Annotated in this window: 45 protein-coding genes (1 of these 45 cut by a window edge); 28 read left to right on the top strand and 17 right to left on the bottom strand. The window is 60.2% G+C overall.

Features of this window, described 5'->3' with window-relative positions; all coding sequences use genetic code 11:
* The 4 genes from AC1RAC_RS21760 to AC1RAC_RS21775 all read left to right on the top strand — a co-directional run.
* A protein-coding gene (locus AC1RAC_RS21760) for an aldehyde dehydrogenase family protein (protein WP_492616981.1) crosses the window boundary here: on the top strand, positions 1-1175 show its 3' portion. The gene continues 271 nt to the left of window position 1, outside the view; 1175 of the gene's 1446 nt are visible here — the last part of the coding sequence; the start codon falls outside the window, past its left edge; its stop codon occupies positions 1173-1175.
* Positions 1176-1358: 183 nt separating this feature from the next.
* Positions 1359-2723: an MFS transporter gene (locus AC1RAC_RS21765; RefSeq protein WP_003188541.1), complete on the top strand. Its 1365-nt coding sequence runs from the start codon at positions 1359-1361 to the stop codon at positions 2721-2723.
* A 10-nt stretch (positions 2724-2733) separates the two neighbouring features.
* The gene (garD, locus tag AC1RAC_RS21770) at positions 2734-4287 is read left to right on the top strand and encodes a galactarate dehydratase (protein WP_492616982.1); all 1554 of its coding nucleotides are present in this window, start codon (positions 2734-2736) and stop codon (positions 4285-4287) included.
* Positions 4288-4506: 219 nt separating this feature from the next.
* Positions 4507-5448 carry an AEC family transporter gene (locus tag AC1RAC_RS21775; RefSeq protein WP_034126295.1) on the top strand — a complete coding sequence of 314 codons (942 nt, stop codon included), beginning with the start codon at positions 4507-4509 and terminating at the stop codon, positions 5446-5448.
* A 124-nt stretch (positions 5449-5572) separates the two neighbouring features.
* Here AC1RAC_RS21775 and AC1RAC_RS21780 read toward each other — a convergent pair whose 3' ends face one another.
* From AC1RAC_RS21780 to gatC, 6 genes are read right to left on the bottom strand one after another with little or no spacing between them, the layout of a single operon-like run.
* The gene (locus AC1RAC_RS21780) at positions 5573-5956 is read right to left on the bottom strand and encodes a carboxymuconolactone decarboxylase family protein (RefSeq protein ID WP_034126296.1); all 384 of its coding nucleotides are present in this window, start codon (positions 5954-5956) and stop codon (positions 5573-5575) included.
* Complete coding sequence (locus tag AC1RAC_RS21785) at positions 5953-6999, bottom strand: calcium/sodium antiporter (RefSeq protein ID WP_186607427.1); 1047 nt, start codon at positions 6997-6999, stop codon at positions 5953-5955. The genes AC1RAC_RS21780 and AC1RAC_RS21785 overlap by 4 nt, the downstream gene beginning before the upstream one ends.
* Before the next feature lie 59 nt (positions 7000-7058).
* The gene (locus AC1RAC_RS21790; protein ID WP_034126298.1) at positions 7059-7430 is read right to left on the bottom strand and encodes a septal ring lytic transglycosylase RlpA family protein; all 372 of its coding nucleotides are present in this window, start codon (positions 7428-7430) and stop codon (positions 7059-7061) included.
* A 54-nt stretch (positions 7431-7484) separates the two neighbouring features.
* Positions 7485-8930, bottom strand: coding sequence for an Asp-tRNA(Asn)/Glu-tRNA(Gln) amidotransferase subunit GatB (gene gatB, locus AC1RAC_RS21795; protein ID WP_054897023.1), 1446 nt, complete (start codon positions 8928-8930; stop codon positions 7485-7487).
* 10 nt (positions 8931-8940) lie between these two features.
* Complete coding sequence (gene gatA / locus AC1RAC_RS21800; RefSeq protein ID WP_014716920.1) at positions 8941-10392, bottom strand: Asp-tRNA(Asn)/Glu-tRNA(Gln) amidotransferase subunit GatA; 1452 nt, start codon at positions 10390-10392, stop codon at positions 8941-8943.
* Positions 10393-10408: 16 nt separating this feature from the next.
* The gene (gatC, locus tag AC1RAC_RS21805; RefSeq protein ID WP_003188556.1) at positions 10409-10696 is read right to left on the bottom strand and encodes an Asp-tRNA(Asn)/Glu-tRNA(Gln) amidotransferase subunit GatC; all 288 of its coding nucleotides are present in this window, start codon (positions 10694-10696) and stop codon (positions 10409-10411) included.
* A gap of 210 nt (positions 10697-10906) precedes the next feature.
* Here gatC and mreB point away from each other — a divergent pair, with 210 nt between their 5' ends.
* From mreB to tldD, 8 genes are all read left to right on the top strand, one after another.
* Positions 10907-11944, top strand: coding sequence for a rod shape-determining protein MreB (gene mreB / locus AC1RAC_RS21810; protein WP_002555108.1), 1038 nt, complete (start codon positions 10907-10909; stop codon positions 11942-11944).
* 139 nt (positions 11945-12083) lie between these two features.
* Positions 12084-13157 carry a rod shape-determining protein MreC gene (gene mreC, locus AC1RAC_RS21815; protein ID WP_072447076.1) on the top strand — a complete coding sequence of 358 codons (1074 nt, stop codon included), beginning with the start codon at positions 12084-12086 and terminating at the stop codon, positions 13155-13157.
* Entirely contained in the window at positions 13157-13645 is a 489-nt protein-coding gene (gene mreD / locus AC1RAC_RS21820; protein ID WP_003188558.1) for a rod shape-determining protein MreD, read from the top strand. Before mreC ends, mreD begins: the two co-directional genes overlap by 1 nt.
* Positions 13646-13695: 50 nt before the next feature.
* Positions 13696-14292, top strand: coding sequence for a Maf family protein (locus AC1RAC_RS21825; RefSeq protein ID WP_492616983.1), 597 nt, complete (start codon positions 13696-13698; stop codon positions 14290-14292).
* Positions 14293-14362: 70 nt separating this feature from the next.
* Positions 14363-15820 carry a ribonuclease G gene (rng, locus tag AC1RAC_RS21830; RefSeq protein WP_003188562.1) on the top strand — a complete coding sequence of 486 codons (1458 nt, stop codon included), beginning with the start codon at positions 14363-14365 and terminating at the stop codon, positions 15818-15820.
* A 78-nt stretch (positions 15821-15898) separates the two neighbouring features.
* Positions 15899-19714 carry a YhdP family protein gene (locus AC1RAC_RS21835; RefSeq protein WP_492616984.1) on the top strand — a complete coding sequence of 1272 codons (3816 nt, stop codon included), beginning with the start codon at positions 15899-15901 and terminating at the stop codon, positions 19712-19714.
* A gap of 48 nt (positions 19715-19762) precedes the next feature.
* On the top strand, positions 19763-20611 hold the full coding sequence (locus AC1RAC_RS21840) for a carbon-nitrogen hydrolase family protein (RefSeq protein ID WP_492616985.1): 849 nt from the start codon (positions 19763-19765) through the stop codon (positions 20609-20611).
* Between the two features lie 16 nt (positions 20612-20627).
* On the top strand, positions 20628-22070 hold the full coding sequence (gene tldD / locus AC1RAC_RS21845) for a metalloprotease TldD (RefSeq protein WP_003188566.1): 1443 nt from the start codon (positions 20628-20630) through the stop codon (positions 22068-22070).
* Positions 22071-22115: 45 nt separating this feature from the next.
* On the opposite strand, the gene yjgA is transcribed toward tldD, so the two are convergent.
* Entirely contained in the window at positions 22116-22637 is a 522-nt protein-coding gene (yjgA, locus tag AC1RAC_RS21850) for a ribosome biogenesis factor YjgA (protein ID WP_003188568.1), read from the bottom strand.
* A gap of 108 nt (positions 22638-22745) precedes the next feature.
* Here yjgA and pmbA point away from each other — a divergent pair, with 108 nt between their 5' ends.
* From pmbA to AC1RAC_RS21880, 6 genes are all read left to right on the top strand, one after another.
* Positions 22746-24092 (top strand): metalloprotease PmbA, encoded by a 1347-nt coding sequence (pmbA, locus tag AC1RAC_RS21855; RefSeq protein ID WP_034126305.1) that lies wholly within the window; start codon positions 22746-22748, stop codon positions 24090-24092.
* Between the two features lie 146 nt (positions 24093-24238).
* Positions 24239-24634, top strand: a complete 396-nt coding sequence (locus AC1RAC_RS21860) for a hypothetical protein (protein WP_003188570.1) — start codon at positions 24239-24241, stop codon at positions 24632-24634.
* A complete protein-coding gene (locus tag AC1RAC_RS21865) occupies positions 24627-26003 on the top strand; it encodes a class II fumarate hydratase (protein ID WP_054897019.1) in 1377 nt (458 codons plus the stop codon). The genes AC1RAC_RS21860 and AC1RAC_RS21865 overlap by 8 nt, the downstream gene beginning before the upstream one ends.
* Before the next feature lie 27 nt (positions 26004-26030).
* Positions 26031-26459 (top strand): DUF2753 family protein, encoded by a 429-nt coding sequence (locus AC1RAC_RS21870; RefSeq protein ID WP_003188573.1) that lies wholly within the window; start codon positions 26031-26033, stop codon positions 26457-26459.
* A 1-nt stretch (position 26460) separates the two neighbouring features.
* Complete coding sequence (locus AC1RAC_RS21875; RefSeq protein WP_034126308.1) at positions 26461-27072, top strand: superoxide dismutase; 612 nt, start codon at positions 26461-26463, stop codon at positions 27070-27072.
* 32 nt (positions 27073-27104) lie between these two features.
* Entirely contained in the window at positions 27105-27998 is an 894-nt protein-coding gene (locus AC1RAC_RS21880; RefSeq protein WP_492616986.1) for a ZIP family metal transporter, read from the top strand.
* A gap of 114 nt (positions 27999-28112) precedes the next feature.
* On the opposite strand, the gene AC1RAC_RS21885 is transcribed toward AC1RAC_RS21880, so the two are convergent.
* The 10 genes from AC1RAC_RS21885 to AC1RAC_RS21930 form a co-directional block, all read right to left on the bottom strand.
* The gene (locus AC1RAC_RS21885) at positions 28113-28385 is read right to left on the bottom strand and encodes an HPr family phosphocarrier protein (protein WP_003188577.1); all 273 of its coding nucleotides are present in this window, start codon (positions 28383-28385) and stop codon (positions 28113-28115) included.
* 16 nt (positions 28386-28401) lie between these two features.
* On the bottom strand, positions 28402-29259 hold the full coding sequence (rapZ, locus tag AC1RAC_RS21890; RefSeq protein WP_034126310.1) for an RNase adapter RapZ: 858 nt from the start codon (positions 29257-29259) through the stop codon (positions 28402-28404).
* 2 nt (positions 29260-29261) lie between these two features.
* Positions 29262-29726 (bottom strand): PTS IIA-like nitrogen regulatory protein PtsN, encoded by a 465-nt coding sequence (ptsN, locus tag AC1RAC_RS21895; protein ID WP_034126311.1) that lies wholly within the window; start codon positions 29724-29726, stop codon positions 29262-29264.
* Positions 29727-29736: 10 nt separating this feature from the next.
* Positions 29737-30042: a ribosome hibernation-promoting factor, HPF/YfiA family gene (gene hpf / locus AC1RAC_RS21900; RefSeq protein ID WP_003171804.1), complete on the bottom strand. Its 306-nt coding sequence runs from the start codon at positions 30040-30042 to the stop codon at positions 29737-29739.
* A gap of 75 nt (positions 30043-30117) precedes the next feature.
* Complete coding sequence (locus AC1RAC_RS21905; RefSeq protein ID WP_034126312.1) at positions 30118-31611, bottom strand: RNA polymerase factor sigma-54; 1494 nt, start codon at positions 31609-31611, stop codon at positions 30118-30120.
* 184 nt (positions 31612-31795) lie between these two features.
* Positions 31796-32521, bottom strand: coding sequence for an LPS export ABC transporter ATP-binding protein (lptB, locus tag AC1RAC_RS21910; RefSeq protein ID WP_003188582.1), 726 nt, complete (start codon positions 32519-32521; stop codon positions 31796-31798).
* Positions 32521-33054, bottom strand: coding sequence for a lipopolysaccharide transport periplasmic protein LptA (gene lptA, locus AC1RAC_RS21915; protein ID WP_032893554.1), 534 nt, complete (start codon positions 33052-33054; stop codon positions 32521-32523). The genes lptB and lptA overlap by 1 nt, the downstream gene beginning before the upstream one ends.
* The gene (gene lptC, locus AC1RAC_RS21920) at positions 33041-33613 is read right to left on the bottom strand and encodes an LPS export ABC transporter periplasmic protein LptC (protein WP_014716937.1); all 573 of its coding nucleotides are present in this window, start codon (positions 33611-33613) and stop codon (positions 33041-33043) included. The genes lptA and lptC overlap by 14 nt, the downstream gene beginning before the upstream one ends.
* Before the next feature lie 8 nt (positions 33614-33621).
* The gene (locus tag AC1RAC_RS21925) at positions 33622-34146 is read right to left on the bottom strand and encodes a KdsC family phosphatase (protein WP_054897015.1); all 525 of its coding nucleotides are present in this window, start codon (positions 34144-34146) and stop codon (positions 33622-33624) included.
* Positions 34147-35121, bottom strand: coding sequence for a KpsF/GutQ family sugar-phosphate isomerase (locus tag AC1RAC_RS21930; protein WP_034126314.1), 975 nt, complete (start codon positions 35119-35121; stop codon positions 34147-34149).
* A 310-nt stretch (positions 35122-35431) separates the two neighbouring features.
* Here AC1RAC_RS21930 and AC1RAC_RS21935 point away from each other — a divergent pair, with 310 nt between their 5' ends.
* The 10 genes from AC1RAC_RS21935 (at position 35432) to hisC (ending at position 43457) form a co-directional block, all read left to right on the top strand.
* Entirely contained in the window at positions 35432-36241 is an 810-nt protein-coding gene (locus AC1RAC_RS21935; RefSeq protein ID WP_003188590.1) for an ATP-binding cassette domain-containing protein, read from the top strand.
* Entirely contained in the window at positions 36241-37038 is a 798-nt protein-coding gene (gene mlaE, locus AC1RAC_RS21940) for a lipid asymmetry maintenance ABC transporter permease subunit MlaE (protein WP_003188592.1), read from the top strand. Before AC1RAC_RS21935 ends, mlaE begins: the two co-directional genes overlap by 1 nt.
* Positions 37038-37505, top strand: coding sequence for an outer membrane lipid asymmetry maintenance protein MlaD (mlaD, locus tag AC1RAC_RS21945; RefSeq protein WP_003188593.1), 468 nt, complete (start codon positions 37038-37040; stop codon positions 37503-37505). Before mlaE ends, mlaD begins: the two co-directional genes overlap by 1 nt.
* 11 nt (positions 37506-37516) lie before the next feature.
* The gene (locus AC1RAC_RS21950; protein ID WP_014716940.1) at positions 37517-38164 is read left to right on the top strand and encodes an MlaC/ttg2D family ABC transporter substrate-binding protein; all 648 of its coding nucleotides are present in this window, start codon (positions 37517-37519) and stop codon (positions 38162-38164) included.
* On the top strand, positions 38161-38466 hold the full coding sequence (locus AC1RAC_RS21955) for an STAS domain-containing protein (RefSeq protein WP_003188596.1): 306 nt from the start codon (positions 38161-38163) through the stop codon (positions 38464-38466). Before AC1RAC_RS21950 ends, AC1RAC_RS21955 begins: the two co-directional genes overlap by 4 nt.
* A gap of 114 nt (positions 38467-38580) precedes the next feature.
* Positions 38581-38820 carry a BolA family protein gene (locus tag AC1RAC_RS21960; protein ID WP_003188597.1) on the top strand — a complete coding sequence of 80 codons (240 nt, stop codon included), beginning with the start codon at positions 38581-38583 and terminating at the stop codon, positions 38818-38820.
* A gap of 23 nt (positions 38821-38843) precedes the next feature.
* Complete coding sequence (gene murA / locus AC1RAC_RS21965; protein ID WP_034126315.1) at positions 38844-40109, top strand: UDP-N-acetylglucosamine 1-carboxyvinyltransferase; 1266 nt, start codon at positions 38844-38846, stop codon at positions 40107-40109.
* A 211-nt stretch (positions 40110-40320) separates the two neighbouring features.
* A complete protein-coding gene (gene hisG, locus AC1RAC_RS21970; protein WP_003188599.1) occupies positions 40321-40956 on the top strand; it encodes an ATP phosphoribosyltransferase in 636 nt (211 codons plus the stop codon).
* A gap of 128 nt (positions 40957-41084) precedes the next feature.
* Entirely contained in the window at positions 41085-42401 is a 1317-nt protein-coding gene (gene hisD / locus AC1RAC_RS21975) for a histidinol dehydrogenase (protein WP_054919317.1), read from the top strand.
* A gap of 3 nt (positions 42402-42404) precedes the next feature.
* Positions 42405-43457 carry a histidinol-phosphate transaminase gene (hisC, locus tag AC1RAC_RS21980; protein WP_492616987.1) on the top strand — a complete coding sequence of 351 codons (1053 nt, stop codon included), beginning with the start codon at positions 42405-42407 and terminating at the stop codon, positions 43455-43457.
* The last annotated feature ends 88 nt before the right edge of the window (positions 43458-43545 follow it).

A 43545-nucleotide genomic window follows, 5' to 3' on the forward strand; every position in this document is an offset into this window, starting at 1 on the left:
GCGAAGAGGGCAAGACCCTGCCCGAAGCCATTGGCGAGGTGACCCGCGCCGGCAATATCTTCAAATTCTTCGCCGGTGAGTGCTTGCGCCTCTCGGGCGATTACTTGCCTTCGGTGCGCCCGGGCGTCAACGTTGAAGTGACCCGCGAAGCCCTCGGTGTGGTGGGTCTGATCACCCCGTGGAACTTCCCGATCGCCATCCCCGCGTGGAAAATCGCCCCGGCCCTGGCCTACGGCAACTGCGTGGTGATCAAGCCTGCCGAGCTGGTGCCGGGCTGCGCCTGGGCCTTGGCCGAAATCATCTCCCGCGCCGGTTTCCCCGCCGGTGTGTTCAACCTGGTGATGGGCAGTGGCCGTGTGGTCGGCGACGTGTTGGTCAACAGCCCGAAAGTCGATGGCATCAGTTTCACCGGGTCGGTGGGCGTTGGGCGTCAGATCGCGGTCAGTTGTGTATCGCGCCAGGCCAAGGTGCAGTTGGAGATGGGTGGCAAGAACCCGCAAATCATTCTCGACGATGCCGACCTCAAGCAGGCTGTCGAGCTGTCGGTACAGAGTGCGTTCTACTCTACCGGCCAGCGTTGCACGGCCTCGAGCCGCTTGATTGTCACCGCGGGGATCCACGACCAGTTTGTCGCCGCCATGGCCGAGCGCATGAAGTCGATCAAGGTGGGCCACGCTTTGAATAGCGGCACCGACATTGGCCCGGTGGTATCCCAGGCCCAGTTGGATCAGGACCTGAAATACATCGACATCGGCCAGAGCGAAGGTGCCCGGCTGGTGAGTGGGGGCGGCCTGGTGACCTGCGACACCGAAGGCTATTACCTGGCGCCCACACTGTTTGCCGACAGTGAAGCGGCGATGCGCATCAGCCGTGAAGAGATCTTCGGCCCGGTGGCCAACGTGGTGCGCGTGGCGGACTACGAGGCGGCGCTGGCCATGGCCAATGACACCGAGTTCGGCTTGTCGGCCGGCATCGCCACCACCTCGCTCAAATATGCCAACCACTTCAAGCGCTACTCCCAGGCTGGGATGGTGATGGTCAACCTGCCGACGGCGGGGGTGGATTACCACGTTCCATTTGGTGGCCGTAAGGGTTCATCCTACGGTTCGCGTGAGCAGGGTCGCTATGCGCAAGAGTTCTACACCGTGGTGAAAACCAGCTACATCGGTTCGTAACACGCAGCACCCTCTCTGTAGGAGCGAGCTTGCTCGCGAAAAACTCAAATTCACCGCGTGCATCCTGAATGCCCGCGTAATCGTTGAAGTTCTTCGCGAGCAAGCTCGCTCCTACAGGAAGGCGCAACCAGGCAATACAAAATCATTACCCGCAAAAAAAATAATTAGTGGGAGTACTTCTACATGCAAGCGACCAAGCCGACCCACGTCCGCTATTTGATCCTGCTCATGCTGTTTCTGGTGACCACGATCAACTACGCCGACCGGGCCACCATCGCTATCGCCGGCTCCAGCCTGCAAAAAGACCTCGGTATCGACGCGGTCACCCTCGGTTATATCTTCTCTGCATTCGGTTGGGCCTACGTGGCCGGACAAATTCCCGGCGGCTGGCTGCTCGACCGTTTCGGCTCGAAAAAAGTCTATGCCCTGAGCATTTTCACTTGGTCGCTGTTCACCGTGCTGCAAGGCTATGTCGGTGAGTTTGGCGTCTCCACTGCGGTGGTCGCGCTGTTCATGCTGCGCTTCATGGTGGGCTTGGCCGAGGCGCCCTCGTTTCCGGGAAATGCCCGTATTGTTGCGGCGTGGTTTCCTACGGCTGAACGCGGCACTGCGTCGGCGATCTTCAACTCGGCCCAGTACTTCGCCACGGTGTTGTTCGCGCCGTTGATGGGCTGGATCGTCTATCGCTTCGGCTGGCAGCACGTGTTTATCGTGATGGGCGTGATCGGCATTGTTTTCTCGCTGATCTGGCTGAAAGTTATCCACAGCCCGCGCCAGCATCCGATGATCAACGAAGCCGAGTTCAATCACATCGCCGCCAATGGCGCGATGGTCGATATGGATCAGGACAAGGGCAAGGGTAAGAAAACCGACGGGCCGAAGTGGGATTACATCCGCCAGCTCCTGACCAACCGCATGATGCTCGGCGTCTACCTGGGCCAGTACTGCATCAACGGCATCACCTACTTCTTCCTGACCTGGTTTCCGGTGTACCTGGTGCAGGAGCGTGGCATGACCATCCTCAAGGCCGGCTTCATTGCCTCGTTACCGGCGATCTGCGGCTTTATCGGCGGAGTGCTCGGCGGGGTGATTTCCGACTACCTGCTGCGCAAAGGCCATTCGCTGACCTTCGCACGCAAGGCGCCGATCATCGGTGGCCTGCTGATTTCCAGCAGCATCGTGGCGTGCAATTACGTAGACATCGAATGGATGGTGGTGGGCTTCATGGCCTTGGCCTTCTTCGGCAAAGGCGTGGGCGCATTGGGTTGGGCGGTGGTATCCGACACCTCACCGAAACAAATCGCCGGCCTCAGTGGCGGCTTGTTCAACACCTTCGGTAACCTGGCCTCGATCACCACGCCGATTGTGATTGGCTACATCATCAGCACCACCGGCTCGTTCAAATGGGCGCTGGTCTTCGTGGGCGCCAACGCGCTGGTGGCGGTGTTCAGTTACTTGGTGATTGTCGGCCCGATCAAGCGCGTGGTGCTCAAGGAGCCGCCTACCCAGGGCCCAGAGTTGACCAACCTTTCTCAAGCGCATTCCTGAGGTTCGTGTGATGCAGTTGATTGAACATGCCGACTCGCCGCGCTCGATCCGTTTGCACGAGCGCGACAATGTGGTGATCGTGGTGAACGATCAAGGGGTACCCGCCGGTACCGAGTTTCCCGACGGCCTGGTCACCGTGGATTTCATCCCGCAGAGCCACAAGGTGACGCTGGAAGACATCCCCGAGGGCGGCCAGATTATTCGCTACGGCCAGACCATCGGTTATGCCCTGGCGCCGATTCCGCGTGGCAGTTGGGTGCAGGAGGACCAGTTGCGCATGCCCACCGCACCGCCGCTGGACAGCTTGCCGCTGTCCACCGAGGTGCCTGAAACCCAGACGCCCCTGGAGGGGTTTACCTTCGAGGGCTATCGCAATGCGGACGGCACCGTGGGCACGCGCAACATCCTCGGCATTACCACCACCGTGCAATGCGTTACCGGCGTGCTGGACCATGCGGTCAAGCGCATCAAGGACGAGTTGCTGCCCCAGTACCCGCATGTCGATGACGTGGTGGCGCTGACCCACAGCTACGGCTGCGGCGTGGCGATTACGGCGACGGATGCCTACATTCCCATCCGCACCGTGCGCAACCTGGCGCGCAACCCCAATCTGGGCGGCGAAGCCTTGGTGATCAGCCTGGGCTGTGAAAAGCTCCAGGCCGGCCAGGTGATGCACGACAACGACAGCTCCGTGGACCTGAGCGAGCCGTGGCTGTATCGCTTGCAAGATTCCAGCCATGGTTTTACCGAAATGATCGAGCAGATCATGGCCCTGGCCGACGTGCGCTTGAAAAAACTCAACCAGCGTCGCCGCGAAACCGTGCCGGCCTCCGAGTTGATCCTGGGAATGCAGTGCGGCGGCAGCGATGCGTTTTCCGGCATCACCGCCAACCCGGCGCTGGGGTATGCCTCGGATCTGTTACTGCGCGCCGGCGCGACGGTGATGTTTTCCGAAGTGACTGAAGTGCGCGATGCGATTTACCTGCTGACCTCACGCGCGAAGAACCCGGACGTTGCCCGCGAGCTGGTCCGGGAAATGGACTGGTATGACCGTTACCTGGCCAAGGGCGAGGCAGACCGCAGCGCCAATACCACGCCGGGTAACAAGAAAGGCGGGCTGTCGAATATTGTCGAAAAGTCGTTGGGCTCCATCGTCAAATCCGGCAGCAGTGCAATCAACGGTGTACTTGGCCCTGGCGAGCGCTTCAAGGAAAAGGGCCTGATCTTCTGCGCCACACCGGCCAGCGATTTCGTCTGCGGCACCTTGCAACTGGCAGCGGGGATGAACCTGCACGTGTTCACCACCGGGCGCGGCACGCCGTATGGGCTGGCGATGGCGCCGGTGGTGAAGGTCTCCACCCGCACCGAACTGGCCCAGCGTTGGCCGGACCTGATCGATATCGACGCCGGGCGCATTGCGACGGGGCGGGCGAGTATCGAGGAGCTGGGTTGGGAGCTGTTCCACTTCTATCTGGATGTGGCCAGCGGCAAGAAGCAGACCTGGGCAGAGCGGCATAAGCTGCATAACGACATCACGCTGTTCAACCCGGCGCCGATTACCTGAGACCAGGCGCTAACCCTGTAGGAGCGAGCTTGCTCGCGAAAGACGCCAACGATAACGCGTGTTAACTGAATGAACGCGGCGCCTGGGAGTTTCTCGCGAGCAAGCTCGCTCCTACGACGGCAAGCCAGCTCCCACATTTGAATGGCGTTGCCCACACGAACCCGCTCGTACTGGCTTATCATTAGCCAACTAACGACGCCCACCAAGGTTCTCCCCGGCATGCTGGCAATCTTCCTCACCACCCTCACCATCACCGCGCCGGTGTTTGCCATGCTGTTCCTGGGCGTGTTTCTAAAGCGCATCAATTGGATCAACGACAACTTTATCCACACCGCATCGTCCCTGGTGTTCAACGTCGCCATGCCGGCGCTGCTGTTCCTTGGCATTCTGCATGCCGACCTGCACTCGGCGCTCAAGCCGGGCCTGCTCATCTACTTCTGCGTCGCCACCCTGGTGAGCTTTGCCGTGGCCTGGGGTTGGGCGATCTTTCGCTGCAAGCGCGAAGACCGAGGCATCTACGCCCAAGGCGCGTTTCGTGGCAATAACGGGGTCATCGGCCTGGCACTGGCGGCCAGTATGTACGGCGATTACGGCATATCCCTGGGCGCGATCCTCGCCGCGCTGGTGATCCTCTTTTACAACACGCTGTCGACCATTGTGCTGGCGGTCTATAGCCCGGTGATCAAGTCCGACCCGTGGAGCATCTTCAAAAGCGTATTGGCCAACCCGCTGATTATCAGCGTGATCGTCGCTACGCCGTTCGCGTACTTCCAGATCGGCGTGCCCGGTTGGCTTGAGAAATCCTTGCAGTACCTGTCCGATACCACGCTGCCGCTGGCGTTGATTTGCATCGGTGGCACCTTGTCCATGGCCGCGCTGCGCAAGAGCGGCAACATGGCGTTGAGCGCGAGCCTGATGAAGATGATCTGGCTACCGGTGATCGCCACCCTGGGCGCGTGGTTGCTGGGGTTCCGAGGGCCGGAGTTGGGGATTCTGTTTCTGTATTTCGGCGCGCCGACCGCCGCCGCAAGCTTTGTGATGGCCCGGGCGGCGCAGGGTAATCATGAGCTGGCGGCCGCGATTATCGTGATCACCACGCTGATGGCGGCGGTGACCACGAATATCGGGATTTTTGTGTTGCAGGCGGGGGGTTGGATCTGAAATCGGCGGGCAGCTTGAGGCCCCATCGCAGCGATGCGGCGACCCGACAAGCCAGCTCCCACATGTGGACGTGTGAATACCCTCAAGTGTGGGGGCTGGCTTGCCTGCGATAGCTACAGGACAGTCACTGCTGATCGGCCTGATACGCCTCAATCACTTCCTGCGCCGCCCGAAACGCATCAATCGCCGCCGGCACCCCTGCATACACCGCGCAATGCAGCAGCGCTTCGCGGATCTCCTCCACCGTACAGCCATTATTCAGCGCACCGCGCACATGGCCCTTGAGTTCCTGCGGGCACTTGAGGGCGGTGAGGGCGGCGAGGGTGATCAGGCTGCGGGTCTTGAGCGGTAACCCTTCGCGGTTCCAGACGCTGCCCCACGCGTGCTCATTGACGAAGTCCTGCAGCGGTTGGGTGAACGCCGTGGCATTACCCAAGGCGCGGTCGACGAACGCATCGCCCATGACCTGGCGACGTACTTCAACCCCGGGTTTTTTCTGTTCGGTCATTGCGATTCCCTCTTGTGTTGGCGGTGCCAGGCGCGCAGTGAGGTGAACAACAGCAGAGCCCCTAACGCTGGCAGGACGTAATACAGCATCAATTGTTCAAGCTTGTTGGCCAGCGGCATGCCAGTGGTGAAGGCCATGACATGCAGCCCGTACGCCAGGTACAGCCCCAGCAGCACCAGCCCTTCGATACGTGTTACCCGATAGCCGGTATAGAACACCGGCAGGCACAGGATGATGGCGCCGAGCATCACCGGTAAATCGAAGTCCAGGGCGTTGGGCGAGACCGACAGCGGCGTCGGCGCCACCAGTGCGGTAAAGCCCAGCACGCCGAGCAGGTTGAACAGGTTGCTGCCGATCACGTTGCCCACGGCGATCTCCCGTTCGCCACGCAACGCGGCGATCAGCGATGTGGCAAGGCACGGCAGCGAGGTGCCGACGCCGATCAACGTGAGGCCGATGACGCGCTCCGACAATCCGAGATCGCCCGCTACATCCACCGCTGCGCCGAGCAACAAATGCCCGGCCAGCACCAGCACCAGCAAACCGCCGAGCATCAGCAGCACACTGCTCAGCCATGGCGCCTTCGCCACGGTGTCCAGAGTGCGCGGGCGGCGGGAATGACGCGTCTGATAATGCAATACGCCAAGGTAGGCCACCAGCGCCACCAGCAGCACGGCGCCATCGAAGGGCGTCAGCATTTCGTTAGCCGCCAGGATAAATACCAGCAGGCCGGCGACGATCATCACCGGGATATCTACGCGCACCAGTTGCCGCGAGACCCGCAACGGAATGATCAGTGCGGACAAGCCCAGGGTCACGAGGATGTTGAAGATACTGCTGCCGATGACACTGCCCACAGCGATATCCGTGTTGCCGGCCAGCGTGGCCTGAAGGCTGACGGTCATCTGCGGCGCACTGCTGCCGAAGGCGACGATGCTCAAGCCGATGATCAGTGGCCGCACCTTGAGGCTCGCCGCCAGGCGTACTGCGGCGCGTACCAGGATTTCAGCGCCGATGATCAGCAAGATCAGGCCGCCCACCAGTTCGAGCAGGCTCCAGGGTGAGAGGGCGTTCAATCCGAAAATGCTCAAGGCTGCCTCGATCAGTTGTTCAGGGCTTGCACGCGTACCCGTGCGGTACCGCTGCGCAGCATGCGCAACTGCTCGGCAGCCTTGCGTGAAACGTCGATCAGGCGGCCACGGGTATGCGGGCCGCGATCAGTGATACGCACCACGACAGAACGGTTGTTGTCGAGGTTGGTCACCTTGACCTGCGTACCGAAGGGCAGGCGCCGATGGGCGGCGGTCAAGGCGTTCTGGTTGAAAGGTTCACCGCTGGCGGTTTTCTTGCCATGGTGCTTGGCGCCGTAATAGGACGCGGTGCCGGTTTCGTCGTAGCCGTTGGGGTCGATGAGGCCGCTGGCGCAACCGGCCAGCAGGGAGGACAGGGCCAGGAGGCCGAGTAGACGCTTCATTTCAAGATGTCCCCGTTGGATCGTTCCCACGCAGAGCGTGGGAACGATCATGGATCAGCCTTCGAGCTTGCTTTTGAGCAGTTCGTTCACCTGTTGCGGGTTGGCTTTGCCCTTGGAGGCTTTCATCGCCTGGCCGACAAAGAAGCCGAACATCTTGCCGCGCTTGGCTTCGTCTGCGGCGCGGTATTGCTCGACCTGTTCGGCATTGGCCGCGAGCATTTCATCGAGCACGGCCGAGATGGCGCCGCTGTCGGTGACTTGTTTGAGGCCACGCTTCTCGATGATCTCGTCGGCATTGCCTTCACCGGCGGCCATCGCTTCGAACACGGTCTTGGCAATTTTACCGGAGATGGTGTTGTCCTTGATGCGCAGCAGCATGCCACCCAGTTGTTCGGCGGTGACCGGCGCGTCGTCGATTTCCAGGCCCTGTTTGTTCAACAGGCTGCCCAGCTCGACCATCACCCAGTTGGCCGCCAGCTTGGCGTCGCCGGCAATGCTCACGACTTTTTCGAAGTAGTTGGCTTGTTCACGGCTGGAGGCCAATACGCTGGCATCGTAGACCGACAGGCCGAATTGCTCCTGGAAGCGCTCGCGTTTTTGCTGCGGCAGTTCCGGCAGGGTGGCGCGGATGTCATTGAGGAACGAATCCTCCAGCACCACCGGCAACAGGTCCGGGTCGGGGAAGTAACGGTAGTCGTTGGCTTCCTCTTTGCTGCGCATGGCGCGGGTTTCGTCTTTGTTCGGGTCGTACAGGCGCGTTTGCTGGATCACCTTGCCGCCGTCTTCGATCAGCTCGATCTGGCGACGTACTTCGCTGTTGATCGCTTTCTCGATGAAGCGGAACGAGTTGACGTTCTTGATCTCGCAGCGGGTGCCGAACTCGACCTGGCCCTTGGGGCGGATCGACACGTTGCAATCGCAACGCAGCGAGCCTTCGGCCATGTTGCCGTCGCAGATGCCCAGGTAGCGCACCAGCGCGTGGATGGTCTTGACGTAGGCCACGGCTTCCTTGGCGCTGCGCATGTCCGGCTCGGACACGATCTCCAGCAGCGGCGTGCCGGCACGGTTCAGGTCGATACCGGTGGCGCCCGGGAATTCTTCGTGCAGGCTTTTGCCGGCGTCTTCCTCCAGGTGTGCACGGGTGACGCCGACGCGCTTGATGGTGCCGTCTTCCAGGGGAATGTCCAGGTGGCCCTTGCCGACAATCGGCAGTTCCATCTGGCTGATCTGGTAGCCCTTGGGCAGGTCCGGGTAGAAGTAGTTCTTGCGCGCAAACACGTTGTGCTGCCCGATTTCGGCGTCAATCGCCAGGCCGAACATCACCGCCATGCGCACCGCTTCCTGGTTCAGCACCGGTAGCACGCCGGGCATGCCCAGGTCTACCAGGCTGGCCTGGGTATTGGGCTCGGAGCCGAACGTGGTGGCGCTACCGGAGAAAATCTTCGATTGGGTGGCGAGCTGGGTATGAATCTCCAGCCCGATCACAACTTCCCATTGCATAGTGTTCTCCTCAGAAGCCGGTAGGGGTGCGGGTGTGCCAGTCGGTGTTCAACTGGTACTGGTGCGCCACATTGAGCAGGCGGCCTTCCTGGAAATATGGGGCGAGCAATTGCACGCCCACCGGCAGGCCATCGACGAAACCTGCGGGCATGGACAAGCCCGGCAAGCCCGCGAGGTTGGCGGTGATGGTGTAGAGGTCTTCCAGGTATTCGGCGATCGGGTCGCCGGTCTTGGCGCCGATCTTCCACGCCAGGTTCGGCGCGGTCGGGCCGAGGATCACATCGACTTCTTCAAAGGCGGCCATGAAGTCGTTCTTGATCAGGCGACGGATTTTTTGCGCCTTGAGGTAGTACGCGTCGTAGTAGCCGGCCGACAGGGCGTAGGCCCCGACCATGATCCGGCGCTGCACTTCACTGCCGAAGCCTTCGCCACGGGAGCGTTTGTACAGGTCGGTGAGGTCTTTTGGGTTCTCGCAGCGGTAGCCGAAGCGCACGCCGTCGAAACGCGACAGGTTGGAAGAGGCCTCTGCTGGCGCGATCACGTAGTAGGCGGGAATCGCGTGCTGGTTGTTCGGCAGGCTGATTTCCTTGATCACGGCGCCAAGCTTTTCCAGCTCTTTGATGCTGTTTTGCACCAGTTCGGCGATACGCGGGTCGAGGCCAGCGCTGAAGTATTCCTTCGGCACGCCGATGCGCAGGCCCTTGATCGAGGTGTTCAGGCTGGCGCTGTAGTCCGGCACTGGCTCGTCGATGCTGGTGGAGTCCTGTTTATCGAAGCCTGCCATGCCTTGTAACAATATTGCGCAGTCTTCAGCCGTGCGTGCCAGAGGGCCGCCCTGATCGAGACTTGAGGCGTAGGCGATCATGCCCCAACGGGAAACGCGACCGTAGGTCGGCTTCAGGCCGGTGAGGTTGGTGAAGGCGGCTGGCTGGCGGATCGAACCGCCGGTATCGGTGGCGGTAGCGGCCGGCAGGAAGCGTGCGGCCACGGCCGCAGCCGAACCACCGGACGAACCACCCGGGACGTGTTCCAGGTTCCACGGGTTTTTCACCGCACCGTAGTAGCTGGACTCGTTGGCCGAACCCATGGCGAATTCGTCCATGTTGGTCTTGCCAAGGGTCACGGCGCCGGCGGCGGCCAGCTTGGCGACCACAGTGGCGTCGTAGGGCGCCTTGAAGTTGTCGAGCATCTTCGAGCCGCAGCTGGTGCGAATGCCCTGGGTGCAGAACAGGTCCTTGTGGGCGATCGGTGCGCCGAGCAGCGCGCCGTTCTCACCGTTGGCGCGACGGGCGTCGGCGGCCTTGGCCTGGCTCAGGGCTAGCTCCTCGGTGAGGCTGATGAAGCTGTTGACCTTCGGATCGAGCGCGGCGATACGCGCCAGCAAGGTCTGGGTCAGCTCTTCGGAAGAAAACGATTTGTCGGCGAGACCGCGGGCGATCTCGGCCAGAGTCATGTGATGCATGAAAGGCTCTTTCCCTTTAGTCGATGACTTTCGGAACCAGGTACAGGCCGTTTTCGACCGCTGGCGCGATGGACTGGTAGGCCTCGCGATTATTGCGTTCGGTCACGACGTCTGCGCGCAGGCGCTGGCTGGCTTCCAGTGGGTGAGCCAGGGGCTCGATGCCGTCGGTATTCACGGCCTGCATTTGGTCGACCAGCCCGAGAATGCTGTTCAGGGCTGCGGTGGTCTGTGGAAGATCGGCATCATTAAGGCCAAGCGAGGCCAAATGTGCGATTTTTTCCACGTCGGAGCGTTCAAGCGCCATGGGATTCTCCAGTGGAAAACAGAACGGAGGGCGTCCGTGTGTTAGATTGTCGGAACACTACCGCATTTCTACGGTCATAAGGCCGCGATTGTGGGGGTTGGTGCACAGAAAGTCGGCCAATTTAGCACATTGGCGCCTTGCCCAAAATCCCTGTCGTTGTTAGAGTTTGCCGCACTTTTTTACCCACGCGTTGCCTAGGGTCCTTTCCCCATGTTCAAGAAACTGCGTGGCATGTTTTCCAGCGATCTCTCCATTGACCTGGGCACTGCCAACACCCTTATTTACGTGCGCGAGCGCGGTATCGTTCTGAATGAGCCATCGGTTGTGGCCATTCGGACCCATGGTAATCAGAAAAGTGTCGTTGCCGTTGGCACCGAGGCCAAGCGCATGCTCGGCCGTACACCAGGCAATATTGCTGCCATTCGTCCGATGAAGGATGGCGTGATCGCCGATTTCAGCGTCTGCGAAAAGATGCTGCAGTACTTCATCAACAAAGTTCACGAAAACAGTTTCCTGCAGCCCAGCCCTCGCGTGCTGATCTGCGTTCCGTGCAAGTCCACCCAGGTGGAGCGTCGCGCCATCCGTGAATCGGCCCTTGGCGCCGGTGCCCGTGAAGTATTCCTGATCGAAGAGCCAATGGCGGCTGCGATCGGAGCCGGCCTGCCGGTGGAAGAAGCGCGCGGTTCGATGGTGGTGGATATCGGTGGTGGTACTACCGAAATCGCCCTGATTTCCCTGAACGGTGTGGTGTATGCCGAATCCGTGCGCGTGGGCGGCGACCGCTTCGACGAAGCGATCATCACTTATGTGCGTCGTAACTACGGCAGCCTGATCGGCGAATCCACCGCCGAGCGCATCAAGCAGGAAATCGGCACCGCTTACCCAGGCGGTGAAGTGCGCGAAGTCGATGTGCGCGGTCGCAACCTGGCCGAAGGCGTTCCACGTGCCTTCACCCTGAACTCCAATGAAGTGCTGGAGGCTCTGCAAGAGTCCCTGGCCACCATCGTTCAGGCGGTGAAAAGTGCCCTGGAACAATCGCCGCCGGAGCTGGCTTCCGATATTGCCGAGCGTGGCCTGGTACTGACCGGTGGTGGCGCCTTGCTGCGCGACCTCGACAAGTTGCTGGCCCAGGAAACCGGCCTGCCAGTGATCGTCGCCGAAGACCCGCTGACCTGCGTTGCCCGTGGCGGTGGTCGTGCGCTGGAAATGATGGATAAACACACCATGGACCTGCTCTCCAGCGAATAAGATTGCCTGGATGGTTCATGCTTCGTCGGCAGGCAGCACTTTGCAGTGCTGCCTGTTGGCGTTTATCTTCTTCAATCTGCATCCAGGCCGGTTTGATGCCGTATGAATAAAGAGAACATTTGCCTGGGAGGAGCGGCTTATTAAACCGCTTTTCGCCAAAGGCCCCTCATTGGGTGTGCGCTTATTGGTGCTGACCGTGCTTTCGGTCGCGCTGATGGTGGTCGATGCCCGCTTTGCACTGCTCAAGCCGGTGCGCAGCCAGATGTCGCTGGTGTTGATGCAGACCTACTGGATCACCGACCTGCCGCAACGTCTCTTCCAGGGCGTGTCCAGCCAATTTGGCAGCCGCACCGAACTGGTCGCCGAGAACGAAAAACTCAAGACTGAAAACCTGCTGTTGCAGGGGCGCATGCAAAAGCTGGCGGCCCTCACCGAGCAGAACGTTCGGCTGCGCGAGTTGCTCAATTCTTCCGCGCTGGTCAACGAAAAGGTCGAAGTGGCCGAGCTGATCGGCATGGACCCCAACCCCTTTACCCACCGCATCATCATCAACAAGGGTGAGCGCGACGGTGTGGTGCTTGGCCAGCCGGTGCTTGATGCCCGTGGCCTGATGGGCCAGGTGGTGGAGTTGATGCCCTACACCTCGCGGGTGCTGTTGCTGACGGATACGACCCACAGCATTCCGGTGCAGGTCAACCGTAACGGCTTGCGCGCAATCGCCAGCGGCACCGGTAACCCGGAACGCCTGGAACTGCGCCATGTGGCCGACACTGCGGACATCAAGGAAGGCGACCTGTTGGTCAGCTCTGGCCTGGGCCAGCGCTTCCCGGCGGGTTATCCGGTGGCGACGGTCAAAGAGGTGATCCACGATTCCGGCCAGCCGTTCGCTATCGTTCGGGCGGTACCGACTGCCGCGCTGAACCGCAGCCGTTACCTGCTGCTGGTGTTCAGCGACAACCGCACCCCGGAAGAGCGCGCTAACGACGCTGCCCAGGCCCAGGAAGCGGAGGACCAGCAGAATGGCACCGCGCCTATCGTGCCGGCCACGGTGCCAAAACCTGCTTTTGTTGGCCCACCTGCACCCGCCCCAGCCACGTCACCTGCACCGGCAGCTGCAGCACCTGTGGCAACGCCGGCCAAACCTGCCGCGCATAACGCGCGCCCGGCTAAACCGACCGCCGCTCCGGCCACCACACCGCAGAGGGGGGACTAATGGCGGGTACTCATTCACGCAATGGCTGGATCGTCTGGCTGACCTTCGCCATCGGCTTGCTGCTCAGCGTCTCGCCGCTGCCGCAGTTCATGGAAATCCTGCGCCCGCTCTGGCTGGCCTTGTTGCTGGCGTTCTGGTCATTGAACCTGCCGCACAAGGTGGGCATGGTCACGGCCATGTGCCTGGGTTTGGCCGAAGATGTGTTGTATGGCACCTTGCTGGGCCAGAACGCGTTGATCCTGACCCTGATTACCTTTCTGGTGCTGTCGCTGCAGCAGCGCTTGCGCATGTTCCCGATGTGGCAGCAGTGCCTGGTGATCCTGGTGATCTTCGGCCTGGCGCAGTTGGTGCAACTATGGCTGAGCGCCTTGACCGGCAACCGTCAGCCTACGCTGGCGTTGGTCTTGCCGGCGCTGGTCAGTGCATTGTTGTGGCCCTGGATCAGCTTTGGCCTGCGCGGGCTGCGTCGTCGCTATAAAATCAATTGAATGGTTGCGAGGCTCTGCCTGGTTATCGAACTCAACAGGGAGAGGCTGCAATGAATTCGCTTTACCTGGCCTCGGGCTCCCCGCGGCGACGTGAACTTTTGACCCAGATCGGTGTGCCCTTCACCGTGGTCAGCGCCGCTATTGATGAAACCCCTCTTGCCAACGAGCCTGCCGTTGCCTATGTCGAGCGTCTTGCGCGCGGCAAGGCGACGGCGGGTTTTATTGCGCTTGGCCAAACCCTGGGCGCCTGTGTATTGGGCGCCGATACGGCTGTGATCGTGGATGGCCAGATCCTGGGCAAGCCCGTTGACCAGGCCGATGCGCTGGCGATGCTGATGGCGCTTTCCGGTCGAGAACATGAAGTGCTCACCGCCATTGCCCTGACTGACGGCCAGCGTTGCGAAACCCGATGTGTAAGCAGTCGTGTACGTTTTCGCGAGGTTTCTGTTCAGGAGGCTACCGCCTACTGGCACAGTGATGAACCGCAGGACAAGGCCGGCGGCTATGCTATCCAGGGGTTGGGTTCGGTGTTCGTTGCCGGGCTCAATGGCAGTTATTCCGCGGTGGTGGGCCTGCCTGTGTGCGAAACCGCGCAACTCCTGGCGCAATTCGGCATACCCTGTTGGCAAAACCTTACCGTGCGCTGAACGTCGTCCTCCAGCGCCCAGCCTTAAGCGACCGGTCACTATTGTGAAAACGCCTGAACGAGACCCAGCCATGAGTGAAGAGATTCTGATCAATATCACGCCGATGGAATCGCGCGTGGCGGTGGTAGAGAACGGTGTTCTGCAAGAAGTGCATGTCGAGCGCACCCAGAAGCGCGGGATTGTCGGCAATATCTACAAAGGCAAGGTGGTGCGCGTACTGCCAGGTATGCAGGCGGCATTCGTCGATATCGGCCTGGACCGCGCTGCGTTTATCCACGCTTCGGAAATTTCCCTGCGTGAAGGCCCTGCGGTAGAAAGCATCAGCGCCCTGGTGCACGAAGGGCAGAGCCTGGTGGTACAAGTCACCAAGGACCCAATCGGTTCCAAAGGCGCACGCTTGACCACCCAGTTGTCGATCCCCTCGCGCTACCTGGTGTACATGCCGCGCACCGCCCATGTCGGCATTTCCCTGAAGATCGAAGACGAAGCCGAGCGCGAACGCCTGAAAAAAGTAGTCAGCGACTGCGTGGCTGCCGAGGGCATCAAGGAAGCGGGCGGTTTTATCCTGCGTACGGCCGCTGAAGGCGCCGGTGCCGACGAAATTCTCATGGATATTCGCTACCTGCGGCGCCTGTGGGACCAGATCGACGCACAGATCAAAACCATCGGTGCGCCCAGCGTCATCTATGAAGACCTGGGCCTGGCGTTGCGCACGTTGCGCGATCTGGTCAGCCCGAAGATCGAGAAAATTCGCATCGATTCGCGGGAAACCTTCCAGCGCACCACGCAATTTGTTGCTGAGTTGATGCCAGAAATCGCCGATCGCCTGGAACACTACCCCGGCGAGCGGCCGATATTCGACCTGTATGGCGTCGAAGACGAAATCCAGAAAGCCCTGGAGCGCAAGGTGCCACTCAAGTCCGGCGGCTACCTGGTGGTGGACCCGGCAGAAGCCATGACCACCATCGACGTCAACACCGGTGCCTTCGTGGGCCATCGCAACCTTGAAGAGACGATCTTCAAGACCAACCTCGAAGCGGCCACGGCCATCGCTCGTCAACTGCGCCTGCGTAACCTGGGCGGCATCATCATCATCGACTTCATCGACATGGAAGATGAAGAGCACCAGCGCCAGGTGCTGCGTACGCTTGAAAAACAACTGGAGCGCGATCACGCCAAGACCAACATCATCGGCATCACCGAGTTGGGCCTGGTGCAGATGACCCGCAAGCGCACGCGTGAGAGCCTGGAACAGGTACTGTGCGAGCCGTGCAGCAGTTGCCAGGGGCGCGGCAAACTGAAGACCCCGGAAACGGTTTGCTACGAGATTTTCCGTGAGATCCTGCGGGAGGCACGCGCCTATCAGGCCGAAGGTTATAGAGTGCTTGCCAATCAGAAGGTGGTGGATCGCCTGCTGGACGAAGAGTCCGGTAACGTCGCCGAACTGGAAAGTTTTATCGGTCGCACCATTCGCTTCCAGGTCGAAACCATGTATTCCCAGGAACAATACGACGTGGTGTTGCTCTGATCCCCAACTGTGCATTTTCTTCGAGACCGGCAGACCTTGATCTGCCGTCCGCTAACCGTTTTTTGAGGGTCGCCTGACATGGAGCGTCTGATACGCTTTTTTGCCGCCTTGACCCGTTGGGGCCTGGGCCTGTGTGCGTTGTTGCTGGTATTGGCGGCGGTGTACGTGAGCCTGGGACGCGAACTCACCCCGCTCGTGGCCGAATACCGCGCCGAAGTCGAGGCCAAGGCCCAGGCTGCGCTGGATACGCCGCTGCATATCGGCAGCCTTGAAGGCCGCTGGAGCGGGTTTGCCCCGGTATTGCTGGCCCACGACGTCATGGTCGGCGAGGGCAGCAGTGCCTTGCGCCTGGACCAGGTGGAAGTGGTGCCGGATATGTGGGCCAGTCTGTTGGCCCGCGAAGTGCGTATCGCCCATCTGCAAGTCAGTGGTTTGCAACTGAGTGTCAAGGAAGACCAGGACGGCCGCTGGACCCTGCAAGGCTTGCCGGTGCAGGACGACCAGCCGTTGGACCCGCAACAACTGCTGACGCGCATGCAAATGGTCAAGCGCGTGTCGGTGCTGGACAGCCAGGTGACCCTGCAACCCTTCGACCAGGCACCAGTGACCGTGACCTATGTGGGCCTGAGCCTGCATACCGGCATGAGCCAGCAGCGTCTGGACGCTCGCCTGACATTGCCCGATGGCCAACCGTTGGCGGTCAGCCTGCGTAGCCGCATTCGTGCCAGCCAGTGGCAAGACGCTGAGGTCGATGCCTACCTGAGCCTGCCGCAGAGCGACTGGGCCAAGTGGATTCCCGCCAAACTGACCCAGCAATGGAAGCTGACGCAATTGAAGGCTGGCGGCGAGTTTTGGCTCAGTTGGGCCAAAGGTACGGTGCAAAGCGCTGCCGTGCGCCTCAATTCGCCCCAAGTGAAGGGCAGCTACGCCGACCGTAAGCCGGTGCACCTTGAAAACCTGGCCCTGACCGCCTACCTGCAACGCAGTGACACTGGCCTCAAGGTGCTGTTTGATTCCCTGGCGATGAACATTGGCGAAACCCGCTGGGAGTCGCGCCTGCAATTGCAGCAAAGCCTGGCGACCGACAAGGAACAGGAAGTGTGGAAATTGCAGGCCGACCGCCTCGACCTGACCCCCATTACCCCGTTGCTCAACGCCTTGGCGCCGCTGCCAGACGGTTTCGCCAAGGCCGTCGAACACCTCAAAGCCACTGGCCTGTTACGCAATGTGCTGGTGGACTTCCGACCGCAAGACACCACCGACCGCAAACTCAGTTTTGCCGCCAACCTGGAGCGTGTCGGCTTCGATGCCTACTTTGGCGCGCCGGCCGCACGCAATGTGTCCGGCAGCATCAGTGGCGACCTGGGCCAGGGTGAGTTGCGCATGGACAGCAAGGACTTTTCCTTGCATCTGTATCCGATCTTCGCCAAGCCGTGGCAGTACATCCAGGCGAATGCGCGCCTGACCTGGAAGCTGGACAAGCAAGGCTTCACCCTGATCGCCCCGTATATCAAGGTACTGGGCGAGGAAGGCAAGGTGGCGGCGGACTTCCTGATTCGTCTGCATTTCGACCACAGCCAGGAAGACTACATGGACCTGCGGGTCGGCATGGTCGATGGCGATGGCCGTTTCACCCCCAAGTATCTACCCGCCGTGTTGAGCCCGGCGCTGGATGAATGGCTGCGCACGGCGATCCTCAAGGGCGCGGTGGACGAAGGCTTCTTCCAGTACCAGGGCTCGCTCAGCCACAATGCGCTGCCCGCATCGCGCAATATCAGCCTGTTCTTCAAGGTGCATGATGCCGAGCTCGCCTTCCAGCCGGGCTGGCCTCATGTGAACAAGGTCAATGGCGAAGTGTTTGTCGAGGAGAGCGGCGTACGCATTCTGGCGAGCAAGGGCCAGTTGCTCGACACCCAGGTCAAGGATGTCTACGTCAATATCCCCCACGCCCCAGCGGGCGGGGACAGTCATCTGCTGCTCACGGGCGGGTTCTCCGGCGGCTTGGGCGACGGCCTGAAGATCCTTCAAGAAGCCCCTATCGGCACGGCGTCTACGTTTGCCGGCTGGAAAGGCGAGGGCGACCTGCAAGGTAGCCTGGACCTGGACGTACCGCTGGCCAAAGGCACTGAGCCCAAGATCGTGGTGGACTTCAAGACCGACAAGGCGCGCCTGCAATTGGCCGAGCCGCCGCTGGACCTGACCCAGCTCAAGGGTGATTTTCGCTTCGACAGCGCCAAGGGCCTGAGCGGGCAGAAGATCTCGGCCCAGGCGTTCGACCGCCCCATCACGGCGCAGATCTTTGCCGAAGGCAAACCGGGCAATATCAGCACGCGGGTGACTGCCAATGGCCAGGTCACCGTCAAGCGCCTTACGGACTGGTTGAAAATCAGCCAGCCGTTGCCGGTCTCCGGCGATATTCCGTACCAGTTGCAAGTGATCCTGGACGGCGCGGACAGCCAGTTGATGGTCAACTCCAACCTCAAGGGTGTCGCGGTGGACCTGCCGGCACCGTTCGGCATGCCCGCCAGCCAGGGGCGTGACAGCACCTTTCGCATGACCTTGCAGGGTGCTGAGCGCCGTTACTGGTTTGATTACGGCGAGTTGGCGAATTTCACTTTTGCCGCGCCGCCGGACAAGTTCAATGATGGCCGCGGCGAACTGTTCCTCGGCGACGGCGATGCCGTGTTGCCCGGTGCCAAGGGCCTGCGCATTCGTGGCGTGCTGTCGGAACTGGATATCGATCCCTGGAAGAAACTTGTGGATCGCTACGCGGGCAATGATCCAGGTGGCAATGCCAAGCAACTGCTCAGCGGTGCGGACTTCAAGGTGGGCAAACTGACCGGGTTTGGTACCCAGTTTGACCAGGTCAGCTTGCAGCTCGATCGCAAACCAGCGGCCTGGGGCCTGCAACTCGATAGCCAGCAAGCCAAGGGCGCGGTGAACCTGCCGGACGCCAAAGGCGCGCCGATTGCGGTCAACCTCAAGTATGTGAAATTGCCTGCGCCAGACCCGACCGCGCAGGCGGACGAAAACGCGCCGGACCCGCTGGCCGATATCGACCCAAAAAGCATTCCGGCGCTGGATATTGCCGTCGACCAGCTGTTCCAGGGCTCGGACCTGATCGGGGCCTGGTCGCTGAGGATCCGCCCCACCGCCAAAGGGCTGGCCTTCAATAACCTCGACCTTGGCCTCAAGGGCATGCTGCTCAAAGGCGCCGGGGGTTGGGAAGGTGCGCCAGGCGCCAGCAGCAGTTGGTACAAGGGCCGCCTTGATGGCCGCAACATTGCCGACGTGCTCAAGGGCTGGGGGTTTGCGCCTACGGTGACCAGCGAAGACTTTCATCTGGACGTGGATGGCCGCTGGCCGGGGTCGCCGGCCTGGGTCGGGCCCAAGCGGTTTTCCGGCAGCCTGGATGCCGCGTTCCGCAAAGGTCAGTTCGTCGAAGTGGAGGGCGGGGCCCAGGCATTGCGAGTGTTTGGCCTGCTTAACTTCAATTCCATTGGGCGGCGTTTGCGTTTGGACTTTTCCGACTTGTTCGGCAAGGGCTTGAGCTACGACCGGGTCAAAGGCTTGTTGGCCGCCAGTAATGGCGTGTTCGTGACCCGCGAGCCCATCACCATGACCGGGCCTTCCACCAACCTGGAGCTTAACGGCACCCTGGATCTGGTTGCTGATCGCGTCGACGCCAAATTGCTGGTCACCTTGCCTGTGACCAACAACCTGCCGATTGCGGCGCTGATTGTCGGTGCTCCGGCCATTGGTGGTGCGCTGTTTTTGATCGACAAGCTGATCGGTGACCGGGTTTCGCGCTTCGCCAGTGTGCAATACAAGGTGCAAGGCCCCTGGAAGGATCCAAAAATCACCTTCGACAAGCCATTTGAAAAGCCAAACTGAGAGCCTGTGGAGTAGCATGGCCCCATGCCCTGTATGGAGTGTCGGCCCATGTCCTTTGCGGTAATTCAAATGGTCAGCCAGAGTGACGTGCTGGCCAACCTCGCCCAGGCGCGTCGCCTGCTGGAGCAGGCGGCGGCCGATGGTGCGAAACTCGCGGTGCTGCCAGAGAATTTCGCCGCCATGGGCCGCCGCGACCTGGCCGACATAGGCCGTGCCGAGGCGTTGGGCCAAGGGCCTGTGCTGCCCTGGTTGAAACAGGCCGCCCGCGACCTCACCTTATGGATAGTGGCCGGCACATTGCCGCTGCCGCCCAAGGACCAGCCCCACGCCAAACCCAATGCTTGCTCGCTGCTGATCAATGATCAGGGTGAAATCGTCGCTCGCTACGACAAACTCCATCTGTTTGATGTGGACGTGGCGGATGCTCGCGGTCGTTATCGCGAATCTGACGACTATGCTTTCGGTAACCATGTGGTGGTGGCGGATACGCCGGTGGGCCGTGTGGGGTTGACGGTGTGTTACGACCTGCGTTTCCCCGAGCTGTACAGCGAGTTACGTGCGGCGGGGGCTGAACTGATTACCGCGCCCTCGGCCTTCACGGCGGTGACCGGGGCTGCACACTGGGATGTGCTGATTCGCGCACGTGCCATCGAAACCCAGTGCTACCTGCTGGCAGCCGCCCAAGGCGGTGTGCACCCAGGCCCACGGGAAACGTTTGGCCATGCGGCGATTGTCGACCCTTGGGGCCGAGTGCTGGCGCAACAGGATGAAGGCGAAGCGGTGTTAATGGCCGAACGCGATAGCAGTGAACAGGCGTCGATACGGGCGCGCATGCCGGTGGCCAATCACCGGCGCTTTTTCTCGCAGGGCGCGCAGCGGCCTGCTTCAGAACGATGAATTTAAGGCCAAACCTATGAGCGAGTTGTTGTCCTCAGTCAGTGATCACCTCCTGGCACCCGGTGGCGTGACCATCGAAAGCCTGCAAACCGTACTTGGCGATCTGGCCGGGCCGGGTATCGATGCGGCTGACCTGTATTTCCAGGGGCAGATTTCCGAGTCCTGGGCGTTGGAAGATGGGATCGTCAAGGAAGGCAGTTTCAACCTTGACCAGGGCGTAGGCGTTCGCGCGCAATCGGGTGAGAAGACCGGATTTGCCTACAGCAATGCGATCACCCTAGAGGCCCTGGGCCTGGCGGCGCGTGCCGCCCGTTCGATCTCCCGTGCCGGGCAGAATGGCACGGTGCAGGCGTTCAGTACCCAGGACGTGGCGCAGTTGTATGCGCCGGATAACCCCTTGGAAGTGATCAGTCGTGCGGAAAAGGTAGAGCTGCTCAAGCGTATCGACGCTGCTACCCGTGCCTTGGACCCGCGTATCCAGCAAGTGACCGTGAGCATGGCTGGCGTGTGGGAGCGCATCCTCGTGGCGTCAACCGACGGTGGGCTGGCGGCGGATGTACGGCCGCTGGTGCGTTTCAATGTGAGTGTGATCGTCGAACAGAACGGGCGCCGCGAGCGCGGTGGCCATGGCGGCGGCGGACGCACCGACTACCGTTATTTCCTTGCTGACGACCGTGCCATGGGCTATGCCCGTGAGGCGCTGCGCCAGGCATTGGTCAACCTGGAAGCGATTCCCGCGCCGGCCGGCACCTTGCCGGTGGTGCTGGGTTCGGGTTGGTCTGGCGTGTTGCTCCACGAAGCCGTGGGCCATGGCCTGGAAGGCGATTTCAACCGCAAGGGCAGTTCCGCCTACAGCGGGCGCATGGGCGAAATGGTTGCGTCCAAGCTGTGCACCATTGTCGATGACGGCACCCTGGCCGGCCGCCGTGGTTCGCTGAGCGTCGATGACGAAGGCACGCCGACCGAATGCACCACCCTGATCGAGAACGGCGTGCTCAAGGGCTACATGCAAGACAAGCTCAACGCCCGCCTGATGGGCGTGGCGCGCACCGGTAACGGTCGTCGTGAGTCCTATGCGCATCTACCGATGCCGCGCATGACCAACACCTACATGCTCGGTGGCCAAAGCGATCCGGCAGAAATCATTGCCTCGGTAAAACGCGGTATCTACTGCGCCAACCTCGGCGGCGGCCAGGTGGATATCACCAGCGGCAAGTTCGTGTTCTCCACCAGCGAGGCGTACCTGATCGAAGACGGCAAGATTACCGCGCCGGTCAAAGGGGCGACGCTGATTGGTAACGGGCCGGAAGCCATGAGCAAGGTGTCGATGGTCGGTAACGACCTGTCGCTGGACAGCGGCGTGGGCACGTGCGGCAAGGATGGACAGTCGGTGCCGGTAGGTGTTGGCCAGCCAACTTTGAAAATTGATGCGATTACCGTGGGTGGCACGGGATCGTAGGAGCCGGAGCTTCGGGTGGCGAAGACCGCCACCCGGGGAAGAGGATCAGCGCAGACCGCGTTGAGTCTCGTCCAGCTCACGGATGTACTTGAAGATTTTACGGCTGGTGGCCGGCGCCTTGTTATGCGCCAGCTCGTGCTGGGCCTGACGGATCAGGGAGCGCAATTGCTGGCGGTCCGCGTCCGGATAGTCCAGTACGAATTTCTCCAGCACCGCGTCATCGCCCGAGATCAGGCGGTCACGCCAACGTTCCAGGTTGTGGAAGCGTTCGTTGTATTGGCGAGTGGAGGCATCGGTTTGATCGAGCAAAGTCAGAATGGCGTCAATGTCTTGGTCGCGCATCAGTTTGCCGATAAACGAGATGTGCCGTTTACGCGCGATATTCGCGGTGTGCTTGGGCGCATCGGCCAGGGCCCGACGCATTTCGTCGGTCAATGGCAGTTTGGCAACCAAATCCTTTTTGAGCGTTGTAAGGCGCTCGCCAAGGTCAACCAGAGCATGCAGCTCACGTTTGACCTGGGTTTTGCTTTTCTCCCCATCGAGGGAGTCGTCGTAAGAATCAACCATGGTGGCAGTCCGCAAAGAAACGCCGCCATGATAACCAGTCGGGGGCCGCTTGTCCGGCCCGGTCGCTCGATGGCCATTACCGAAAGCAGAATTTGAGTGGAGAAAACCATGAGTGCAGCCCAAAGCGTCGGTCCACAAGCGTTACCGGCACTGCAGGAACAAGTCGAGCAGATCCTTGCCGAAGCCAAGCGCCAGGGGGCCAGCGCCTGTGAAGTGGCGGTGTCGCTGGAGCAAGGGTTGTCGACTTCGGTGCGCCAGCGGGAAGTGGAAACGGTTGAATTCAATCGCGACCAAGGGTTTGGCATTACCTTGTATGCAGGCCAGCGCAAAGGCTCGGCTAGCACTTCCGCCAGTGGCCCTGAGGCGATTCGCGAGACCGTTGCCGCAGCACTGGCGATTGCCAAGCACACCTCCGAGGATGAAAGCTCGGGCCTGGCCGACAAGGCGCTGATGGCCAAGGATGTGCAGGATTTCGACCTGTTCCATGCCTGGGATATCACCCCTGAGCAAGCCATCGAGCTGGCGCTGACCTGCGAAGCGGCAGCGTTCGATGCCGATGCCCGCATCAAGAATGCGGACGGCACCACCTTGAGCACTCATCAGGGTTGCCGCGTCTACGGCAACAGCCATGGCTTTATCGGTGGTTATGCCTCCACGCGTCACAGCCTCAGTTGCGTGATGATTGCCGAAGCCAATGGGCAGATGCAGCGTGATTACTGGTACGACGTAAACCGCCAAGGCGATTTACTGGCAGACCCTGCAAGCATTGGCCAGCGTGCGGCGCAACGGGCCGCGAGCCGCCTGGGCGCGCGCCCGGTGCCGACCTGCGAAGTGCCTGTGCTGTTTTCCGCAGAGCTGGCTGGTGGTTTATTCGGCAGCTTCCTGGGCGCGATTTCCGGTGGCAACCTGTATCGCAAGTCTTCGTTCCTTGAAGGCGCCATCGGCCAGAAGCTGTTCCCTGAGTGGCTGACCATCGACGAGCGCCCGCATCTGATGCGCGCGATGGGCAGTTCGTCGTTCGACGGCGATGGCCTGGCGACCTATGCCAAGCCGTTTGTCGAGAAGGGTGAGCTGGTGTCCTATGTGCTGGGTACTTATGCCGGCCGCAAGCTGGGCCTGCCAAGCACCGCTAACGCAGGCGGTGTGCATAACCTGTTCGTGACCCACGGTGATGAAGACCAGGCGGCGTTGTTGCGGCGGATGGGGCGCGGGTTGCTGGTGACTGAATTGATGGGCCATGGCCTGAACATGGTCACCGGTGACTACTCGCGGGGTGCGGCGGGCTTCTGGGTGGAGAATGGCGAGATTCAGTTCGCCGTCCAGGAAGTGACCATCGCCGGCAATATGCGCGATATGTTCAAGCAGATCGTTGCCGTGGGTAACGACCTGGAACTGCGCAGCAATATTCGCACGGGTTCGGTGCTTATCGAACGCATGACGGTCGCTGGCAGCTAATTCCTCCCGCACGTCCTGAAAGGCGCGCCATCGCAAAGATGGCGCGCCTTTTTTATTGCCTTGTCACGACAGGATTAATGGGCTGCTCTTGTTTTGATTCTCAATATCATTTAATAATAAATATCATTACCGAATGAGTGTGGCTCATGAGTTCTGTCCTGCATGAGGATCCCTATCTGGAAAGCTGGCGTTGGATGAGCCGCCAGATTCGCTGTGGCCTCGATCCCAATGAACCCCGCCTGATTGAGCACTACCTGAACGAAGGTCGGTATCTGGCGTGTTGCACCGCAACCCATCCGTGGACGATCGCTGAAACCTCATTTCGTTTGTTGATCGACACCGCCGCTGATGTCGCATTGCCCTGGCATTGGCGCTCCCTGTGCCTGGACCAGGCCTGGCGACCACTGCGCGACCTGGAAAAACTCTCCCACTGTGCCTGCCGCCTCAAGCGCTGGCAGACCTTTGCCTGGCAATTGGCGAGCTGCGAATTACTGCCTTCGATTTCCGTTTCTGACTTGGTGCAAGGATCTAATGATGAGTGACACCCGTATCGAACGCGACAGCATGGGCGAACTGCATGTGCCGCAAGAAGCTTTGTATGGCGCACAAACACAGCGTGCGGTGAACAACTTTCCCATCAGTCATCAACCCATGCCGGCGCAATTCATCCGCGCCCTGATCCTGGCCAAGACAGCCGCGGCCAAGGTCAACGTCGAGCTCAAGCAAATCAGCGAAGGGCAGGGCAAGGCCATTGTCGATGCCGCCCAAGGCTTGCTGGAAGGCGACTACATGCAGCACTTCCCGGTGGATATCTTCCAGACCGGCTCCGGCACCAGTTCCAACATGAACGCCAACGAAGTGATCGCGACCCTTGCCAGCCGTTTGCTGGGCGAGGCGGTCAACCCCAACGATCATGTGAATTGCGGCCAGAGCAGCAACGACATCATCCCAACCACCATCCACGTCAGTGCCGCGTTGGTGCTGCACGAGCAAACGTTGCCGGCCCTGCTGCATCTGGTGCAAGTCATCGAGCAAAAAGCCGAGGCGGTTCACCCGTTCATCAAGACCGGCCGCACGCATTTGATGGACGCCATGCCGGTGCGCATGAGCCAGGTGCTGAACGGCTGGGCGCAGCAGCTCAAGGCCAATATCGGTCACTTGCAGGACCTGCTACCGGCGCTGCAAGCATTGGCTCAGGGCGGCACGGCGGTCGGTACCGGGGTCAACGCACACCCCGAGTTTGCCAGGCGCTTCAGCCAGCAACTGAGCCTTTTGACCGGGGTGAAATTCACGCCCGGCAAGAACCTGTTCGCGCTGATTGGCTCCCAGGACACCGCCGTTGCAGTCTCTGGCCAGTTGAAAGCCACGGCGGTGTCGCTGATGAAGATCGCCAATGACCTGCGCTGGATGAACTCCGGGCCATTGGCCGGCCTGGGTGAAATCGAACTGGAGGCGCTGCAGCCAGGCTCTTCGATCATGCCGGGCAAGGTCAACCCGGTCATTCCGGAAGCGACCGCCATGGTGGCCGCCCAGGTCATCGGCAATGACACAGTGATCACGGTGGCCGGCCAATCGGGCAACTTCGAGCTGAATGTGATGCTGCCGATCATTGCCCAAAACCTGCTCAGCAGCCTGGAATTGCTGGCCAATGCCAGCCGGTTGCTGGCGGACAAGGCCATTGCCAGCTTCAAGGTCAATGAGCCCAAGCTCAAGGAAGCGCTGTCGCGCAATCCGATTCTGGTCACTGCACTCAACCCGATCATCGGCTACCAGAAAGCCGCTGAAATCGCCAAGAAGGCGTATCAGCAAGGCCGCCCGGTGATCGATGTCGCCCTCGAACACACCGACCTGCCTCGCAGCCAACTGGAAGTCCTGCTGGACCCGGAAAAGCTCACCGCCGGCGGCGTGTAATCAACGACCCTGCTTTGGAGGCTCACCATGGAGCACTGGAAACGCACGATCGAACGGGCCAATCGCTGCTTTATGGCAGGCGAGTTGGTTGACGCTCGCGAGGCCTATCTGCAAGCCCTGGCCCTGGCCCAAGTGTTGTTCGAACGCTGGGCGGATGCTGACGAAGCAGTGGCGGCCTGTGTCATTTCCCATCACAACCTGGCGGACCTGCACTTGCGCCTGAACCAGCCTGAGGAAAGCGCCGAATACCTCTGCGCTATCCATCAGCGCCTCTTGCAGACCATGCAGGACCCACGCCTCAGCCCGTCACTGCGCGAGGCCGCGTTGCGCCAGAGCAGCAAGACCTACGTCGAGCTGCTGAATTTCATCAGCGATCACGGCGAATACCCACGCACTCATCGGCTGCTGGGAAGTGCTGCGACGCCAACGTCCACGTCCCATTATGGAGCACATTGATATGACCTATACCTTGCCGGCCTTGCCTTACGCCTACGATGCCCTCGAGCCGCATATCGACGCGCAAACCATGGAAATTCACTACACCAAACACCACCAGACCTACATCAATAACCTCAATGCCGCGGTCGAGGGCACTGAGTTCGCCGGCTGGCCCGTGGAGAAGCTGGTGTCCAGCGTCGAAACATTGCCGGAGAAATTACGCGCTGCCGTGGTCAACCAAGGAGGCGGGCATGCGAACCACTCGTTGTTCTGGGCGGTCATGTCACCGACAGGGGGCGGCAAACCCGAGGGCGCGCTGGGCAAGGCTATCGACGAGCAATTGGGTGGTTTCGACAGCTTCAAGGAGGCGTTCACCAAGGCGGCCTTGACGCGATTCGGCAGCGGTTGGGCCTGGCTGAGCGTTACGCCACAAAAAACGCTGGTGGTGGAAAGCAGCGGCAACCAGGACAGCCCGCTGATGAGCGGCAATACGCCGGTGCTGGGCCTGGACGTCTGGGAGCACGCTTACTACCTGCAATATCAAAACCGACGACCGGAGTACATCAATGCATTCTATAGCGTCATCAACTGGCCGGAGGTTGCCGCGCGCTATCAGGCCGCTTTGGCCTGACATTCACTCCATAACAAGATCTAAGGCCGACTATGGGCACTCAAACACTGGCGATCGGTAGCGTGCGAATGTTTCGTTATGCGTTTGGCACGCTGCTGCTATTGGCAGGTACTGCGTTATTGGTGGCCCATGGGCTGGCCTGGTTGAACCTGGAACCGCGCATACTGCGTGCTTTGCAGGGTGGGGCGATTTGCGCGCTTGGCACGGCGCTGGGCGCGGTGCCGGTGTTGGTGATTCGGCGCATGCCGATGGCGCTTAGCGACACCCTGCTGGGCTTTGGTGCTGGTGTGATGCTGGCGGCGACTGCGTTTTCTCTGGTGGTGCCGGGTATCGCCGCCGCCGAAAGCCTGGGACTTTCACCTTGGGGCGCCAGTGGCTTGATCAGCTTCGGCATCATGCTCGGGGCGTTCGGCCTGTACCTCGTAGACCGCAAGGTTTCTGGCGCCAGCCCGGAAATGCTGGTGGGTACACCGGATAAACCGGTTATCCCGCCGCGTATTTGGTTGTTTGTGTTTGCCATCATTGCGCACAACATTCCGGAAGGCATGGCTGTGGGGGTTTCTGCGGGCGGAGGCATGGCGGATGCCGACAGCCTCGCCATGGGCATTGCCCTGCAGGATGTGCCTGAAGGGCTGGTGATTGCGCTGGTATTGGCTGGGGCGGGAATGTCGCGGATCAAAGCCTTTTTGATTGGCGCTGCATCAGGCTTGGTTGAGCCGGTATTTGCGGTGCTCTGTGCATGGCTGGTGAGCCTTGCCGAAGTGTTGTTGCCGCTGGGTTTGGCGTTGGCCGCCGGGGCAATGTTGCTGGTCGTGACTCATGAAGTCATCCCCGAGTCGCGCCGCAATGGCCATGAAAATCTCGCCAGCCTTGGGCTGTGCATCGGGTTTTGCCTAATGATGGTGATGGATACGGCGTTGGGTTGAGGGGGGCTGTAGGAGCGAGCTTGCTCGCGAAAAACCTGAGAACACTGCGTTAAACCAGGATGCCCGCGTTATCGTTGACGTTTTTCGCGAGCAAGCTCGCTCCTACAGTAGGGATTATTCGCCTTCGTCGAAGTAGTTGTTGATCAACTCGACCAGTGCGGCCATTGCTTCGTCTTCTTGCTCGCCCTCGGTGCTCAGATGAATTTTTGTGCCTTTGCCGGCCGCCAACATCATCATCGCCATGATGCTTTTGCCATCGACCATGGACTCTGGCGTACGCCCAGCACGGATCTGGCAGGGGAACTGGCCGGCCACGCCGACGAATTTAGCCGACGCCCGTGCGTGCAGGCCCAGCTTGTTGATGATTTCAATTTCCAGAGCAGGCATCGCGCAGGTGTTCCTATCAACTCAGGTCGCGGTGGCGAACCTGGACGTTCTTGAGGGTTTGTTGCAGCACCTGGCCCAGGCGCTCAGTCAGATAGACCGAGCGGTGGTGGCCGCCAGTGCAGCCAATGGCAATGGTGACATAGGCTCGATTGCTGGCGGCAAAGCGCGGCAACCATTTGAGCAGGTAGCTGGAGATATCCAGGAACATCTCTTCTACGTCCGGTTGTGCGGCCAGGTAGTCGATCACGGGCTGATCCAGCCCGGACTGGTCGCGTAACTCCGGTTTCCAGTAAGGGTTGGGCAGGCAGCGCACATCGAACACAAGGTCGGCATCTACCGGCATGCCCCGCTTGAAGCCAAACGACTCGACCAGAAACGCTGTGCCCGGCTCAGGCTGGTTCAGCAGGCGCAGCTTGATCGCGTCGCGCAACTGATACAGGTTCAGGTTGGTGGTGTTGATCTTCAGGTCGGCCAGGTCAATGATCGGCCCGAGCAGCTTGGTCTCGTCCTCGATGGCTTCGGCCAGGGAACGGTTGGCGCTGCTGAGGGGGTGGCGTCGACGGGTTTCGGAGAAACGCTTGAGCAGGGTCTCTTCGTCGGCATCCAGGTACAGCACATCGCAATGAATGTGCTTGGCACGCACTTCTTCCAACAGTTCCGGGAAGCGCGAGAGGTGGCTGGGTAGGTTGCGCGCATCAATCGAGACCGCAACGAGCGGCTGCGCCAATTCGGTATGGATCAGTGCACGCTCCGCCAGCTCTGGCAGCAGGCCGGCAGGCAGGTTGTCGATGCAATAGAAGCCGTTGTCCTCAAGCACATTGAGGGCGGTGCTCTTACCGGAGCCGGAGCGACCGCTGACGATGATCAAACGCATGATTACTGCCCGTTTTGTTCATCCAGGACAACTTGGTACAACGCTTCATTGCTGGAGGCGCTGCGCAGTTTGTCGCGTACATCCTTGCGGTCTAGCATGCTGGCAATCTGCCGTAGCAGTTCCAGGTGCGCATCGGTGGCGGCTTCCGGGACCAGCAGCACAAACAGCAGGTCGACCGGGGCGCCGTCGATGGCGTCGAAATCAATCGGAGCGTCCAGGTGCATCAGCGCGCTCACAGGTTTATCACAACCTTTGAGGCGGCAGTGCGGGATCGCAATGCCGTTGCCAAAACCGGTGGAGCCGAGTTTTTCACGGGCAATCAGAGCTTCGAAGACATCTTGCATCTCCAGATCCGGAATTTCCCGGGCGATCAGGTTGGCAATTTGTTCGAGGGCGCGCTTTTTACTGCCGCCCGGCACGTTCACGAGGGAACGGCCGGGGGTCAGGATGTTTTCAAGTCGGATCATGGGGGGAGAGTTAACGACCTGTACCTTGCATCAGGTGCAGATTCTTTTCCTTATGCTTTATGAGTTGGCGGTCGAGCTTGTCGTAGAGGGAGTCAATGGCCGCGTACATATCTTCATGTTCCGCATTGGCGACGAGCTTGGCATTCGGTACGTGCAGGGTGGCCTCGATTTTCTGCTTGAGCTTATCGACCTCCATGATGACCTGCACGTTGGTGATCTTGTCAAAATGCCCCGCAAGCTTGTTCAGTTTGCTCTCGGTGTATTCACGCAGGGGCTTGGTGACTTCCAGCTGGTGTCCACTGATGTTGACTTGCATACAGCTTCTCCTTCGTTGCCAGTGCATAAAGCGGTGGGCAGGAATACCCACCACTGGAACGCTGTGGCCCGCCCGTCACATCAACCGCTTACGCTCGCTGGAAGGCGCGATCCCTAGGGACTCGCGGTACTTGGCGACGGTTCGACGGGCGACCTGAATGCCTTGTGCCTCCAGTAAACCAGCGATCTTGCTGTCACTCAACGGCTTTTTCTGATTTTCAGCGGCAACCAGTTTTTTGATGATCGCGCGGATCGCCGTGGACGAGCATTCACCGCCTTCAGAGGTGCTGACGTGGCTGGAGAAAAAGTATTTCAGCTCATAAATACCCCGTGGGGTATGCATGAATTTCTGCGTGGTAACCCGGGAAATCGTCGACTCATGCATGCCGACGGCTTCGGCGATGTCGTGCAGCACGAGAGGCTTCATGGCCTCGTCGCCGTACTCCAGGAAACCGCGCTGGTGTTCGACGATCTGGGTTGCGACTTTCATCAGGGTTTCGTTGCGGCTTTGCAGGCTCTTGATGAACCACCGCGCTTCCTGCAACTGGTTGCGCATGAAGGTGTTATCGGCGCTGGTGTCGGCGCGGCGCACAAAACCTGCGTATTGCGGGTTGACCCGCAGGCGCGGTACTGACTCCTGGTTCAGCTCCACCAGCCAGCGTTCGTTGTCCTTGCGCACAATGACGTCGGGCACCACATATTCGGCTTCGCTGGACTCGATCTGCGAGCCTGGACGCGGGTTGAGGCTTTGCACCAGTTCGATGACCTGGCGCAAGTCATCTTCCTTGAGCTTCATACGGCGCATCAGTTGGCTGTAGTCGCGACTGCCCAGCAGGTCGATGTAGTCACTGACCAAGCGTTGCGCTTCCGTGAGCCATGGCGTCTTGGCCGGTAATTGGCGCAGTTGCAGTAACAGGCACTCGCTGAGTGTGCGTGCGCCGATGCCTGCGGGCTCGAATTGCTGGATGCGGTGCAGGACGGCTTCGATTTCGTCCAGTTCGATATCCAGTTCCGGGTCGAAGGCCTCGAGGATCTCGTCGAGGGTTTCGTCCAGGTAACCCTGATTATTGATGCAATCGATCAGGGTTACCGCGATCAGGCGATCGGTATCGGACATCGGCGCCAGGTTCAGTTGCCACAGCAAGTGGCTCTGAAGGCTCTCGCCCGCCGACGTGCGGGTAGTGAAGTCCCACTCGTCATCATCGCTGCTTGGCAGGCTGCTGGCGCTGGTCTGGTAGACGTCTTCCCAGGCGGTGTCCACGGGAAGCTCGTTGGGAATGCGTTCGTTCCAGTCGCCTTCCTCCAGGTTGTCCACCGTCGGGGCGGTTTCCTGATAGGAGGGTTCCTGCACGTCGGAATTGGGTTTTTGCTCGATGTTATCGGCCAGAGGATCTGCGTTATCGAAGTCGTCGCCTTCTTCCTGGCGTTCGAGCATCGGATTGGACTCCAGGGCCTCCTGGATCTCCTGTTGCAGGTCCAGGGTCGACAATTGGAGCAGGCGGATGGCCTGTTGCAGCTGCGGTGTCATCGTCAGCTGCTGGCCCATTCTCAGGACTAGCGATGGTTTCATGGCAGGGGCTTAACACCTTATTCGCCGGCGCAATGCGCCATCCACGACAGGGCGCGTGAGCGCCAAACATAAGCAAATTATATGCCTGATCTCGGGGCCTTTGCCTAGAGCGCGGTAACAATAAAAAAACCGAGGTTTCCATTGACTCCCGCACGCTCCAGGTAAGAGCGCGATACCCCTGTGTTTACAGGCGGAACTCGTGACCCAGGTACACTTCCTTCACCAGCTCGTTGGCCAGGATAGTCTCGGCATCGCCTTCGGCAATCAGCTGACCATCGTTGACGATATACGCGGTTTCGCAGATATCGAGGGTTTCGCGCACGTTGTGATCGGTGATCAGCACGCCAATGCCCTTGGCCTTGAGGTGATGGATGATCTGCTTGATGTCGCCCACCGAAATCGGGTCGACGCCGGCAAAGGGTTCATCCAGCAGGATGAATTTCGGCGCGGTCGCCAGGGCGCGGGCGATTTCCACGCGACGACGTTCACCACCGGACAAGCTCATGCCGAGGTTGTCGCGAATATGGTTGATGTGGAATTCCTGCAGCAGGCTTTCCAGCTCCTGGCGGCGGCCATCGCGATCGAGTTCCTTGCGGGTCTCGAGGATCGCCATGATGTTGTCGGCTACCGACAGTTTACGGAAGATCGACGCCTCCTGCGGAAGATAGCCGATACCTGCCCGTGCACGACCGTGCATGGGTTGGTGGCTGACGTCCAGGTCGTCGATCAATACGCGACCCTGGTCCGCCTGGACCAGCCCGACGATCATATAGAAGCAGGTGGTTTTGCCGGCACCGTTAGGACCGAGCAGGCCGACGATCTGGCCGCTGTCGATCGACAGGCTGACGTCGCGTACCACCTGGCGGCTTTTATAGGCCTTGGCCAGATGCTGGGCTTTCAGGGTTGCCATTACTCGGCCTTCTTCTTCGGCTGGATAACCATGTCGATGCGTGGGCGGGGTGCGGTGACCTTGTTGCCGTTGGCGCGACCGGCGTTAGCGATCTGCTTCACGGTGTCATAGGTGATTTTTTCACCTTCCGTGGAGTTGCCGTCCGGGCTCAGCACCTTGGCCTGATCAATCAGTACGATGCGGTTCTGCTGGGCGTGATACTGGATAGTCTTGCCGTAGCCTTTCATGGGGCCTGTATCGGTAGCGGACTGCTTCTGCTCGAAATAAGCCAGGTTGCCGACCGAAGTCACCACATCGATATCGCCGGTCTTGGTACGAGTCAGGGTCACCGTGTTGCCGGTAATCTTCATCGAGCCTTGGGTGATGATCACGCCGCCGGTGTAGGTGGCGACACCTTGCTTGTCATCGAGCTGCGCATCGTCAGCCGAGATGTGGATCGGTTGCTGGCTATCGTTCGGCAGAGCCCAGGCGCTCACGCTTCCCAGTGCTGCGCCCAGACCGAGCAAAATAGGGAGAGTTTTAACGAGCCTCATACTGTCCTCTTACGTTCGATAGCAGGTGTATCCTGCTTTCTTTCAAATACGCTTTCATTCCCTTGCCAGTCGATACACCGCCAGCGCCGTCGATTCTAACGTCTTGCTCGGTCTGCGCATATTGCTTCTGTGGGAATACGGTCATGCGACTGCTGGTAATGATGGTGTCGCGGTTCTGCGCGTCTGTACGTGCGACGCGAACCGAGTCGATCAGTTCAACTTCGGTGCCGTCAGGGTTGACTTCGCCACGCTTGCTGGTCACGTGCCAGGGAAATTCGGTGCCGCGATACAGGTTCAGGTCCGGATTCGTCAGCAGGCTGACTTCGGAAGCCTTCAAGTGCTCGACCTTGTCCGATGTCATCTCATACTGCACCTTGCCGTCGGGCAGATACTGAATGCTGTAGGCATTGGTGGCGTAATAGTCGATAAGGCCTTCGTCAACCTGTGCAACAGGCTTGTCGAGAAAGCGCTCCGGGCTGATATTCCAGTAGCCCACCGCCAGGAGCAGCGCGGCGATGACCCCGAATAACAGGAAGTTGCGAATCTTTTTACTCAGCATATAACGCTCTATAGGTAGGCGGCGTGGGCCGCTTCAAGACTGCCTTGGGCACGCAGGATCAACTCGCAGAACTCGCGGGCGGCACCCTCGCCGCCACGGGCGGTGGTGATGCCATGGGCGTGTTCGCGGACAAACGCCGCGGCATTTGCGACGGCCATGCCCAGGCCCACCCGGCGAATCACCGGCAGGTCTGGCAGGTCGTCGCCCAGATAGGCGACTTGTTCATAGCTTAGGTTGAGTTGGCCAAGAAGCTCGTCCAGCACCACCAGTTTATCCTCGCGGCCCTGATACAGGTGAGGAATACCGAGGTTTTGTGCACGGCGTTCCACAACCGGTGTTTTTCGACCGCTGATAATTGCGGTTTGCACGCCCGCTGCCATCAGCATCTTGATGCCTTGGCCGTCGAGGGTGTTGAAGGTCTTGAATTCGCTGCCGTCTTCGAGGAAGTACAGGCGGCCATCGGTCAGCACGCCGTCAACGTCGAAAATCGCCAGCTTGATGTCTTTACCGCGTTGCAACAGGTCGCTGTTCATTTACATCACTCCTGCGCGCAGCAAGTCGCCAAGGTTAAGGGCCCCGATCGGCCGGTCATCGTCGTCGACCACGATAAGAGCACCTATGCGGTGATCTTCCATGATTTTCAACGCTTCGGCCGCGAGCATTTCGGCGCGCGCGGTCTTACCGTGAGGGGTCATCACTGCGTCGATGGTCGCGGTATGGATATCAATGGTGCGGTCCAGGGTGCGACGCAGGTCACCGTCGGTGAATATCCCTGCCAGTCGGCCATCGGTTTCGACGATGGCAGTCATGCCCAAGCCCTTGCGGGTCATTTCCATCAGCGCATCCCTGAGCAGGGTGCCGCGTGGAACGCTCGGCAGCTCGGCGCCGCGATGCATGACATTTTCCACTTTCAGCAGCAGGCGACGGCCCAGTGCGCCACCCGGATGGGAAAATGCGAAGTCCTCGGCCGTAAACCCGCGGGCCTCCAGCAGTGCCACCGCGAGGGCATCGCCCATTACCAGCGCGGCGGTAGTGGAGGAGGTGGGCGCCAGGTTCAGCGGGCAGGCCTCATGGGCTACGTGCACGTTCAGGTTGACGTCGGCGGCCTTGGCCAGCGTTGACTCAGGGTTGCCAGTGAGGCTGATCATCTGGATGCCCAGGCGCTTGATCAGCGGCAGCAGGGTCACGATTTCGTTGGTAGTACCGGAGTTGGACAGGGCGAGGATCACGTCGTCCTTGGTGATCATACCCATGTCGCCGTGGCTGGCTTCGGCCGGGTGCACGAAAAACGCGGTGGTCCCGGTGCTCGCCAGGGTCGCTGCGATCTTGTTGCCAATGTGGCCGGACTTGCCCATGCCGACCACCACAACGCGGCCCTTGCTGGCCAGAATCATCTCGCAGGCGCGCACGAAATCCGCGTCGATATGCGCCAGCAAGCCCTCTACGGCTTCAAGCTCAAGGCGTATGGTGCGTTGTGCGGATTGAATAAGGTCGCTGGATTGGCTCATGTCTGAAATCGTATAGCCTGACGAAAAGTCGGCGATTATAGCGGTAATGATCAATTCCCTCACGCAAGTTCGTCAGGCTTTGTGCGCGGAATAACTGAAAACCACCGTCGGTAACATAGCAAGCAACGTTTTTTCCCTGTCTCAAATCTGAACCAGCGCTGTTCCGGCCTTGGGGGCTCTGTACCAGCAGTGATATAGTTCGCCGCCAGTTCGGTCCGCCCAACCCATGTGCTCAACTATTGCGCATCTGTTGAAAACCAAAGTCGCACACATGGTGTCTGAGTGAAAGGCTGCATCCCAAGGAGATTAGATGAGTGCCGATAACGCCTACGCGGTCGAGCTGAAGGGTCTTACCTTCAAGCGCGGTACGCGCAGCATCTTCAATAACGTCGATATTCGCATTCCTCGCGGCAAGGTCACGGGCATCATGGGGCCTTCCGGTTGCGGCAAGACCACCCTGTTGCGCCTGATGGGCATGCAATTGCGCCCCAGTGCCGGGGAAGTGTGGGTCAACGGCCAGAACCTGCCAACGCTGTCGCGTAGCGATCTGTTCGATGCGCGCAAGCATATGGGCGTGCTATTTCAGAGCGGCGCGCTGTTCACCGACCTCGATGTGTTCGAAAACGTAGCCTTTCCGCTGCGGGTGCACACCCAGCTGTCCGATGAAATGATTCGTGACATCGTGTTGTTGAAACTGCAGGCCGTAGGGCTTCGCGGCGCCATCGACCTGATGCCGGACGAGTTGTCTGGCGGCATGAAGCGCCGTGTTGCCTTGGCGCGGGCGATTGCCCTCGACCCACAGATCCTCATGTATGACGAGCCATTCGTAGGTCAGGACCCGATCGCCATGGGCGTGTTGGTGCGCCTGATCCGCCTGCTCAACGATGCATTGGGGATCACCAGTATCGTGGTTTCCCACGACCTGGCCGAAACCGCGAGCATCGCCGACTACCTATATGTAGTGGGTGATGGTCAGGTGCTGGGGCAGGGTACGCCTGAAGAGTTGATGAACGCCGATAACCCGCGCATTCGCCAATTCATGACCGGCAACCCCGATGGCCCGGTGCCTTTTCACTTTCCGGCAGCGGACTACCGCTCAGATCTTCTGGGGAAGCGCTGATGCGCAAGACATCTCTTATCGAGAAGGTTCGCCTTTTCGGTCGCTCGGGCATCGACATCGTCGAAGTGCTGGGGCGTTCGACCATTTTCCTGTTTCACGCCTTGCTGGGGCGAGGCGGTATCGGCGGCGGCTTTGGCCTGCTGGTCAAGCAGCTGCACTCGGTGGGGGTGATGTCCCTGGTGATCATCGTGGTCTCCGGCGTATTCATCGGCATGGTGCTGGCGCTGCAGGGTTTCAATATCCTGTCCAGCTACGGCTCGGAGCAGGCGGTAGGGCAGATGGTGGCCCTGACCCTGTTGCGTGAGCTTGGCCCGGTGGTTACCGCCTTGTTGTTCGCAGGGCGTGCAGGATCGGCGCTGACCGCTGAAATCGGCAATATGAAATCCACTGAGCAGCTGTCCAGCCTGGAAATGATCGGCGTGGACCCGCTCAAGTACATTGTTGCCCCGCGCCTGTGGGCCGGCTTCATTTCCCTGCCACTGCTGGCAATGATCTTCAGCGTGGTGGGTATCTGGGGTGGTTCGTGGGTGGCGGTTGACTGGCTGGGGGTCTACGACGGCTCCTACTGGGCCAACATGCAAAACAGCGTGACCTTCACCGGTGACGTGCTCAACGGCATCATAAAGAGCATTGTCTTTGCCTTTGTGGTGACCTGGATTGCCGTATTCCAAGGCTATGACTGTGAGCCCACTTCAGAGGGGATCAGCCGTGCCACTACCAAGACCGTTGTATACGCTTCGTTGGCGGTACTGGGCCTTGACTTCATTTTGACCGCCTTGATGTTTGGAGATTTCTGATGCAAAACCGCACTGTGGAAATCGGTGTCGGCCTTTTCTTGCTGGCTGGCATCCTGGCTTTACTGTTGCTGGCCCTGCGAGTCAGCGGCCTTTCGGCCAGCCCTACCGCCGATACCTATAAACTTTACGCGTACTTCGACAATATCGCCGGTTTGACGGTCAGATCCAAAGTGACCATGGCCGGTGTCACCATCGGCAAGGTCACGGCAATCGATCTGGATCGCGACAGCTTTACCGGTCGGGTGACGATGCAACTGGACAAGAAGGTAGATAATCTGCCAACTGACTCCACGGCATCTATCCTCACTGCGGGTTTGCTGGGCGAGAAGTACATCGGGGTCAGCGTGGGGGGGGAAACAGCCCTGCTCAAGGATGGTTCGACCATCCACGACACACAGTCGTCGCTGGTGCTTGAAGACCTGATCGGGAAATTTTTGCTCAATACGGTCAATAAAGACGCTAAATGAGGAATCTGTTCATGATCTCTACCTTGCGACGTGGCCTGCTGGTACTGCTTGCAGCATTGCCGATGATGGCCAACGCGGCAGGTTCTGCCCACGATTTGGTGCAGGACACCACCAGCAAAATGCTGGCTGACCTCAAGGCTAATAAAGAACAGTACAAGCAAGACCCTTCCAAGTTCTATAACGCGCTCAACACGATCGTTGGCCCTGTGGTCGATGCTGAAGGCATCTCCAAAAGCATCATGACGGTCAAATATTCGCGCAAAGCTACGCCTGCGCAAATGCAGACGTTCCAGGAAAACTTCAAGAAGGGGCTGTTCCAGTTCTACGGTAACGCTCTGCTGGAATACAACAACCAGGGCATTATCGTTGATGCGCCCAAGGACGAGTCGGGCGACCGTGCCGAAGTCGGAATGAAAGTCTCCGGCAGCAATGGCGCCGTGTACCCTGTGTCCTACACCCTGACGAAGATCAACGGTGAGTGGAAACTGCGTAACGTGATCATCAACGGTATCAACATCGGCAAGCTGTTCCGTGATCAGTTCGCCGACGCGATGCAGCGCAATGGCAACGATCTGGACAAGACCATCAATGGTTGGGCCGGTGAAGTGGCCAAGGCCAAGGAAGAAACCGATAAAGCTGCCGGGAAGCCTGCGCAATGACCGAGTCGGCTGTTCGTATCGGCGACGCCGGCGAGCTGTTCCTCAGCGGCGTGCTGGATTACCGCACCGGGCCTGACCTGCGCAAGCAGGGCCAGGCGCTGATCAAGGCCAGCAAGGCGCCAGAGCTGGTGCTTGATTGCTCGGCGGTGACCAAGTCCAGCAGCGTCGGCTTGTCGTTGTTGCTGTGCTTCATGCGTGATGCCGAGGCGGCGAAAAAGCCGGTAAGCATCCGTGCGTTACCAGAAGACATGCGCGAAATTGCCGAAGTTTCCGGTTTGACCGAGCTGCTGGCGCATCCCTGATACACATTATTAAAGAAGCCCCCCGTCAGAGTCCTGCTATGCGGGGTTCGCAGGCGCGGGGCTTTTTTGTATGATGTGCGACCCGTGCGCACTGGGCGCCGATAGAGGTTGAGCATGCAGGCCCTAGAAGTTAAGAGCTTCCTTGAAGGAAAGCTGCCTGAAACGACTGTAGAAGTCGAAGGCGAAGGCTGCAATTTCCAGCTGAACGTGATTAGCGATGAACTGGCGGCATTGAGCCCGGTCAAGCGTCAGCAGCAGATCTATGCCCATTTGAACCCATGGATCACCGATGGCAGCATCCATGCGGTCACTATGAAATTTTTCAGCCGCGCGGCCTGGGCCGAGCGCACCTGAGCCCCCAAGGCGTCGAGATTCTTATGGATAAATTGATTATTACCGGCGGTGCCCGCCTTGATGGCGAGATTCGCATTTCCGGTGCGAAAAACTCCGCCTTGCCGATCCTGGCAGCGACCCTGCTGTGCGATGGCCCGGTGACTGTGGCCAACCTGCCGCACCTGCACGACATCACCACCATGATCGAGTTGTTCGGTCGCATGGGCATTGAGCCGGTGATCGACGAGAAGCTGGCCGTCGAAATCGACCCCCGCACCATCAAGACCCTGGTCGCTCCGTACGAACTGGTGAAAACCATGCGTGCGTCGATCCTGGTGCTGGGCCCTATGGTTGCCCGTTTCGGCGAAGCCGAAGTAGCCTTGCCTGGCGGTTGCGCCATTGGTTCGCGTCCGGTCGACCTGCACATCCGTGGCCTTGAGGCCATGGGCGCAGTCATCGACGTCGAAGGCGGCTACATCAAGGCCAAGGCGCCGGAAGGCGGCCTGCGCGGCGCGAACTTCTTCTTTGATACCGTCAGCGTCACCGGTACCGAGAACATCATGATGGCCGCTGCCCTGGCCAACGGTCGCAGCGTGTTGCAGAACGCCGCACGCGAGCCGGAAGTGGTCGACCTGGCCAACTTCCTCAACGCCATGGGCGCGAAGGTTTCCGGTGCTGGCACCGACACCATCACTATTGATGGTGTAGAGCGTCTGCACACCGCCACCTACAAAGTCATGCCTGACCGCATCGAGACCGGTACCTACCTGGTTGCCGCTGCCGTGACCGGTGGCCGTGTGAAGGTCAAGGACACCGATCCGACCATCCTGGAAGCCGTCCTGGAAAAACTCAAGGAAGCCGGCGCAGAGATCACCACCGGCGAAGACTGGATCGAGCTGAACATGCACGGCAAGCGGCCAAAAGCCGTCAACGTGCGTACCGCTCCGTACCCGGCGTTCCCGACCGACATGCAAGCGCAGTTCATCTCCTTGAACGCGATTGCCGAAGGCACCGGTGCCGTGATCGAGACCATCTTCGAAAACCGCTTCATGCACGTGTATGAACTGCACCGCATGGGCGCCAAGATCCAGGTCGAAGGCAACACCGCCATCGTCACCGGGATCGACAAGCTCAAGGGCGCGCCAGTCATGGCAACCGACCTGCGTGCCTCGGCCAGCCTGGTAATCTCGGCACTGTGCGCCGAAGGTGACACCCTGATCGACCGCATCTACCACATAGACCGTGGTTACGAGTGCATCGAAGAGAAACTGCAGATGCTCGGCGCGAAGATTCGCCGCGTACCGGGCTAGTCCCTGTTTGTGGCGAGGGAGCTTGCTCCCGCTGGACTGCGTAGCAGTCCCGCTCTTCGAGGGCCGCTTCGCGTCTCAGCGGGAGCAAGCTCCCTCGCCACAGTTTGTTGTTGACTGGTTTGTTTCAAATCGAGGCTGTCATGGCCTCGATCTGTGTCTGGCGCCGTTTGCGACCGGACAGCAATAGCCTGATGAAGGACTGACATTTCCCATGTTGACCATCGCACTGTCCAAGGGCCGCATCCTTGACGACACGTTGCCGCTTCTGGCTGAAGCGGGCATCGTGCCGACCGAGAATCCGGACAAGAGCCGCAAGCTGATCATCCCCACGACCCAGGACGACGTGCGCCTGCTGATCGTGCGGGCTACCGACGTGCCGACCTACGTTGAACATGGCGCCGCCGACCTGGGTGTTGCCGGCAAGGACGTGCTGATGGAATACGGCGGCCAGGGCCTGTACGAGCCCCTGGACCTGCGCATCGCACTGTGCAAGCTGATGACCGCCGGCCGCGTCGGTGATGTCGAACCCAAGGGCCGCTTGCGGGTCGCCACCAAGTTCGTCAACGTTGCCAAGCGCTATTACGCCGAACAAGGCCGTCAGGTCGATATCATCAAGCTCTACGGCTCCATGGAGCTGGCACCGCTGATCGGCCTGGCGGACAAGATCATCGACGTGGTCGACACCGGCAACACCCTGCGCGCCAACGGTTTGGAGCCCCAGGATTTTATCGCTGACATCAGCTCCCGCCTGATCGTCAACAAAGCATCGATGAAGATGCAGCACGCCCGTATCCAGGCGTTGATCGACACCCTGCGCAAGGCAGTGGAGTCTCGACACCGCGGTTGACTCCCCCGCGTAGCTGAAGAGCTACGCCCGTCTATCCGCCTCATAGCCAGAATTCTCAGGTGCCCAAGCGGAAACGACTGCTAGTTTAGGGCGCCTGAGTTTTTGCCAATTCTATTGAGGCCCTCGCTATGACCACGTCCACTGCAATTGCCCGACTCAACGCTGCCGACCCGGATTTCGCCCATCATCTGGATCATCTGCTGAGCTGGGAAAGCGTGTCCGACGACTCGGTCAACCAGCGGGTGCTCGACATCATCAAGGCCGTGCGTGAGCGCGGTGATGCAGCGCTGGTGGACTTCACCCGCCAGTTCGACGGCCTGGACGTGCAGTCCATGGCTGACCTGATCCTGCCGCGTGAACGCCTGGAGCTGGCGCTGACGCGCATCACCGCACCGCAGCGCGAAGCCCTCGAAGTCGCTGCGGCGCGGGTACGCAGCTATCACGAAAAGCAGAAGCAGGACTCCTGGAGCTACACCGAGGCCGACGGCACTGTGCTGGGCCAGAAGGTCACGCCACTGGACCGCGCCGGTCTGTACGTGCCGGGCGGTAAGGCGTCGTATCCATCGTCGGTGTTGATGAATGCGATCCCGGCCAAAGTCGCAGGTGTGACCGAAGTGGTCATGGTGGTGCCGACCCCGCGTGGCGAAATCAACGAGCTGGTGCTGGCTGCCGCCTGCATCGCCGGTGTGGACCGTGTGTTCACCATCGGTGGCGCCCAGGCCGTCGCAGCGCTGGCTTATGGCACCGAAAGCGTGCCGAAGGTCGACAAAGTGGTCGGCCCCGGCAATATCTACGTCGCCACCGCCAAACGCCATGTGTTCGGCCAGGTCGGTATCGACATGATTGCCGGTCCTTCGGAAATCCTCGTGGTGTGTGACGGCCAGACCGACCCGGACTGGATCGCCATGGACCTGTTCTCCCAGGCGGAGCACGATGAAGACGCCCAGGCGATCCTGGTCAGCCCCGATGCCGAGTTCCTCGACAAGGTCGCCGCCAGCATCAATAAGCTGCTGCCGACCATGGAGCGTGCCGAGATCATCGAGAAGTCGATCAACGGCCGTGGTGCGCTGATTCTGGTGCGTGACATGGAGCAGGCCATTGAAGTGGCCAATCGCATCGCACCGGAGCACCTTGAGCTGTCCGTAGCGGACCCACAGGCCTGGTTGCCATCGATCCGTCACGCTGGGGCGATCTTCATGGGCCGTCACACCAGCGAAGCCCTGGGTGACTATTGCGCCGGCCCCAATCACGTGTTGCCAACCTCCGGTACTGCGCGTTTCTCGTCGCCGCTGGGGGTGTACGACTTCCAGAAGCGCTCGTCGATTATCTTCTGCTCGCCACAAGGCGCTTCCGAACTGGGCAAGACCGCCTCGGTGCTGGCCCGTGGTGAATCCCTCAGCGCGCACGCACGCAGCGCTGAATACCGCATCGTCAAGGGAGAGTAAGGCATGAGCAAATTCTGGAGCCCTTTCGTCAAGGACCTGGTGCCTTACGTACCCGGTGAGCAACCGAAGCTGACCAAGCTGGTCAAGCTCAACACCAACGAAAACCCCTACGGCCCATCGCCCAAGGCGCTGGCGGCAATGCAGGCCGAGTTGAACGACAACTTGCGCCTGTACCCGGACCCCAACAGCGACCTGCTCAAGCAGGCCGTGGCCAGGTATTACGGGATCGATGCCGGCAAGGTGTTCCTCGGCAACGGTTCCGACGAAGTCTTGGCGCACATCTTCCATGGTCTGTTCCAGCACGATCTGCCGCTGCTGTTCCCGGATATCAGCTACAGCTTCTACCCGGTGTACTGCGGCCTGTACGGCATCACGTTCGACGCGGTGCCACTGGACCAACAGTTCCAGATTCGGGCCACTGACTATGCCAGGCCCAACGGCGGGATCATCTTCCCCAACCCTAACGCGCCCACCGGCTGCGTACTGGCGCTGGACGCGGTGGAGCAGATCCTCAAGGCCAGCCCGGATTCGGTGGTGGTGGTCGATGAAGCCTATATCGACTTCGGCGGCGAAACTGCCATCAGCCTGGTAGACCGTTACCCGAACCTGCTGGTGACCCAGACCCTGTCCAAATCGCGCTCACTGGCCGGTTTGCGTGTGGGCCTGGCCGTGGGCCACCCAGACCTGATCGAAGCGCTGGAGCGGGTCAAGAACAGCTTCAACTCCTACCCGTTGGATCGGTTGGCGATTGTTGGCGCGGCGGCCGCGTTTGACGACCGTAAATATTTCGAGAAAACCTGTCAGTGGGTGATCGACAGCCGCAACCAGGTCGTCGCGCAATTGCAGGGCAAGGGGTTTGAGGTATTGCCGTCGGCAGCGAACTTCATCTTTGCGCGTCACCCGCGGCATGACGCTGCAGGGCTTGCCGCCAAGTTGCGTGAGCAAGGGGTGATCGTGCGGCACTTCAAGCAGGAGCGGATTGCTCAGTTCCTGCGCATCAGCATCGGGACGCCGGAGCAGAACCAGGCGCTGATCGATGGGCTCGGCGAGCTCTGACAGACGCTGAAAATCAAATGTGGGAGCTGGCTTGCCTGCGATGACGGTGTAACAGTCGACCTATCTGTCGTTTGATACACCGTCATCG

It is taken from the genome of Pseudomonas sp. GW823-FHT02F05 (genome assembly GCF_058797315.1).

Bases quoted from the DNA above. Each gene is read 5' to 3' on its own strand.
- hisG (WP_003188599.1), top strand. From the start codon at position 40,321: ATGTTGACCATCGCACTGTCCAAGGGCCGCATCCTTGACGACACGTTG.
- AC1RAC_RS21865 (WP_054897019.1), top strand. From the start codon at position 24,627: ATGAGTGACACCCGTATCGAACGCGACAGCATGGGCGAACTGCATGTG.
- AC1RAC_RS21875 (WP_034126308.1), top strand. From the start codon at position 26,461: ATGACCTATACCTTGCCGGCCTTGCCTTACGCCTACGATGCCCTCGAG.
- AC1RAC_RS21765 (WP_003188541.1), top strand. From the start codon at position 1,359: ATGCAAGCGACCAAGCCGACCCACGTCCGCTATTTGATCCTGCTCATG.
- lptC (WP_014716937.1), bottom strand. From the start codon at position 33,613: ATGCTGAGTAAAAAGATTCGCAACTTCCTGTTATTCGGGGTCATCGCC.
- AC1RAC_RS21905 (WP_034126312.1), bottom strand. From the start codon at position 31,611: ATGAAACCATCGCTAGTCCTGAGAATGGGCCAGCAGCTGACGATGACA.
- AC1RAC_RS21790 (WP_034126298.1), bottom strand. From the start codon at position 7,430: ATGAAGCGTCTACTCGGCCTCCTGGCCCTGTCCTCCCTGCTGGCCGGT.
- tldD (WP_003188566.1), top strand. From the start codon at position 20,628: ATGAGCGAGTTGTTGTCCTCAGTCAGTGATCACCTCCTGGCACCCGGT.
- lptB (WP_003188582.1), bottom strand. From the start codon at position 32,521: ATGGCAACCCTGAAAGCCCAGCATCTGGCCAAGGCCTATAAAAGCCGC.
- AC1RAC_RS21885 (WP_003188577.1), bottom strand. From the start codon at position 28,385: ATGCCTGCTCTGGAAATTGAAATCATCAACAAGCTGGGCCTGCACGCA.
- AC1RAC_RS21775 (WP_034126295.1), top strand. From the start codon at position 4,507: ATGCTGGCAATCTTCCTCACCACCCTCACCATCACCGCGCCGGTGTTT.
- mlaD (WP_003188593.1), top strand. From the start codon at position 37,038: ATGCAAAACCGCACTGTGGAAATCGGTGTCGGCCTTTTCTTGCTGGCT.
- yjgA (WP_003188568.1), bottom strand. From the start codon at position 22,637: ATGGTTGATTCTTACGACGACTCCCTCGATGGGGAGAAAAGCAAAACC.
- AC1RAC_RS21960 (WP_003188597.1), top strand. From the start codon at position 38,581: ATGCAGGCCCTAGAAGTTAAGAGCTTCCTTGAAGGAAAGCTGCCTGAA.
- mlaE (WP_003188592.1), top strand. From the start codon at position 36,241: ATGCGCAAGACATCTCTTATCGAGAAGGTTCGCCTTTTCGGTCGCTCG.
- pmbA (WP_034126305.1), top strand. From the start codon at position 22,746: ATGAGTGCAGCCCAAAGCGTCGGTCCACAAGCGTTACCGGCACTGCAG.
- gatC (WP_003188556.1), bottom strand. From the start codon at position 10,696: ATGGCGCTTGAACGCTCCGACGTGGAAAAAATCGCACATTTGGCCTCG.
- AC1RAC_RS21950 (WP_014716940.1), top strand. From the start codon at position 37,517: ATGATCTCTACCTTGCGACGTGGCCTGCTGGTACTGCTTGCAGCATTG.
- AC1RAC_RS21840 (WP_492616985.1), top strand. From the start codon at position 19,763: ATGTCCTTTGCGGTAATTCAAATGGTCAGCCAGAGTGACGTGCTGGCC.
- mreB (WP_002555108.1), top strand. From the start codon at position 10,907: ATGTTCAAGAAACTGCGTGGCATGTTTTCCAGCGATCTCTCCATTGAC.
- hisD (WP_054919317.1), top strand. From the start codon at position 41,085: ATGACCACGTCCACTGCAATTGCCCGACTCAACGCTGCCGACCCGGAT.
- AC1RAC_RS21925 (WP_054897015.1), bottom strand. From the start codon at position 34,146: ATGAACAGCGACCTGTTGCAACGCGGTAAAGACATCAAGCTGGCGATT.
- AC1RAC_RS21870 (WP_003188573.1), top strand. From the start codon at position 26,031: ATGGAGCACTGGAAACGCACGATCGAACGGGCCAATCGCTGCTTTATG.
- garD (WP_492616982.1), top strand. From the start codon at position 2,734: ATGCAGTTGATTGAACATGCCGACTCGCCGCGCTCGATCCGTTTGCAC.
- mreD (WP_003188558.1), top strand. From the start codon at position 13,157: ATGGCGGGTACTCATTCACGCAATGGCTGGATCGTCTGGCTGACCTTC.
- hpf (WP_003171804.1), bottom strand. From the start codon at position 30,042: ATGCAAGTCAACATCAGTGGACACCAGCTGGAAGTCACCAAGCCCCTG.
- lptA (WP_032893554.1), bottom strand. From the start codon at position 33,054: ATGAGGCTCGTTAAAACTCTCCCTATTTTGCTCGGTCTGGGCGCAGCA.
- ptsN (WP_034126311.1), bottom strand. From the start codon at position 29,726: ATGATCCGACTTGAAAACATCCTGACCCCCGGCCGTTCCCTCGTGAAC.
- AC1RAC_RS21880 (WP_492616986.1), top strand. From the start codon at position 27,105: ATGGGCACTCAAACACTGGCGATCGGTAGCGTGCGAATGTTTCGTTAT.
- AC1RAC_RS21935 (WP_003188590.1), top strand. From the start codon at position 35,432: ATGAGTGCCGATAACGCCTACGCGGTCGAGCTGAAGGGTCTTACCTTC.
- AC1RAC_RS21835 (WP_492616984.1), top strand. From the start codon at position 15,899: ATGGAGCGTCTGATACGCTTTTTTGCCGCCTTGACCCGTTGGGGCCTG.
- murA (WP_034126315.1), top strand. From the start codon at position 38,844: ATGGATAAATTGATTATTACCGGCGGTGCCCGCCTTGATGGCGAGATT.
- AC1RAC_RS21825 (WP_492616983.1), top strand. From the start codon at position 13,696: ATGAATTCGCTTTACCTGGCCTCGGGCTCCCCGCGGCGACGTGAACTT.
- gatA (WP_014716920.1), bottom strand. From the start codon at position 10,392: ATGCATCACATGACTCTGGCCGAGATCGCCCGCGGTCTCGCCGACAAA.
- rapZ (WP_034126310.1), bottom strand. From the start codon at position 29,259: ATGCGTTTGATCATCGTCAGCGGTCGCTCCGGCTCCGGTAAGAGCACC.
- rng (WP_003188562.1), top strand. From the start codon at position 14,363: ATGAGTGAAGAGATTCTGATCAATATCACGCCGATGGAATCGCGCGTG.
- gatB (WP_054897023.1), bottom strand. From the start codon at position 8,930: ATGCAATGGGAAGTTGTGATCGGGCTGGAGATTCATACCCAGCTCGCC.
- AC1RAC_RS21780 (WP_034126296.1), bottom strand. From the start codon at position 5,956: ATGACCGAACAGAAAAAACCCGGGGTTGAAGTACGTCGCCAGGTCATG.
- AC1RAC_RS21930 (WP_034126314.1), bottom strand. From the start codon at position 35,121: ATGAGCCAATCCAGCGACCTTATTCAATCCGCACAACGCACCATACGC.
- hisC (WP_492616987.1), top strand. From the start codon at position 42,405: ATGAGCAAATTCTGGAGCCCTTTCGTCAAGGACCTGGTGCCTTACGTA.
- AC1RAC_RS21955 (WP_003188596.1), top strand. From the start codon at position 38,161: ATGACCGAGTCGGCTGTTCGTATCGGCGACGCCGGCGAGCTGTTCCTC.
- AC1RAC_RS21860 (WP_003188570.1), top strand. From the start codon at position 24,239: ATGAGTTCTGTCCTGCATGAGGATCCCTATCTGGAAAGCTGGCGTTGG.